Raw genomic sequence first — 56,926 nt, forward strand, 5'->3', positions numbered from 1 at the left:
GCGCGATGGCCGTCAGCAGGCCGGGGAAGACGACCAGCGGCACCAGCAGACCGAAGTTCAGCGTGTAGCCGCCCGGAATCACCCACTCCCAGCCGGGCATCATCCGGACCAGGCCCTCGGAGAAGCCCAGATACCAGTCGGGTTGCGCGTTGGTGGAGATCTGGTCCGGTCGATAGGGGCCCAGGACCCAGACCGGGTTGATCGTCACCGTCGCCGCGATCAGTGTGATCACGCCGAAGACCAGGAAGAAGAAGCCGCCCGCCTTCGCCATGTACACCGGCAGCAGCGGCATCCCGACCACGTTGTCGTTGGTCCGGCCGGGACCCGCGTAGTGGGTGTGCTTGTGGTAGACGATCAGGATCAGGTGCGCGACCACCAGGCCCAGCATGATGCCCGGCAACAGCAGCACGTGCACCACGAAGAACCTGGGGATGATGTCGTACCCGGGGAACTCGCCGCCGAAGAGGAACATCTGGATGTAGGTGCCGACCACCGGCACCGCCAGGATCGCGCCCTCCATGAAGCGGATACCGACGCCGGAGAGCAGGTCGTCCGGGAGCGAGTACCCGGTCAGACCGGTGAAGAGCGCCAGCACCAGCAGCAGGAAGCCGAAGAGCCAGTTGATCTCACGCGGCTTGCGGAAGGCGCCGGTGAAGAACACCCGCATCATGTGCATGAAGATGCCGACCACGAACAGCAGCGCCGCCCAGTGGTGGATCTGGCGGACCAGCAGGCCGCCCCGCACGTCGAAGCTGATGTCCAGCGTCGAGGCGTACGCCTCGGACATCATCACGCCCTGCATCGGCTCGAACGAGCCGGTGTACTCCACGTGCCCCATGCTCGGCACGAAGAACAGCGTCAGGTACACACCGGTCAGCATCACGATGATGAAGCTGAACAGGCAGATCTCGCCCAGCAGGAACGACCAGTGGTCGGGGAAGATCTTGCGCATGTTGGCCTTGGCCAGGCTGTAGATGCCCAGCCGGCCGTCGGCCCAGTCGGCGACCTTCTCACCGGCGGGGGCCTTGCCCCGCGCGGTGCTCTTCCGGGGTTCCGTTGCCGTACTCATCCGCGCTCCCAGAAGCTCGGTCCCGGCGGCTCCTCGAAGTCGCCGAGGGCCGTGAGATAGCCGTCGTCGTTCACCGTGATCCGCAGCTGCGGCAGGGGGTGTCCCGCCGGGCCGAAGAGCACCCGCGCGCCGTCCGACAGGTCGAAGGTCGACTGGTGGCAGGGGCAGAGGGCGTGGTGGGTCTGCTGCTCGTAGAGCGTGGCCGGGCAGCCGATGTGGGTGCAGATCTTGGAGAAGCAGAGGATGCCCTCGTGTCCCCACTCCGCGGAGCGCGGGTCCTTGATGTCCTCCGGCTCCAGGCGGACCAGCATCACCGCGGCCTTGGCGATCTCCGCGTGGAAGTCGTGGTCGTGGTGGTCGAGCTCCTCGGGCATCGCCTGCGTGAGCGAGCCGACCGTGATGTCCTCGGGACGCAGCGGCTCGCCCGTGTTCTCGTTGACGATCACCGAGCCCTCGCGCCAGGCGGTCTTGCGCAGCTTGTCCTCGGGCAGCGGGCCGAGGTCGCGCAGCAGGACGACGCCGGAGAGCGGCACCAGGGCCATCGCGCCGAGCATCGTGTTCCGCACCAGCTTGCGCCGGCCGATGCCGGACTCCTCGGCGCCCTTGCGGAACTCCTCCAGCACCTGGGCCTTGACCTCGGGGGCCGCGGCGACCGCGTGCCGCTCCTCGGAGCGCTCCTCGTCGGACATCAGGGTGCGGGCCCAGTGGATGGCGCCGGCGCCGATGCAGAAGAGCGCGGTGCCCAGGGTGGTGCCGAGTGCGAAGTTCAGCCCACTGATGTGCCCGATCGGCCAGATGTAGACGATCCGGTCGATCGGGATGGCCACGTAGGCGACGATGAAGCCGATGGTCGCCAGCATGGAGACGGTGAACAGGAGGGCCACGGTGCGCTCGGAGCGCTTGGCGGCTCGCTCGTCGATGTCCTGCCGCCGATGTTCGTGCGGGGGCAGCCCCGGGTCGGCGAACGGGTCGTCCAACACGGCCAGTTCACCCGAGCGCCGCTCACCGGGGAGGTGATCGTCGGACACGTCTTTTCGCGTTTCCGTTTCTTGGGATGAGGTGGGGTGGTCGCGGTCGTCGCTCATGACTTCCTGGCCTTAGCGCTCCGGGCCCCGATCCAGACCGTCAGGGCGACGAGCGCCCCGATGCCGAAGGTCCAGGCGAACAGGCCCTCGCTGACCGGGCCGAAGCCACCGAGCGAGAAGCCGCCCGGGCTGGGCGACTCCGAGGTGTTGACCGCGTTCAGCCACGCGATGATGTCCCGCTTCTCCTGCTCCGGCAGCACCGTGTCGGGGAAGGAGGGCATGTTCTGCGGGCCCGTCAGCATGGCCTCGTAGATGAAGATGGGCTCCACGTCGTCCAGACCGGGAGCGTACTTCCCGTGGGTCAGCGCGCCGCCCTGACCCGTGAAGTTGTGGCACTGCGCGCAGTTGGTGCGGAAGAGTTCGCCGCCCCTGGCCGCGTCGCCGTCCGCGGGGTCGTAGGCGGAGGCCTCCGGAACCGCGGGGCCCGGGCCCAACGAGCCGATGTAGGCGGCCAGCTGGTCGATCTCGGCCTGGGTGTAGGCCCGGGGCTTCGCCGGGGCCTGGGCGCCCGGGTTCTGCATGGGCATCCGGCCGGTACCGACCTGGAAGTGGACCGCGGCCGGTCCCACGCCCACCAGGCTCGGGCCGTCGCTGCCGCCCTCACCTGACCTGCCGTGGCAGCTGGAGCAGCCGACCCGGTAGAGCGCCTCGCCCTCGTCGATGGCGAGAGACTGGGCCCTGTTGTCGGCCTGCGCCTCCTCGGCGGGCGCGAAGGCGGCGTACAGCCCCCCGGTGGCCGCCAGCGCGATGAGGAGGACGACAAACACCGCCAGTGGATGGCGCCGTCGTGCGGAGAGCTTTTTCACGGATTACCCCGGTGTCAGGATCTTCTGCGTCGGTGCTGGAACAAACGTCCGGTGCGGCGATGGGTTACTTGATCAGGTAGATGGTGGCGAAGAGGCCGATCCACACGACGTCCACGAAGTGCCAGTAGTACGAGACGACGATGGCCGTGGTGGCCTGCTCGTGCGTGAACCGGCGGGCGGCGTAGGTCCTGGCGAGGACGAACAGGAAGGCGAACAACCCGCCCAGCACGTGGAGCCCGTGGAACCCGGTGGTCAGGTAGAAGGCCGAGCCGTAGGGGCCGGAGGCCAGCGAGACACCCTCGTGTACCACCAGCTCGACGTACTCGGTGACCTGACCGCCGATGAAGATCGCACCCATCGCGAAGGTGATCACGAACCAGAGGCGGAGGCGCTTCACGTCACCCCGCTCGGCCGCGAACACCCCGAGCTGGCACGTCACCGAGGAGAGCACCAGGATCGTCGTGTTGGTCAGCGAGAAGGGCAGGTTGAGCGCGTCCGCGTTCTCCTGCCAGTACTCGGGGCCCATCACCGAACGGAGGGTGAAGTACATCGCGAAGAGGGCCGCGAAGAACATCAGCTCGGAACTGAGCCAGATGACCGTCCCCACTGAGGTGACGTTCGGCCTGTTGACCGACGGGATCGCGTGCCCGGTGTCTACTGCTGTTGCTGTCGCCACGCCCGTCATTATGTCGGTCGCTTTTCCGGCGCTTGTCTCGGGGGTGGGGTTCGGTGTGTCAGTACCCGTCCCCCTGCCTGTGACCCCGCCGGACGGAGTAGCATCACGGCGCAACGGACAACCCCAGCGGGCGGAGGAACGATGCAGCGCAGCGCCACGGTGCTGGTCTACAGCGACGACGTCAACACCCGGGAGCAGGTGCGGCTGGCCGCCGGAACACGCCCGTCCACGGACCTGCCGGCCATCGAGTACCTGGAGTGCGCGACCCTGCCGGCCGTGCTCTCCGCCCTGGAGAACGGCGGCGTCGACGTCTGCGTACTGGACGGCGAGGCGGTTCCCGCCGGCGGGATGGGCGTCTGCCGGCAGATCAAGGACGAGATCTTCGAGTGCCCGCCGGTGCTCCTGCTGATCGGGCGCGCGCAGGACGCGTGGCTGGCCACCTGGAGCCGCGCCGAGGCCGCGGTGGCGCACCCGATCGACCCGGCCGAACTGACGGGCGCCCTCACGGGGTTGCTGCGCGAGCAGCTGCCCTCGGCCGCCTGAGGTCTCGTCTCCCGCCCCCGGGGGCGCGGGCGGCGCGGACGCGTGTCAGACGCTCGGACGCAGCCGCCCGGCCGCCGGCTGGGCGTGGTCGTCGCCCTGCTGGAGCGCGCTGCCCTCCAGCCACTCCTCCCAGGAGAGGTTCCACTCCCCGAAGCCGTTGCCGAACGTGTCCATGTCCTCCCCGTCGCCGTTGACGTGCTCGACCACGTCACCCGGCTTGATGAGGTCGAAGAACCACTCGGCGTTCTCGTCGCTCATGCCCGTGCAGCCGTGGCTGACGTTGTCGGAGCCGTGTGAGGCGGCCGACCAGGGCGCGCCGTGCACGTACTCGCCGCTCCAGGTGAGCCGGGTGGCCCACCGCACGTCCATGTCGTAGGACTCGGCGCTGCCGGCGGGGATGCCGATGCTGGTGCCGGTCATCCGGACGTTGGGCTCGCGCCCGAGCACCACCTTCTTGCCGTTCCTCGTGCGGAAGCCCTCCTTGCCCGTGGTGATGGGCACGGAACGCACCTCCTCGCCGTCCTGGTAGACGGTCATGGTGTGCGCCGAGATGTCGGCCACCGCCTCGACCCGCTCCCCGGTGCGCAGTTCGACCGAGTCCGCCTCGCCACCGCGCAGCCCCTCGGCCAGGGCGACGCCTTCCAGCGCCGACGTCACGGAGATGGTGGTGTTGGCCGGCCAGTACTCGCGCGGGCGGTAGTGCAGCTCCTTGTCGTCCACCCAGTGCCAGGCGCCCTCCACCTCGGGCTCGCTGGTGACCCGCAACGCGGCCTCCACCAGGGCGCGTTCCCGGTTCCCCTCGATCTCCTCGCTCAGCTCGGCGGTGATCGGCTGACCGACGCCGTAGGTGCCGGCGTCGGGGCCGAAGGCGACGTCGACCCGGTCGGCCTTGGAGGAGCCCGTGCGGAAGGTGTGCTCGCCCCGGCCCGGCTCCCCGTCGCCGTTCTCGGTGCTCACCTGAACGGTGTAGTCGGCGCCGGCGGTGAGCAGGTCGCCGCTGCGCCAGGAGCGGCCGTCGGCGGCCAGCTCGCCGGAGAGTCTGCGGCCCCCGGCGTCGGTGGCCACGACATCGGTGATCCTGGCGCCCTGTGCGCTGGCTGAGACCTTGAGCGGGGTGTCGGGGTCGACCTCGGCCTCGCCCGAGGCGGAGCCGAAGGAGAGGTGCTGGAGGGCGTCGTAGGGCTGCTCGCTCAGTGATCTGGCGTCACCACCGCACGCGGTGAGGCCGGCCAGGAGCGGGGCGACTATCAGCGTGCACCGGATCGCGATCCGTGTTGAGAGGCTCATAGCCACAAAATACGAAGATTGCCCCGAAAGGGCCCGCCGCCCGCCGTCAAACGGGTGGGCCCCCGGAACGCGCGCGTTCCGGGGGCCCCTACCAGCTCAGCGGCCGGTCACTGCGTCTGGTTCTCACCGCGGTAGTACTCGAAGACCCACAGCCACAGTCCGACGAACATCACCGGCACGGTGAAGACGAGGAACCACCAGCCGAAGACCGGGCCGAGGAACGCCAGCGCGGCGCCCGCGCCCAGCAGCAGCGGGGCCCAGCTGTGCGGGCTGAAGAAGCCCAGCTCGCCCGCGTCGTCGGCGACCTCGGCGTCCTTGTTGTCCTGGGCGCCCACGTCCACCCTGCGGGCGGTGAAGATCAGGTAGAACCCGATCATCGCGGAGAGCGCGAAGGACAGGAAGAGCGCCGTGGTGCCCACCGGCTCCTGGGACCAGAGGCCGTAGACCACGGCCACGGCCAGCATGAAGACCGCGAGCCAGGCGAAGAGGTGTCCCTGGATCCTCATGCGCCGGCCTCCTTTCCGGTGAGGGCCTCGGCCTCGTGGCGGGCCTCGTTCTCCAGCTGGTCGAGCGCCGCGACCTCGGGGTGGTGCAGGTCGAAGGCCGGCGACTCGGAGCGGATCTTGGGCAGGGTGACGAAGTTGTGCCGGGGCGGCGGCGAGGACGTCGCCCACTCCAGCGAACGCCCGTAGCCCCACGGGTCGTCGGTGTTGACGTACTCGCCGTACTTCCAGGTCTTCCAGACGTTGTAGAAGAACGGCAGCATCGACAGGCCCAGCAGGAACGAGCTGATGGTCGAGATGGTGTTCAGCGTCGTGAAGCCGTCGGCGGCCAGGTAGTCGGCGTACCGGCGCGGCATGCCCTCGGCGCCCAGCCAGTGCTGCACCAGGAACGTGCCGTGGAAGCCGACGAAGAGCGTCCAGAAGGTGATCTTGCCGAGCTTCTCGTCCAGCATCTTGCCGGTCCACTTGGGCCACCAGAAGTGGAAGCCGGCGAACATCGCGAAGACGACGGTGCCGAAGACCACGTAGTGGAAGTGGGCCACCACGAAGTAGCTGTCCGAGACGTGGAAGTCGAGCGGCGGCGAGGCCAGGATGACGCCCGTCAGACCACCGAAGAGGAAGGTGATCAGGAAGCCGACGGACCAGAGCATCGGGGTCTCGAAACTGAGCGACCCCTTCCACATGGTGCCGACCCAGTTGAAGAACTTCACCCCGGTGGGCACCGCGATCAGGAAGGTCATGAACGAGAAGAACGGCAGCAGTACCGCGCCCGTCACGTACATGTGGTGTGCCCACACCGTCACCGAGAGGCCGGCGATGGTGATCGTCGCGGCGACCAGGCCGATGTAGCCGAAGATCGGCTTGCGGCTGAAGACGGGGATGATCTCCGAGACGATGCCGAAGAACGGTAGGGCGATGATGTACACCTCGGGATGGCCGAAGAACCAGAAGAGGTGTTGCCACAGGATCGCGCCGCCGTTGGCGGCGTCGAAGATGTGCGCGTCGAAGAGCCGGTCCGCCGCGAGTCCGAAGAGCGCCGCCGCCAGCACGGGGAAGGCGAGCAGCACCAGCACACCGGTGAGCAGCACGTTCCAGGTGAAGATCGGCATCCGGAACATGGTCATGCCCGGGGCGCGCATGCAGATGATCGTGGTGATGAAGTTGACCGCGCCCAGGATGGTGCCGAAGCCGCTGAGGGCCAGGCCCATCACCCACATGTCGGCGCCGACGCCGGGCGAGCGGATGGCGTCGGAGAGCGGCGAGTAGGCGAACCAGCCGAAGCTGGCGGCGCCGTTCGGCGTGAAGAAACCGCCGACCGCGATCAGGCCGCCGAACAGGTACAGCCAGTAGGCCAGCATGTTCAGCCGCGGGAACGCCACGTCCGGCGCGCCGATCTGGAGCGGCATGATCCAGTTGGCGAAGCCGGCGAAGAGCGGTGTCGCGAACAGCAGCAGCATCACCGTGCCGTGCATGGTGAAGAGCTGGTTGAACTGCTCGTTCGAGACGACCTGGGTACCGGGCCTGGCCAGTTCGGCGCGCATGATGAGGGCCATCACGCCGGCCAGGATGAAGAAGATGAAGGACGTCAGCAGGTAGAGGGTGCCGATGGTCTTGTGGTCGGTGGTGGTGAGCCACTTGACGACCACGGCACCGCGCTGCTTGCCACGCCGCGGGGGTGTCGCGGCCTGGTGCGACGCTTCGTTGAGCGCGCTGGGGGATTCCTCGACGGAAGTCACGATCGGCCCTCGTTGGTCTCTGCGTTCACGGCGGCCTCGGTCTGCTCGATGCCGGCCGGCGCGAACCCGGTCTGGCCCTTCTCCGCCAGCTCCTGAAGATAGGCGTCGTACTCGTCCGGCGAGACCACCTTGACGTTGAAGAGCATCCGGGAGTGGTCCACGCCGCACATCTCGGCGCACTTGCCGAGGAAGGTGCCCTGCCGGTCCGGGGTCACCTCGAAGCTGTTGACGTGTCCGGGGATCGCGTCCTGCTTCATCAGGAACGGAACCACCCAGAAGGAGTGCACCACGTCCCTGGACGTGATGATGAACTGAACGGTCTCGCCCTCGGGGAGGACCAGCGTCGGACCCGGGTTGCCGGTGTCCGGGTCGCGGTCGGCCGGGGTGCCGATCTCGTAGACGCCGTCGGCGTCGTCCGGGACCCGCTCCATCATCCGGTCGGGGATGGAGGCCAACTCCTCGGCGTCCTGGGCGTACTCGTCCGAGACGCCCACGGGCTCCAGGTAGTTGAAGGCCCAACTCCACTGGAAGCCCACCACGTTGATCACGTGGTCCGGCTCGTCCGAGGTCTCCAGCAGCTCGGTCTGGTCCCGCGCGGTGAAGTAGAAGAGCACCGACACGATGATCAGCGGCACGAGCGTGTAGAGCGCCTCGATGGGCACGTTGTACCGGTTCTGCGGGGGAACCTCCACCTTGGTCCTGGACCGCCGGTGGAAGAAGACACTCCACAGGATCAGGCCCCAGACCAGCACCCCCGTTGCCAGTGCGGCGGCCCAGGAACCCTGCCACAGGGCCAGGATGCGGGGCGCCTCCTCCGTGACCGGGGTGGGCATACCGAGCCGGGGAAAGTCCTCGGATGTGCAACCTGTCGCGGTTGCCAGGACCAGGCCCGCGATCAGCGCCTGCGGCAGAACCCGCCGCATCGGGCGCCGCGACGAGCGGTCGGAGCCGTTGGGACTCACGTAGCGCCTTCCCGAGAGTCTCGCCCATGTCCGGGCTGCCATCGCACGGAGCGGGGCCGGCCCTGGCACGGGCAGGGTTTGGATGTTTATGCGGACCAAACCCTACTGGACGCTTCCGGGGGTCACGCGGGGAGGGTGCCCAACGCGCCGCGAGGGCCCACGAAGGGGTTGTACCGGGGTTGTTAGCGTGGCGAACGTGGCTTACTTCGACGCGGCCTCGGCGCTGCCCCTTCACCCGGTCGCGCGGCAGGCACTGGTGGCCGCGGAGGCGGACGGCTGGGCCGATCCGGCCAGGCCGCACCGGGAGGGGCGCCGGGCGCGGATGCTGCTCGACGCGGCCAGGGAGACGGCGGCCGACGCGGTCGGGTGCCGGCCGGACGAGTTGGTCTTCACCTCTTCGGGGACCTCGGCGCTGCACCGGGGCGTCGCGGGCGCGCTGGCCGGCCGGGTCAGGGCCGGACGCCATCTGCTGGTCTCGGCCGTGGAGCACTCGGCGGTGCTCCACGCGGCGGAGGCGCACCGCGCCGCGGGCGGCACCTCGGCCGAGGTGCCGGTCGACCGGCTCGGCCGGGTGGCCCCGGACGCGGTGGCCGAGGCCCTGGCGGCGGCGCCCGGGCCGACCGCGTTGGCCTGCGTGCAGTCCGCCAACCACGAGGTGGGCACGGTCCAGCCGGTCGCCGAGGTCGCGGAGGTCTGCCGGGCGGCCGGGGTGCCGCTGTTGGTGGACGCGGCGCAGTCGCTGCCGTGGGGGCGGGTCGAGGGGGCGTGGTCGCTGCTGACGGGCAGCGCGCACAAGTGGGGCGGCCCGGGTGGCGTCGGGTTGCTGGCGGTGCGCAAGGGCACCCGCTTCGCGCCGCCGGGCCCGGTCGACGAGCGGGAGTCCGGCCGGGCGCCCGGCTTTCCGCACCTGCCGGCGATCGTGGCGGCGGCGGCCTCGCTGCGCGCGGTGCGGGCCGAGGCGGAGGCGGAGGCCGCGCGGCTGACGGCGCTGGTGGAACGGGTGCGGGCGCGCGTGCCCGAGCTGGTGGAGGACGTGGAGGTGGTGGGCGACCCGGTGCGGCGGCTGCCGCACCTGGTGACGTTCTCCTGTCTCCATGTCGACGGCGAGGCGCTGCTGCACGCCTTGGACCGGGCGGAGTTCTCGGTCTCCTCCGGCTCCTCGTGCACCTCCAGCACGTTGACGCCCAGCCATGTGCTGCGCGCGATGGGGGTGTTGTCGGAGGGCAACGTGCGGGTCTCGCTGCCGCCGGGCACCGCGCGAGCAGAGGTGGAACGTTTCCTCGATGTGCTGCCCGGCGCGGTCGCCGGGGTGCGGGAACAGCTGCTGGGCCCGGCCGCCTCGCCGGCGCCCGCCGTGGACGACGGCGAGGAACTGGTGGTCGACGCCCTGGGGCGGCGCTGCCCCGCGCCGGTGATCGAGCTGGCCAGGGCCATCGGCCGGGTGCCGGTGGGCGGGACGGTGGCGGTGCTGGCCGACGACGTGGCGGCCAGGCTCGACATCCCCGCCTGGTGCGAGATGCGCGGCCAGGAGTACCTGGGCGAGACCGGACAGGCCCACCGGGTGCGGCGGCTGGCCTGAACCGCGCCGGCCGCCGCTTCCCGCGCCCGCTCACTGGATGAAGGGGCGGACCTCCTCGGCGGCGTCGTCGCCGTACGCCTTGGTGAAGCGCTCGATGAACGAGCCCCGGTTGAGCGTGTACTCCTGGGTGCCGACGGTCTCGATGACCAGCGTCGCCACCATGCAGCCCAGCTGGGCCGCGCGTTCCAGGGAGGTGCCCCAGCTGAGCCCGGAGAGGAAGCCCGCGCGGAACGCGTCGCCCACCCCGGTCGGCTCGACCTTGGCGGTCTCCTCGGGGCAGCCGACCAGGATCGACGGCTCGCCGGCCCGGTCCACGCGCACCCCGCGGGCGCCCAGGGTGGTGACGCGGATGCCGACCTTCTCCAGCACCTCCTCGTCGCTCCAGCCGGTCTTGCTCTCGACGAGGGCCTTCTCGTACTCGTTGGTGAAGAGGTAGGCGGCGCCCTCGGTCAGCAGCCGGATCTCGTCGCCCTCCATCCGGGCCAGCTGCTGGGAGAAGTCGGCGGCGAACGGGATGCCCCGGCTGCGGCACTCCTCGGTGTGCCGCAGCATCGCCTCGGGGTCGTCGGCGCCGATGTGCACCAGGTCGAGTCCGCCGACGCGGTCGGCGACCAGCTGCAACTCGATCAGCCTGGCCTCGCTCATGGCCCCGGTGTAGAAGGAACCGATCTGGTTGTGATCGGCGTCGGTCGTACAGACGAAGCGCGCGGTGTGCAGCATCTCGGAGACCCGCACCGAGTCGCAGTCCACGCCGTGCCGCTCCAGCCAGGCGCGGTACTCGTCGAAGTCCTGGCCGACCGCGCCCACGAGGATCGGCCGCGCGCCCAACTGGCCCATGCCGTAGCAGATGTTGGCACCGACGCCGCCACGGCGCACCTCCAGGCCGTCCACCAGGAAGGAGAGGGAGACCGTGTGGAGTTGGTCGCCCACCAGCTGGTCGGCGAACCGGCCCGGAAAGGTCATCAGATGGTCGTTGGCGATCGAACCTGAGACAGCGATGCGCACGAGGGCTCTCCAGGGGTGGGCAGCGAAAGTCAGCGCCAGGCTACCCCGCGTGGAACCTACGGTGATCGGCCGTCGTCACATTGGTGATTCCTGTGAGCGATGCGCATCCGGTGAGCGACACGAGGAGCTGACGTGTTGGACGAGGAGAACCACGAGGAGACCCGTCGACGCTGGCCCGCGGTGACCGCGGTGGCGGCCAGCGTGGTCCTGCTCGCCGGGGCGTTCTACGGCGTCGGCATGGCCGAGGACGACGGCGGCGGAAGCGCGGGCGGCGACGAGCCGCTGGCGTTGGACGCCCGCGAGGGCGTGGGCGAGCTGGCGGTGGACGGCGCCTCGGCGCCCGCCGGGCCGGCGCTCGGCCCGCTGGTCCTGGAGGGGGACCCGCCGGCCGCGCCGGAGGCGGCGACGGTCCACCGCTTCGGCGAGGGCGGCGTCGACGCCGCCCGGGTCGCCGAGCTGGCGGCCGACCTCGGCCTGTCGGGCGAACCCGTGGCCTCGGGCGGGAGTTGGACCGTCGTCGGCACCTCGGAGGGCGAGCGGGAGGGCGCGCTGCTGGTGGCCGAAGAGGCGCCGGGGCACTGGTTCTACTCCCTGGACGGCACCGTGGCGGATGTCACGGGGACCGTCGCGGAGCCCGCCGGGCCCGGGATCACCTCCGACGGCCCGGACGCCTCGGTCTCCTCCGACGACGCCTCGGTCTCCTCGGGCGACATGCCCTCGTCCGAGGGGATGCCGCCAGCGGACGGCCGGCCGGCGCCCTCCGAGGAGGACGCGCTGCGCGCGGCCGGCCCGCTGCTGGACGCGTGGGGCCTGGACGAGGAGACCGCGGACGCCTCCACGGTCAACGGGCCACACCGGCAGGTGGTCGCCGAACCGACCGTCGAGGGGCTGCCGGTGGCCGGGATGGAGCTGGTGGCGACGGTGGGCCCCGACGGTGAGCTGCTCTCCGTCTCCGGGGTGCTGGGCGTGCCGAGCGCGGGCGAGGAGCGTCCGGTGTCGGACCCGGCCGCCGCGCTGGAGCGGGTCAACGAGCGGATCGGCCAGGGTGCCGACCCCGCGGCGGCCCGCGACACCGGCCGGCCGTGCCTCCAGCGGAGCGCCGAAGGGGCGGCCCCGGCGGACGAGACCCCCGCGGACGAGGCCTCGGAGGGTGAGGACATCGAGCCCGCGCGCCCGGACCTGCCCTGCGACGCCCCCGCGGCCGACCCGGGCGAGGCGACGCCGGCCACCGTGGAGCTGGGGCTCTCGCTGGAGTACTCCGAGGACGAGCCGCTGCTGGTCCCGGCGTGGATCTTCCGCGCCGAGGATGCCGAGGGGCAGCGGCGCACCGTGGCCGAGCCGGCCGTGGAGCACGTCCCCTCCCCCGTCTCCGGCGACGACGACGCGCGCGTCGAGGAGGGCGGGGGCGAGAGCGGCGAGGCCGAGGAGGCGGAGAGCGCCGAGGCCGTCCCCGCCGAGCCGGCCGAGCCGGCGGAGCTGCCCGCCGCGGGGCTCTCGGTGGTCGACCACGCGCCGGAGGCGCGCACCCTGACCGTGAACTTCTGGGCCGGGGTCTGCGACACCTACCAGGTGCGGGCGCACGAGACGGACGAGGAGGTCGTGCTCTCCGTGGAGCGTGTCGGCCCCGAGTCCGACGAGGTCTGCATCATGCTCGCCGAGCAGCAGACGGACGAGGTCACCCTGGACGAGCCGGTCGGCGACCGCCGGCTGGTCGACGAGGAGGGGCAGGAGCTGACGGCCCGCTGACGCTCACGCCGGCGCACAGCACGAGGGGCGGCGCCCGGGATGGTCTCCCGGGCGCCGCCCCTCGTCACGCGCCGCCGCACGGCCCTCTCCGGAGGACACGTCGGGCGTCACGCGTCAGCTGAAGGAGTCGCCGCAGGCGCAGGAGCCCGTGGCGTTGGGGTTGTCGATGGTGAAGCCCTGCTTCTCGATGGTGTCGACGAAGTCGATGGAGGCGCCACCGAGGTAGGGGGCGCTCATCCGGTCGGTGACGACCTTGACGCCCTCGAAGTCCTTGACCACGTCGCCGTCGAGCGCGCGCTCGTCGAAGAAGAGCTGGTAGCGCAGTCCGGAACACCCACCGGGCTGGACGGCCACGCGCAGCGCCAGGTCGTCACGCCCCTCCTGCTCCAGCAGGCCCCTGACCTTGGCCACGGCCGCGTCGGAAACGACGATGCCGTCGACCGCGGCCTCTTCCGTTACGGACATCTGCGAATCTCCCGGGGTAGTTCGGAATGCTCTGCCGAGGGCGGTAACGGAACGGCCCGCCGAGGTATTCCCCGTTCGCCGCGCCTTCTTCCCCGGCCCTCTCTCTCATGCTCGCACACCGGGGATCGCCCGCACACGGTCCGCGGGAGAGTGACGTGATCGGCAGGGCCCGCGCATCGTCAAACTGACGCGAAGGAGTTATGCTCCATAACGTCAGTAAGACGAAAAGACGGTCGGTCGAGTCTCCGCCCTGACCGGCCGGAGGAACCCGCCACCAGAAAGGGTGCCGCCGTGACCAGCGCCCAGCCCCTCGATGTCGAGCCGACCCCGTTGGCGCTGCTGCTGCTCGGCCGGGAGTCCGACCCGGCCAGCGAGCGCGGCGTCGACTGCCCGGGTGACCTGCCGGCGCCCTCCGACCCCGACCTGGTGGAGAGGGCCAGGGCCGCGAAGGACGCCCTCGGGGACCGCGTCTTCGTGCTCGGCCACCACTACCAGCGCGACGAGGTCATCCAGTTCGCCGACGTCACCGGCGACTCCTTCAAGCTCGCCAGGGACGCGGCGGCCCGCCCGGAGGCGGAGTTCATCGTGTTCTGCGGTGTTCACTTCATGGCCGAGTCGGCCGACATTCTGACCGGTGACGATCAACGGGTGATCCTCCCCGACCTGGCGGCCGGCTGCTCCATGGCCGACATGGCCACCGCCGAACAGGTCGCCGAGGCCTGGGACGTGCTGACCGACGCCGGCGTCGCCGGGGACACCGTCCCCGTCAGCTACATGAACTCCTCCGCCGACATCAAGGCGTTCACCGGCCGCCACGGCGGCACCATCTGCACCTCCTCCAACGCCCGGCGCGCCCTGACCTGGGCCTTCGAACAGGCCGGCGACAACGGCAAGGTGCTCTTCCTCCCCGACCAGCACCTCGGCCGCAACACCGCCGTCCGCGAGCTGGGCCTCTCCCTCGACGACTGCGTCGTCTACAACCCGCACCGGCCGAACGGCGGGCTGACCCCCGAGCAGCTGCGCGCGGCGAAGATGATCCTGTGGCGCGGCCACTGCTCGGTGCACGGCCGCTTCTCCCTGGACTCCGTGCGCGAGGTCAGGGAACGCATCCCCGGAGTGAACGTTCTCGTCCATCCGGAGTGCCGCCACGAGGTCGTCGCCGCGGCCGACCACGTGGGCTCGACCGAGCACATCATCGCCACCCTGGACGCGGCCCCCGAGGGTTCCAGCTGGGCCGTGGGCACCGAGCTGAACCTGGTGCGCCGACTGGCCAACCGCTACGCCGACCAGGGCAAGGAGATCGTCTTCCTGGACCGGACGGTCTGCTTCTGCTCCACGATGAACCGCATCGACCTGCCGCATCTCGTCTGGTCGCTGGAGTCGCTGGCGGCCGGCAAGGTCGTCAACCGCATCGAGGTCGACCGGGAGACCGAGCACGACGCCAAGCTGGCGCTGGAGAGGATGCTGGCGCTGCCCTGAGCGCGGAAACGCGGAAACGTTCCGCCGGTGGCCGGCCCCTCGCGGCGCGGCCCCGGCGGGGCCAGCGCCCGGAAGAACACTCGGGCCCGGACCCCACGGGGGAGGTCCGGGCCCGAGACGCTGTTCAGGCGGCGGAGCGCGTCAGACGGTGGAACGCGCGGCCGGACGGCTCAGTCCGGGATCAGACCGTCCTCGGTCAGCATCGCCCGCACCTCGTCGATGGTCGCCTCCGGCGCGGGCAGGATCAGCTCCGACGGCTCCAGCGAGTCCTCGGAGAGCGGCGCGCCCAGCGTGCGGACGGCCTCCAGCAGGGCGGTGAGCGTCCGACGGAAGCCGTCCTCGTCCCCGGACTCGACCTCGGCGAGCAGCTCGTCGTCCAGCTCGTTGAGGGTGGGGAAGTGGCCGTCGTCCAGCTTCACCTGGCCCTCCCCCATGATCCGCACGATCATGTCGTTCTCCCGGCTCTCGCGCTCACATACCTCGTCGGTCGAAAGTGGTCACCCAACAATCTCACCGATCACTGCTTGTCGAACTTCGGCGAGGACTGCTCCTGCTCCTGCGCCTGCGGGGCCGCGGCGTCCCCGCCCTCGATCGCCTGCCGCTGCGCGGAGCTGCCACCCGACAGCTCGGCCTTCATCCGCTCCAGCTCGAACTCGACGTCCGCGTTCCCCGAGATGCGGTCCAACTCGGCAGTCAGGTCGTCCTTGGAGGTGCCCGTCGGGTCGTCCAGGGCGCCGGAGGCCAGCAGCTCGTCGATGGCACCGGAGCGCGCCTGGAGCTGCGCGGTCTTGTCCTCCGCGCGCTGGATCGCCATGCCGACGTCGCCCATCTCCTCGGAGATGCCGGAGAACGCCTCGCCGATCCTGGTCTGCGCTTGAGCCGCCGTGTAGGTGGCCTTGATCGTCTCCTTGCGGGTGCGGAACGCGTCCACCTTCGCCTGGAGCCGCTGCGCCGCCAGAGTGAGCTTGTTCTCCTCGGCCTGGAGGGTCTCGTGCTGCTGCTCCAGGTCGCTGATCTGCTGCGAGAGCGCGGCCCTGCGGGTCAGCGCCTCGCGGGCGAGGTCCTCGCGGCCCAGCGCCAGCGCCTTCTTACCCTGCTCCTCCAGCTTCCCCGACTGGGAGTTGAGCTGGTTGAGCTGGAGTTCGAGCCGCTTGCGCGAGGTGGCCACGTCGGCGACCCCGCGGCGCACCTTCTGCAGCAGCTCCAGCTGCTTCTGGTACGAGTAGTCGAGTGTCTCGCGCGGGTCCTCGGCCCGATCCAGGGCCTTGTTAGCCTTCGCGCGGAAGAGCATCCCCATCCGCTTCATGACACCGCTCATGGGCTTTCGCGCGCCCCCTTCATGCCGGGCTCGAACCGATGGCCGTCTCTAGCCGCTTGAACTGCTGATCCCCTACTACCCTACGGGGCCCCTCTCCATTAGCGCACCGCCCGGCGGCGAATGGCTCCTCCCCAAGGACGATCACGCCCCCCGCTCCCTCCCGCGCGAGGACGACCCCGACGCACGCGGAACGGATGACAGGAAGGACTCGGAAACGGCCGGGAAGGTTCCCCCGGCGGCTTCCCCGTTCTCGTTCCCCACCTTCCCCGTACCCGTCGTACCCGCCTTTCCCGTACCCGTTGTACCCGCTCCGCGCGCTGTCCCACCCGTTCCGCCGCACGTGGACCCGCGCCCGCCGGAACGCCCGCGGCGCGCGACGTCGCGCGCCGTTGCGGGATCGTGCCCCACGCACCCGGTCGACCGGGCGCCGGGGGGCCGTACCCTGGGGGCGTGTTCCGAAGTCGTGCCAAAGAAGACGCCAAGACCGACGCGGTGAGCGAGCAGGCGGAGTCCCGCCCCCTCCGCGACCCCCAGGCACCCAAGGGTCGCCCCACGCCCAAGCGCAGCGAGGCCGAGGCCCTGCGCAAGGCGGTGGCGAAGCCTGCCACCAGCCGCAAGGAGGCGGCGCAGCGGGCCAAGAAGGCCCGCCGCGAGGCGCTGGACAAGCAGCGCCAGGCCCTCCTGACCGGGGACGAGAAGCACCTGCCGGCGCGGGACCGCGGCCCCGTGCGGCGCTACGCGCGGGACTTCGTGGACAGCGGCTGGCACGTCGCCGAGTTCTTCCTGCCGATCGCCGTGCTGATCCTGGTGATGAGCATGGTCCCGGCGACCACCAGCATCGCGCTGCTGCTGTGGATGTTCGTGATCCTCGGCATCGTCTTCGACTCGATCCTGATGACCAGGCGGCTGAAGAAGCGGCTCAAGGAGCGCTTCCCGGACGAGAGCCTGCGCGGTTCGAGCGCCTACGCGCTGATGCGCACGCTCCAGATGCGCCGGATGCGGCTGCCCAAGCCGCAGATCAAGCGCGGCGAGCAGCCCCGCTGACGCTCCACGCGCCGCTGTCCACCACCCCGTCGCCGCCGCCCGGCGGCGGGGGACAGTGGCCCGCAACGGCGTAGCGCCCCTCCCCCGCCCGGACGGGAACAGCGGCCACAATGCCCGTTATGCCCACCTCGTCCCCGCTCCGGGCCGCCACCCTCGCGCTCTGCGCGACGGTGCTGCTGGCCGGCACCGCCGGCTGCACGGCCGAGTCCGACGCCTCGGGCCCGAACCACCCGCAGCACGGGGCACCCGAGCCGACCGTCGTCGGCGACCTCGAACGGGCCTACCAGGACGTCGTCAACGACGTCCTGCCGTCGGTCGTGCAGATCACCACCGACGACCAGCAGGGCTCGGGGATCGTGTACGACGACGACGGCCACATCGTCACCAACGCGCACGTGGTGACCGAGGAGGACACCTTCGAGGTCACGCTGGCCACCGACCAGGGGCCGTTGGAGGCCACCCTGGTCAGCGCCTACCCGGAGCAGGACCTGGCCGTCCTCGCGCTCGCCGACCCGCCCGAACGGCTGCGGCCCGCGTCCTTCGGCGACTCCTCCAAGGTGCGGGTCGGCCAGATCGTCCTCGCCATGGGCAACCCGCTGGGGCTCTCCTCCAGCGTCACCCAGGGCATCGTCTCGGCCGTCGGCCGCGCCGTCAGCGAGGGCGAGGGCGAGGCGACGCTCGGCAACATGGTGCAGACCTCGGCCGCCATCAACCCGGGCAACAGCGGCGGCGCGCTCGTCAACCTCTCCGGCCAGGTCATCGGCATCCCCACGCTCGCCGCCAGGGACCCGGGCATGGGCGGAGCCGCGCCCGGCATCGGCTTCGCCATCCCGGCCTCCACCGTGACCTTCCTCGCCGACCAACTCATCGAGCACGGCCGCGTCGTGGACTCCGGGCGGGCCGCCCTCGGCGTCTCCGTGCGCACGGTGCTCGGCGACGGCTTCGAACCGGCGGGCGCCGCCATCGTCGAGGCCACCGACGGCGGACCGGCCGACCGGGCCGGACTGCGCGCCGGGGACGTACTGGTGGAGCTGGGCGACGAGGAGGTCACCGACGTCGTCTCCCTCTCCGAGGCCCTGGCCACCCACCGGCCCGACCGGAAGGTGGCCGTCACCTACCTGCGCAACGACGAACGCCGCACCGCCGACGTCGAACTGGGCGAGGCCTGACCCTCCGCGTACTCAGTCCTCGACGGCACTGTGCAGGCTCATCGGCCCGTAGACCTTGGAGCCGTCCTCCATCAGGGTCACCTGGTCGATGCCGCCGTCCAGCAACTCCGGCCAGATCTCACCGATCCAGGACTCCGCGTCGCCCTGGGTACCGAAGTCCCCCGGGTCCCGCGGTGGTTCGGTCGCCGAGCCGTCCGCCTTCTCGAAGCGCCACTCCCACGCCATGCCAAGCCTCCGCTCACCGCCGTGACTGACTGCTCGCAGACTAGATCACACCCCACGCCGGGATACACCACCGCGCACGCCGGCGTCAGCCGGACGCACCCGACCCCACCGGCACATGGCTCTCGTCCACCACACAGAACCTGACCCCCTCCGGGTCGGCCGACACCACGAAGTCGGGTTCGGGCGGAAGTGCTGCCGGTCGACCCGGGTGGCGCCGAGCGCGACCAACCGCGCCACCCCGGCCTCCTGTTCCTCCGCGCTCCTGTTCCTCCGCGCCGGCCGCGAGGCGCCACCGGGACGGCGGTACCCTCGTCCGCATGAGTGAGGGCGGTCTGCGACTCGACGACTTCGGCGACCTGATCGAACGGCCCAGCGCCCGCCTGCGGCGACAGGCGGAGACACGACGGGCGACGCTGACGGTGCCGCCCAAGGCGTTCGGCCGGCTCGACGAGATCGCGGCCTGGCTGGCCGCCGCCCAGGGCCGCGTCCCGGTGCGCCCGATCGAACGCCCGAAGGCGCTGCTCTTCGCCGGCGACCACGGCGTCGCCGAGTTGGGCGTCTCGGGCCGCCCCGCCGGTTCCACCGTGGGGTTGGTCCGCGCGACGCTCGACGGCGAGGGCCCGGCGGCCGTGCTGGCCCGCCAGTTCGACGTGCCGCTGCGGGTCGTCGACCTGTCCGTCGACTGCCCGGTCGAGGAACTGCCGGCCGAGGTCACCCGGCACCGGGTGCGGCGCGGTTCGGGCCGGCTCGACGTCGAGGACGCCCTCACCGGCGCCGAGACGGAGGCCGCCTTCCGCGCCGGGATGGCGCTCGCCGACGAGGAGGCCGACGCCGGCACCGACCTGATCGTGCTCGGCGACCTGTCGGTGGGCGGCACCACAGCCGCCGGCGCGCTGATCGCGGCGATGTGCGGCACGGACGCCTCGATGGTCACCGGCCGTGGCGCGGTGCGCATCGACGACCTGGCCTGGATGCGCAAGTGCGCGGCGATCAGGGACGGCCTGCGGCGCGCCAGGCCCGTGCTGGGCGACCAACTCCGGCTGCTGGGCACGTTGGGCGGCGCCGACCTGACCGCGATGACCGGCTTCCTGCTCCAGTGCGCGGTGCGGCGCACACCCGTGGTGCTGGACGGCGTGGTCTCCGTGGCGTGCGCGCTGGTCGGCCAGCGGATCGCGTTCCGCGCCCCCGACTGGTGGCTGGCCGGTCAGCGCAGCGGCGAGCCGGCGCAGGCGAAGGCGCTGGAACGGATGACGCTCCAGCCGCTGCTCGACCACGGGGTGACCGTCGGCGAGGGCAGCGGCGCGCTGCTCGCTCTGCCGCTGGTCCGGGCTGCGGCGGCGCTCGCCGCCGAGCTGCCGGAACGGCGCTCCGAGCCGGCCGCCCCGGAACCCTCCGTTTCGCAGCCGGCCGCCCCGGAACCCGCCGCCTCGGAACCCGCCGAGGGCTGAACGGCCCGGCCGCCGGTCGTCAACTCCCCCGCCGCTCACCCGTCGGCGTACCGCCGAGCCAGTCCTGCACCCTGCGGTTGGGCCTCGCCCAGCGGCGGTCATGACGGCGGGCGCGGCGTTCGGCCCTGGCCGCGAGCCGCGGACGGTTCCGGTAGAGCCGGTGCGCCCACGGCGAGTCGGGGCGGGCCAGGCGCAGCGCGCCGAAGATCGCGATCAGCGGGACGAGGACGCCGAAGACCGCCAGCTTCGGCTTGCCCTTGACCAGGCAGACCAGCGCGCACACGAAGTGCAGCAGCAGCGTGGCGACCAGCCCACCCCGGTCACCGCGGTCGTCCGGCGTCAACCCGTCGACGCCCAACGGCAGAAAGCCCACCAGCAGCATCCCGCCCAGCGCGGTCGTGACCATCACGACCTCGACGCTCTGCCGGCCCCGCTCCGACCAGTACACGTCCTGCATGTACAGGATCAGCGCGAACTCGTCCAACACCAGCCCAGCGCCCACCCCGAAGACCACCGCGAGCGTCCCGGCCGCCCAGCCGCGCCCGCCGGTCGCCACCCCGCCGAAGCCCCCGACGAGCATCAACAGCACCCCGGGGACCACGTGGTGCACGTGCTGGCCGCCCGCTGACACGTTGTGGAACGGGCCCCGCCCGGCGCGGATCAGTCGGGTCACGCAACGGGTGACCGCGAACGTCAACACGAACGCGAGCAGCGCGAGGAGCAGCGGCTGCTTGCCCGGTTCGACGATGTCGCGATACCACCATTCGGCCATGTCGGCAGCGTCCTCGGGCCGCCACGCGCCCCCGTGGACGCCACGCCGCCGGCGCCCGCCGTCCGGCCCGCCGGCCCCGTGCCCGTCACCGGGACGGCCCAGCGCCCCCACCCGCCTCCACCCCGCCCGTCCCGGGCCGGCGGACCTGATCCGGTCGCCCGGGACGGGCGCGGCGTAGTCTTCTGTGCCGAACGGCCGGGGGCCCGTTGGTTTCCGGCCAGATGACGCACCAGCACGCGACGCTCACAAGGACGGAATCCCACACCGTGACTGCACTGACCCTCAGCAACCTCTCCGCGGCGACCGTGCCGGCGGACGCCGTCGTGATCGGCGTCGCCCAGAGCGACTCGGGGCCGGTGTTGGCCACCGGCTCGACCCCGGCGGCCGGCGTGGACGACGCGACGGGCGGAACGCTGGCCGCGACCCTGACCACCCTCGGCGCCAAGGGTTCCGAGCTGGAGATCACCAAGGCGCCGACGGCGGAGGGCGTCGCCGCGCCGCTGCTGGTCGCCGTCGGCCTCGGCGCGGTCCCCGACGAGGGCGGCGCGTTCGACCCCGAGCTGCTGCGCCGGGCCGCCGGCACCGCCTCCCGCGCGCTGAGCGGACGTGAGCACGTGGCCTTCGCGCTGCCCGTCGCCGACGAGGACGCGCTGTCCGCCGTCGCGGAGGGCGCGTTGCTGGGCGCCTATCGCTTCACCGCCTTCCGCGGCCGGGACTTCGACGCGTCCGAGGGCGCGCCGCCCAGCCGGTTCACCGTGCTCGACGAGGCCGCGGCCGACGACGCCCACGCCCAGGCGGCGGAGCGCGCGCTGGTGGTGGCCGAGGAGGTGCACCGGGCGCGCGACCTGATCAACACGCCCCCCGCCGGTCTCACCCCCGGTGGCTTCGCCGCGCTCGCCGAGGAGACCGCGGCCGGCTACGGCGTGGACGTCGAGGTCTGGGACGAGGCCGCGCTGGAGGAGGGCGGCTTCGGCGGGCTCATCGGCGTCGGCCGCGGCTCGGCCAACCCGCCCCGGCTGGTGCGCCTGGCCTACCGCAACCCGGCGGCCACCCGCACCCTCGCCCTGGTCGGCAAGGGCATCACCTACGACTCGGGCGGCATCTCGCTCAAGCCCGCCGGCCACAACGAGACGATGAAGTGCGACATGAGCGGCGCCGCCGCCGTCTACACGGCCGTGCTGGCCGCCGCCAGGCTCGGCCTGCCGGTCAACCTCACCGGCTGGCTCGCCCTCGCGGAGAACATGCCGTCCGGCGACGCGACCAAGCCGGGCGACGTTCTCTCCCTGTACGGCGGCAAGACCGTCGAGGTCCTCAACACCGACGCCGAGGGCCGGCTGGTGCTCGGCGACGCGCTGGTGCGGGCCTGCGAGGAGGAGCCGGACGGGGTCGTCGACGTGGCCACGTTGACCGGCGCCATGGTCGTCGCCCTCGGCGAGCGCACCATGGGGATCCTCGGCACCGACGCCTTCCGCGACCTGCTGCACGAGACGGCGACCGAGGTCGGCGAGGGCTCATGGCCGCTGCCGATGCCGGCCGAGCTGTCCGAGGGGCTGAAGTCGCCCGTCGCCGACCTGTCCAACGTGGCGGGCCGGATGGGCGGCGGGCTGTTCGCCGGCGTCTTCCTCCGCGAGTTCGTCCCCGCCGACCTGCGGTGGGCGCACCTGGACATCGCCGGCCCCGCCTACAACGACGGCTCCCCGCACGGCCACACCCCCAAGGGCGGAACGGGCTTCGCCGTGCGCACCCTGGTGCGGCTCGCCGAGCGCGCCGCGGACGGTGACCTGGGCTGACGCCCCTCGCGTCCACCCCGCGTCCACCCCGCCGCCGGCCGCCCACCGGGCAGCCGGCGGCGGCCCGGGGTGTGGCGGTCGTCACCGGCCCGCCGTCCCACCACGGTCCGACAGGTGCGAAGATGGTCTTCCGGCAGGACAGGGCCAGGCTCAACCACCCAGGCGAGCCACAAGAAGCCGCACGACCCGCGGCCGACAGACGACGCCGACCGGTCAGCGCCGACCGGCCCGGTGCATCCATCCATGGAGGAACGTGACGTGGCGAACGACGCCAGCACCGTTTTCGACCTAGTGATCCTCGGAGGCGGCAGCGGTGGCTACGCCGCGGCCCTGCGCGCCTCCCAGCTGGGTCTCGACGTGGCCCTGATCGAGAAGAACAAGCTGGGCGGCACCTGTCTGCACCAGGGCTGCATCCCCACCAAGGCCCTGCTGCACGCCGGAGAGATCGCCGACGCCGCGCGCGAGGGCGCCGAGTTCGGCGTGCGGTCCACCTTCGACGGCATCGACATCGCGGGGGTCCACAAGTACAAGGACGGCGTGGTCTCCGGCCTCTACAAGGGGCTCCAGGGGCTCGTCGCCTCGCGGAAGATCACCTATGTGGAGGGCGAGGGCCGGCTGTCGTCGCCGACCTCCGTCGACGTGAACGGGCAGCGCTACAACGGCCGGCACGTCCTGCTGGCCACCGGCTCCGTGCCCCGTTCCCTGCCGGGCCTGACGATAGACGGCGACCGGATCATCTCCTCCGACCACGCGCTGGTCCTGGACCGGGTGCCGAAGTCCGCCATCGTGCTGGGCGGCGGCGTGATCGGCGTGGAGTTCGCCTCGGTCTGGAAGTCCTTCGGCGCCGACGTCACCATCGTCGAGGGGCTGCCGCACCTGGTGCCCGTCGAGGACGAGAACAGCTCCAAGCTGCTGGAGCGCGCCTTCCGCAAGCGCGGCATCCAGTTCTCCCTCGGTTCCTTCTTCCAGGGCGCCGAGTACACCGACGACGGGGTCCGCGTCACCCTGGACAACGGCAAGACGTTCGAGGCCGAGGTGCTGCTGGTCGCCATCGGCCGCGGCCCGGTCTCGCAGGGGCTGGGCTACGAGGAGGCCGGCGTCGCCACCGAGCGCGGCTTCGTGCTGGTGGACGAGTACTGCCAGACCAACGTGCCGACGATCTCCGCGGTCGGCGACCTGATCCCGACCCTCCAGCTGGCCCACGTCGGCTTCGCCGAGGGCATCCTGGTCGCCGAGCGGCTGGCCGGGCTCTCCCCGGTGCCGATCGACTACGACGGGGTCCCCCGCGTCACGTACTGCCACCCCGAGGTCGCCTCCGTGGGCGTCACCGAGGCGCGCGCCAAGGAGCTGTACGGCGCCGACCAGGTCGTCACCCTCAAGTACAACCTCGGGGGCAACGGCAAGAGCAAGATCCTCAAGACGGCGGGCGAGATCAAGCTCGTGCAGGTGAGGGACGGCGCGGTGGTCGGCGTGCACATGGTGGGCGACCGGCTCGGCGAGCAGGTCGGCGAGGCCCAGTTGATCTACAACTGGGAAGCGCTGCCGGCCGAGGTGGCCCAGCTCATCCACGCTCACCCGACCCAGAACGAGGCGCTCGGCGAGGCCCATCTCGCCCTGGCCGGCAAACCGCTGCATTCCCACGACTGACCTGGCCGCGTTGTCCCAGAGCGCGCGTAACCCACTGCCACATTTCGTAAGGAGCAACAGAAACCATGACGGTTTCCGTAACCCTTCCGGCGCTCGGCGAGAGCGTGACCGAGGGCACCGTCACCCGCTGGCTGAAGTCGGAGGGCGAGCACGTCGAGGCCGACGAGCCGTTGCTTGAGGTCTCGACCGACAAGGTCGACACCGAGATCCCGGCACCGGCCGCCGGTGTGCTCTCGTCCATCAAGGTGGCCGAGGACGAGACGGTCGAGGTCGGCGCCGAGCTGGCCACCATCGACGACGGCTCGGGCGCGCCGGCCGCGGCGCCGGCGCCCGCCGCCGAGTCCGCGCCGGAGCCCGAGCCCGAGCCGGAGCCGGCGCCCGCGCAGTCCTCCGCGCCCGAGCCCGCGCCGGCGCAGGCCGAGGCGCCGTCCGCCGGCGGCGCGGCCGAGGGCACCGACGTGGTCCTCCCGGCGCTCGGCGAGAGCGTCACCGAGGGCACCGTCACCCGCTGGCTCAAGGAGGTCGGCGAGGAGGTCGAGGCCGACGAGCCGCTGCTGGAGGTCTCGACCGACAAGGTCGACACCGAGATCCCCGCCCCGACCGCCGGCACCCTGCTGGAGATCACGGTCGGCGAAGACGAGACGGCCGAGGTCGGCGCCAAGCTGGGCGTGATCGGTGCCGCGGGCGCGGCCCCGGCGCAGCCGAAGGCCGCCGAGCCCGCCCCGCAGGCCGAGGCGCCCGCGCCTGAGCCCACGCCGGCTCCCGCGCCCGCGCAGCCGAAGGCGCCGGAGCCCAAGGCCGCCCCGGCACCGGCGCAGCCCAAGGCCGCGCCCGCCCCCGCCGCGGCGCCCCGCGCCACGGCGGCCCCGGCCACCGACGGTGCCTACGTCACCCCGCTGGTGCGCAAGCTGGCCAGCGAGAACTCCGTGGACCTGAGCCAGGTCAAGGGCTCGGGCGTGGGTGGCCGCATCCGCAAGCAGGACGTGCTGGCCGCCGCCGAGGCCGCGAAGGCCGCGGCGCCGGCGCCCTCCGCGCCGGCCGCCAAGGCCCCGGCGCCGGTCACGCCGTCGCCGCTGCGCGGTCAGACGGTCAAGATGCCGCGCATCCGCAAGGTCATCGGCGAGAACATGATGCGCGCCCTGCAGAACCAGGCGCAGCTCTCCTCGGTGGTCGAGGTCGACGTCACCAAGGTGATGCGGCTGCGGGCGCGCGCCAAGGAGTCCTTCCTGGCCAGGGAGGGCGTGAAGCTCTCCCCGATGCCGTTCTTCGTCAAGGCGGCGGCCGAGGCCCTGAAGGTGCACCCGGTCGTCAACGCCCGGATCAACGACGACGACACCATCACCTACCACGACGTCGAGAACGTGGGCATCGCGGTGGACTCCGAGAAGGGGTTGATGGTCCCGGTCATCAAGAACGCCGGTGACCTGTCGATCGCGGGGATCGCCAAGCGGACGGCCGAGCTGGCGGGGAAGGTCCGCAAGGGCGGGCTGGCCCCCGACGACATGGCGGGCGGCACGTTCACCATCAGCAACACCGGTTCGCGCGGCGCGCTGTTCGACACGATCATCGTGAACTACCCGCAGGTCGCCGAGCTGGGGATCGGCGCCACCGTGCGCCGCCCCGTGGTGATCGACCACCCGGAGCTGGGCGAGACCATCGCGATCCGGGACATGGTCTACCTGACCCTGTCCTACGACCACCAGCTGGTGGACGGCGCGGACGCGGCCCGTTACCTGACGGAGGTCAAGGCCCGGCTGGAAGCCGGTGAGTTCGAGGGCGAACTCGGCCTCTGAGCCGATGTCGGCCGCGCCCCGTCCGGGTCTCCCGGGCGGGGCGCGGCCCGTTCTCTCCGGGGGTCAACAACAGGTCAAGCCACCCGGTCGCCGGCGGTCCGAGAGCCCGCGGCCCGACAGGAGCACGTGATGAGCCCGCCCATCGTCCACTCGCTGCGGCAGCAGATCCGTGAGCACATCGTGGAGGGCATCGTCAGCGGGCGCTGGCAGCCGGGCGAACGGATCGTGGAGCGCAGGATCGCGGCGGAGCTGGAGGTCAGCCAGACGCCGGTGCGGGAGGCGCTGCGGGAGTTGGAGACGCTGCGGCTGATCGAGTCCGCTCCCAACAAGGGCGTTCGTGTACGGAAGTTGACCGCGAGCGACCTGGAGGAGATCTATCCCGTTCGCGCGGGGCTGGAGCAGATCGCCGCCGAACTGGCCGCCGAGCGGCTGGCCCAGGACGCCTCCGCGCTGTTGCCCGAGGTGGCGGCGCTGCGCACCGCGGACCGGGAGAACGACGCGGAGGCCCAGGTGGGGCACACCGTGGCGTTCCACCACAAGCTGGTGGAGGCGGCCGGGAACAGCGTCCTGCTGCACACCTGGGAGTCACTGGGGATCGAGATCTGGACGGCGCTCTCGATCCGCTGGCTCGGCACCCGCCAGCGGTCCTACGCGGAGGAGCACCAGGAGCTGATCGACGCCTTCCTCCGGCGCGACCCCCGGATCGGGGAACTGGTCAAGGATCATGTCCTGAACTGTGCACCCCGTGCCTGATCTTCCCGCATTCGTCCCGGTTCGCACTGGCACAGGGTGCCAATTTCGCCGAATGCTTTGATCGATCATCGATCAGGGCCCTACAGTTCCAGAGAAGACAAGAACCGCGCCACGGCAAGCACCTGTCCTGCCCCGCGGCGCGGTTCTACCCGAGGCCCGGGTCCCCGATGTCGCGCCAACGAACCTTAGGGACCCGGCCCTCACGGTCTACTCATGCTGCCAGAGACGACCCCTCCGGGGCCCGTCGTCTGGCCGAAAAGTATGGGGTCGTCGCCCACGACGGCCGGCCGTCTCCCTCGGCACGCCCGTCACACCGCCGGTGCCGCACTCGCGTTGCCCCGGGCCCTCCCCATCGGGGAGGCTGGGCCGGTGCGCGCGGCTCGGTTGATCAGACTCGTCCTGCTGTTGCAGTCCCGGCGGAGCATGACGGCCGGTGAGCTGGCCGCCGAGCTTGAGGTCTCCGAACGGACCATCGTCCGGGACGTCGCGTCGCTCTCCGAGGCCGGCGTCCCGGTGTACGCGGACCGGGGCCGCGTCGGCGGCTACCGCCTGGTGGGCGGTTACCGCACCCGCCTCACCGGCCTCGGGCGCGACGAGGCCGAGGCACTGTTCCTCTCCGGCGTGCCGTCCGCGCTGCGCGACATGGGCCTGGCCGACACCGCCTCCGCGGCCCGCCTCAAGGTCTCCGCCGCGCTGCTGCCGGAGCTGCGCGACGCGGAGCACAGCGCCGCGCAGCGGTTCCATCTCGACGCGCCGCACTGGTGGCAGGCACCGGAGACCCCCGAGGCGCTGCCCTCGGTCGCGGAGGCGGTCTGGGGCGAGTGGCGCATGAGCGCCAACTACCGTCGCGGCGACGGCTCCACGGCCACCCGCACCTGGGAACCCCACGGGCTGATCCTGAAGGCCGGCGCCTGGTACCTGGCGGCCCGGCCGGTGTGCACGGAGACCCACCGGATCTACCGGGTCGCGCGCTTCTCCGACGTGACCGTCGAAGAGGAACACTTCGCGCGGGACCCGGACTTCGACCTCCCCGCTTTCTGGGCCGGACAGGCGGCGGCCTTCGCCCGGGCGATCCTGCGGGAGACCGTGCGGCTGAGGCTGAGCGAGAACGGCGCGGGCAGGCTGCGCCACCACACCGACAGGGCCGCGGCGCGGGAGGCCCTGGCGGGCGCCGAGGGCCCGGACGAGCGGGGATGGATCACGGTCACGCTGGCCGTGGAGTCGGCCGATGTGGCCTACGAGCAGCTGCTCGCCCTCGGCCCCGAGGCGGAGGTCCTCGAACCGGCCGCGCTGCGCGCCCGCCTCGCCCGCTCGGCCGCCGCCCTGGCCACCCTCTACGCGACCGGCGCCGACGCAGACCGGGCGAACGCGGCGGACGGTGAACGCCCGCCCCGGTGAAAGCGGGCGACCGCCCGGCGCGGACGGCCTTGTGGACCCCCGCGCCGGGCGTACGGGGTCAGCGGTAGTCGGCGGGGTCCGCCTTCTCCCCGGCCAGGACCCGCGACAGATAGCCCCAGCAGTCCGGCCGCGAACCGTCCACGTCGGTCAGGCCGTACTCCCGCGCCAACGTGCCGCTGTCCAACGACCGCCCGTTGAACCGCGCCCGCTCCGGGTCGGCCGCCAGGGCCGCCACGCCGCGCCCCAGGTAGGTCGGCGTCTCGGAGATCGCGAAGTGCGGCTCCTGGGCGATCGCGTCACGCCAGTTCTCCTCGGTGACTCCGAAGGCCGACTCCAGCATCTGCTCCGAGCGCAGGAAGCCCGGCGTCACGCAGACCGCCGCACCACCGAACTCCTTCAGCTCCTGCCCCAACCCCAGCACCATCCGCAGCGGCGCGAACTTGGTGAGGTCGTAGTAGAACGACTCCCGGTAGGCGGCGTTCGACTCGGACGTGCCGTCGGTGACCTCGATCAGCAGACCGCCCTCGTTCCGCACCAGCAGCGGCAGCGCGAAGTGGCTGGTCACGATGTGTGTCTCGACCCCGAGGCGCAACATGCGCAGTCCGGGCTCCAGGCCGAACTCCCACATCCTCTTCTTCACCGAGACGTCGATCAGATGCTCGCCGCCCCAGATGTCGTTGACCAGGATGTCCAGCCGGCCCCGCTCCCGGTCGATCCGTTCCACCAACGCCCGGACCTGCTCCGGCTGGAGGTGGTCGGTCGGGACGGCGATCCCCTCGCCCCCCGCGGCGGTGACCAGTTCCCCGGTCTCCTCGATGGTCTCGGCGGAACGACCGACCTCGCTCACCGCTGACCTGGTGGTGCGGCCGGTGACGTAGACCGTCGCCCCCGCCCGCCCCAACTCCACGGCCATCGCCCGGCCCGCACCCCTGGTCGCCCCCGCGACCAGCGCGATCCGCCCGGCCAGTGGCCCGTACTCTGTTGTCACGCGTGCACCCTCCGCTGTTTTCCGTCACTCGGCTGTCCACACGCCCGCCATATCGGCGTGTGGATGTCTCCTTGTCGACCCGTCGATCCCGAGGGGGCGACGCGTCGATCCGGCGCAGGAAGCGCTTGCGTTCCCGGCCGAACCGACTCTGGCAGTCAATCCCGACATCTTCTGTCGGGCTTTCCGCGTTCTCGACGCTTCCCCGGGGGCCGTTCCAACGCCGCGTCGCGCACCTCGCTCGTCCGGGTGAGCTTCGACGTGCGCGCCGGGCCCAACCCGTCGATCCTGATGCCGTGATGGACGAGACCGGATTCTGGTCATTGGTCGACGAGACACGCCTCGCCGCGGGGCGCGATCCCGACCTGCACGCCGAACTGCTGGTGGAACGGCTGGTCCTCCTGGACCCCGAGGCGGTCCACGACTTCGCGCGGCACTTCGAGGCCCGCTTCAGCCGCGCCCACCGCTGGGACCTGTGGGGTGCGGCCTGGGTGCTGCTGAACGGCGCCGACGAGGAGGCCTTCGAGAACTTCCGCTGCTGGCTGATCAGCCTGGGCAGGACGGTCTTCGAAGGCACGCTCCTGGCACCGGACGCGCTGGCCGAGCTGCTGCCCTCCGACTTCGACGCACGGACCGAGGGCGAGGCGGAGGAGATCGGCTACGCCGCCTTCGACGCCTACGAACAACTCACCGGCGACGAACTGCCCGATGTGGGGCTGAGCGAACCGGGAGCCGAACCGGAGGGCGCCGCTGTCGACCTGGCGGACGAGAGCGCGCTGGCAGCCGCCTATCCGAGACTGTGGGCGCGGTTCGGCGCGCCCGGGTTGCCGAGCGCCCGTCGGGGGGTCGCGGGTGGCCCGGCATCGGTGTGATCCACCAGGATGGCGCCATGGCAGCTGACTCCTCCCCTCCCCCCGGCGACAACGCCGGCTCCGCCCCCGACCCCCCTTCGGCCGCGAGTCCCCGCGCCGACTCCCCCGCCCCCGGTGGCGCGCCCGAGGACGCTCCGGGCGGGCTCCCCCGACGCGTCGCGCTCACCGGCACCTCGGGGCTGATCGGAGGGGCGCTGGTCGACTCCCTCCGCACGGAGGGCTGCGAGGTGGTGCGCCTTGTCCGTCGCGCGCCCGGCGCGGACGACGAAGCGCGTTGGGACCCCACGGGCCAGGACCGGACCACCAACATCGCCGCGCTGGCGGGCTGCGACGCCGTGGTGCACATGGCGGGCGCCGGCGTCGGGGATCATCGCTGGACGTCGCGCTACAAGAAGGTGATCAGGGACAGCCGGGTGCTCGGCACCACGGCCATCTCCGAGGCGATCGCCGCCCAGAACACGCCGCCTCGGGTCTTTCTGTGTGGCAGCGCGATCGGCTACTACGGCGACACCGGCGACCGGCCGGTGGACGAGGACGCCGACGTGGGCGAAGGATTCCTGGCCGATGTCTGCGTCGACTGGGAGGGCGCCGCCGAGGCGGCCCGCCGAGCCGGGGTACGCACGATCCACCTGCGCACCGGACACGTGGTCGCCCGCCAGGGCGGAGCGTGGGGGCGGCTCTTCCCCCTGTTCCGCGCCGGGATCGGCGGCCCGCTGGGCAGCGGACGCCAGTACTGGAGCGTGATCTCCCTCGCCGACTACCTGGCCGCGACGCGTTTTCTCCTGACGGAGAGCAACGCGTTGGAGGGGCCGGTCAACTTCACCGGCCCCCAACCCGTCACCAACCGCGAGATCGCGAAGATCATGGGGCGGGTGCTGCACCGGCCGGCGATCCTACGCGTGCCGAAGTTCGCGCTGCGGGTCGTGGTGGGCGAGTTCGCCGAAGACATCGTGGGCAGCCAGCGCGTTCTGCCGGCCCGACTCCAGACGGCCGGATTCACGTTCCGACACCCCACGGCGGAGGCGGCGATCCGCGCGGCCCTGGAGTGACCTTCCCGGTGCCGCGCGGGCATCTCACCCGCCCGAGGAATTGTCACTGTCAGTAGTGACCTGTACGGTCGCCAACATGACTCTCCGTAGCGAACTGTTGCTCTCGGCGGTGGCCTTCCGCCCCCTCCGCCAGCGTCAGGGCCTTCTGGCGCGCGGCACACTCCGAAGATTGCTCGTCGGACACCGCCCCCAGCCGCCGAAGCCTCCGCGCCGCACCCCGTTCACCCCCGGGCGCCAGCCCTCGCGACACCAGCGATCCGGGCAGGCGCCCGGGGCCGGGGCCGCCGCTCGCGGACCGCGTTCCGTTCCCAGGCGCCCGCTCGGTCACGGGCCCCCTCCCACCGCGCCACCGGGAGCGTCCACCAGCTCCCGCCGTCGCCTCCCACGCCGCCGGCTGACCACCCGCGGGTGTCCCATCCCCTTGCCGCTGACCGCGGCGGCCTGCCCGCCGCCCGCCAGCCACGTGTCGCGCACCGTCCTTCCCCTTCTCCGGAACGGCCTGGGCCGCCTCAGGGAAAGAGCCGCCGAGTCATGGAGGATCGGCCGGCGCGACGCCGTCCGGCTCCTCGGCCATGCCACCGAAAGGGCCGTGGAACACCGGCAACGGGCCTTCGCCAGGCTCTGCGCCCTCCTTGTGCGCCGATGCCCCATCCATGCGCTCTGCCGCCTTCGGGCCGGCGTGAGAGGGTCGGCTCCGGTTCGGAAGGCATTGCTCGCGCTTCACCGGGCATCAGCAACCAAGGCCCACCCGCCGGGACCTGCTCGCCGCTCCGACGCACCGACCACCTCACCAGGGAGGCCCAGTGCTCAGCAGCCGAACGCGCCACACGGACAGCGACGTCGTCGTCATCGGGGCCGGCCCGGCCGGGTTGTCGGCGGCCCACAGACTGAGCGCCGCGGGGCTGACAGTCCTCGTGCTGGAGAGCGGCGACCGCATAGGCGGACGGATGGCCACCGAGAAGCGGGACGGCTTCCTCCTCGACCGCTCCAGCCAGTTGACCCTCCCGGAGTCTCCGGCACTGGCCGAGCTGCCCCGCCCGGTGGCTCTGAGCCCCCTGCGCGGCGGCGTGCGGCTGCACGGCGCGGGGCCCGTCTGCCAACTGGGCGGCGAGGGCGAGGGGGCGGCTCCGCCGGCCGAGTCCTTCGACCAGATCTGGCTGCGGGCCAACCTCGCGCGGCTGGGACGGCTCTCCGAGGAGCAGCTCTCCCGGCGGCCGGAAGTGACGGCGGCCGAGGCGCTGACGCAGCGGGACATCCCGTCGCGGATCGCCGACGCGATGCTCCGGCCGGCGCTGGCCGCGTTGCTTCACGATCCGGAGCTGTCGACGTCCAGCCGACTGAGCGACGCGGTGCTCCGCGCGTTCGCCCGTCACGGCCTGGCACTTCCGGAGGGAGGCGCGGCGACGCTCCCGCACGCCCTCGCCGCCGAACTCCCCGTGGGGGCCTTGCGCACAGGCGTCACTGTCACATCTGTCGCAACCACGCGGGTGGAGACCGCGGACCACGGTGTCTTCCGCTGCCGGGCCGTCGTGGTGGCGACGGGCGCGGCGACAGCGGGCCGACTGCTGCCCGGGCTGCGGATGCCGCGCTTCCACCAGATGACCGTGCTGCATCACGCGGCGCCCGAGCTGCCGGTTCCCCGGCCGGCGCTGCTGGTGGAGGCGGGCGCGCGTGGCCCGGTGGCGCACTCGGTCGCCGTCTCCGCCGCCGACCCGAGCCGGGCCCCCGCCGGACAGACACTGCTGACGTCGGTGGTCATCGGCCCGCAGGCCGCCGAGCGGCCCGACCGGCTGGACCGGGCGGCCCGCACCCAGCTCGGGGAGTTGCACGGGGCGCCGGCGAACGGGTGGCGACTGCTGGCGGCACACCACGACCCCCAGGCGGTCCCGGTGTTGCCGCCGCCGTACCGGAGGCGCCGTCCGGTACGGCTGCTCGACGGCCTGTACGTCTGTGGCGACCACCGGGACCTGCCCGGCATCACCGGCGACCTGGTCTCCGCGCGGCGAGCGAGCCTCGCCGTCATGGAGGACCTGGGGTGCGCCCCGGCGGCCCCGTCCGCGAGCGCCGCCGCCGGCTGACCACGGAACCGGGCACCGGGCCCGGGCTACCGGAGCACCGCCGTTTTCTCACGGTAGGCCCGGACGGCAGCCGCGTCGCGGAACGGCTCCAGGCGCCGCTCGAAGTCCTGCACGTACTCGTGGGCGCGTGCCGAACGCATCTCGTTGGCCTGCTGAGCCGCCTCCGCCGCGAGGGCGCACGCCTGTTCCACATCGCCCAGGCCAAGACGGGCCGAGGCGAGCACCACCCGGCAGAAGAGCCGGCTGCGCGCGTACTCGGGAGGGCGTAGTTGGAGCGAGCGTTCGGCGTGCCGGGCAGCTGCCCGGTACTGCTTAAGGTCCCGGTTGCAGTGCCCGAACTCGTCGGACAGCTGCGCCTCGTCGAAGTAACGCGCCCAGGGCGGGGCGTCCTCGGCGGACCTGGCCGCTTCCAGAGCGCGCTCGGCCCTGGCCATGGCGGCCGTGCAGGATCGGACCTCACCCAGCAGTCCGTGGCCCCGTGCCTCCACGGCGTGCAGCAACGCCTGGACGACGGGCGCGACGGAACTGGCGATGCCCTGCTGGGCGACACGGGCCAGCTGGACGGCCTCTCGGCCATGGCCGAGATAGACGGCTTGTCGACTCATCGACACCAGGACGAAGCTGCCGTACCCGCGGTCGCCGGCGGCCTGCGCCAGGCGCAGCGCCTGCACGAAGTACCGCTGGGCCAGGCCGTGGGCGACGATGTCGTAGGCCGTCCACCCCGCGAGTCGCGTCAGCTCCGCGGCGGCGGAGAAGAGCTTGCGCCCCGTCTGTTCGCCGTAGCCGCCTCTGAGCATGGGCTCAAGCTCGTGCTCCAGGTAGCGGACGAGGGCCTGACGCGCGTGACCGCCACCGTAGGCCTGGTCGAGCCCCCGGAAGAGCTCGGCAACGGAGCGCAGCGCGGCGATGTCACCGGCCGTTACGCGCTGCCCCGGGCCTCGCTCCACCCGGTCGATCCGGCTGGGTCGCGGCGCTCGCAGCTGGGCGCGGGCGGCGCCCAGTGGGCCGTGCCCGCGCAGCTGCTCCGGGACCCGGACGGCCGGCGTGGGCGGTGCTTCCTGTGCGGCGCCGCCCTCGGGTGCCTCCCCTCGGGCGACGCGGTCGTCGGGGCGCCCGATCAGCCAGTCGCGGCTTGGGACGACGAGGCCGGCGGGCGTGAACGCGATCTTGCGGAGCTCGGCGTATCCGCCGGTGTCCTTGCGCCAGAGCCCGGCGACGATGTCCACCGCCTCGGCGGGACTGCCGGCGAACTCAAGCCCCGCGTAGACGGGGGCGCAGGCCTCCAACCCCAGGTCCTGGGCGGAGAGCCTTCGGCCGAGTCGTCGGGTGAACACCTCGGCGATCAGTGCCGGGGTGGTGCCGCGCGGTCGCTGACCGCGAAGCCAGCGGGTGACCGAGGTCTTGTCATACCGGAGGTCGAGGCCATGTTCGAGGCCGAGCTGGTCGACACGGCGGGCGAGCCCCGCGTGGGAGAAGCCCGCCTCGGCGATCAGGGCGGCCAGCTGTCGGTTGGGGTTGCGCGGCGTGGCGGGCTGCGGGGAGGCCGGGCCTCCGGGTCGTTCCGTAGACATCGGCGATGCGGTCTCCTGCCTTACGGCTGTGCGGCTGGAACGGCGTGAATGTAACGGTCCCGCCAGGTCGCAACGCCGCGACGGCGGATGATTCATCCGTATGTGTGAGCCGGAGGCCACCCCCCTCGTCGCTTTCCGTCGGGCTTAGAGTTGAGGTGAGACGCCAGTGCGTGTCACCAGAACGTGTATGCCAAGCACGTGTACGGAAAGAGAGAGTTGCAGTGGGCGAGCTGCGCTTTGTCCATCTGGGGTTCGGGGCCGAGGCGGTGGAGTACCACGCCGCCTGGCAGGAGCAGCGTCGGGTCCACACCGCCCGCTTCGCCGACGAGACCCCTGACACCTGCCTGCTCCTGGAGCACCAGTCGGTCTACACGGCCGGGCGGCGCACGGAGGAGAACGAGCGCCCCCTGGACGGCACTCCGGTGATCGATGTCGACCGTGGTGGAAAGATCACCTGGCACGGTCCGGGCCAGCTGGTGGGCTACCCGATCATGAAGCTGCCGCGACCGGTCGATGTCGTCGCGCATGTGCGCCGGCTGGAGGACGTGCTGATCGCCGTCTGCGCCGAGTTCGGGCTGGAGACCACCCGGGTCGAGGGCCGCAGCGGGGTGTGGGTGCTGGGCGACGAGGTTCCCGGGACACGGGCCGGCCTGGGCGGCCTGTCGCTGGACTTCGACCCCCGGCGGCATGACGAGGAGTTCGATCCGCGCCTGAACGGTCCCGAGTACGCGCCGTCGAACGCCGGCCAGCGCCACGAGGACCGGAAGCTGGCGCAGATCGGCATCCGGGTCGCCAAAGGCGTCACCATGCATGGCTTCTCGCTCAACTGTGATCCCGACAACACCTCGTTCGACCGGATCGTGCCGTGCGGCATCAGGGACGCCGGCGTGACCTCGCTCTCGCACGAGCTGGGGCGGCCGGTGACGGTCACCGACGTACTCCCCGTGGTCGAGAAGTACCTCACCGCTATGTGGTCCGCGGCCACCCCGCTACCGAGGGCCGTGTGACCGGGATCACCCCCACTTCCCGAGGCGTACGCTGGGGAACGCCAAAGAATCGAAGCCGTAGGGAGCCGGACGTGTCCGCTGTCGCACCAGACGGCCGCAAGATGTTGCGTCTTGAGGTCCGGAACAGCCAGACCCCGATCGAACGCAAGCCGGAGTGGATCAAGACCCGCGCCCGGATGGGCCCGGAGTACCAGGCGTTGCAGGGGCTGGTGAAGCGCGAGGGCCTGCACACGGTCTGCCAGGAGGCCGGCTGCCCCAACATCTTCGAGTGCTGGGAGGACCGCGAGGCCACGTTCCTCATCGGTGGCGAACAGTGCACCAGGCGCTGCGACTTCTGCCAGATCGACACCGGCAAGCCCGCGGAGCTGGACCGGGACGAGCCGCGTCGGGTGGCCGACTCGGTACGCCAGATGGACCTGAAGTACGCGACGATCACCGGCGTGGCCCGTGACGACCTGCCGGACGGCGGCGCCTGGCTCTACGCCGAGACCGTGCGGCAGATCCACGAGGCGATGCCCGGCACCGGTGTCGAGCTGCTGATCCCCGACTTCAACGCCGTCCCCGAGCAGTTGGACGAGGTCTTCTCTTCGCGCCCCGAGGTGCTGGCGCACAACGTGGAGACGGTGCCGAGGATCTTCAAGCGGATCCGGCCGGCGTTCACCTACGAGCGCTCGTTGCGGGTGCTCACGCTCTCCCGCGAGGCGGGGCTGGTCACCAAGTCGAACCTGATCCTCGGCCTCGGCGAGACCCGCGAGGAGGTCAGCCAGGCGCTGCGCGACCTGCACGAGGCCGGCTGCGAGCTGATCACCATCACGCAGTACCTGCGGCCCACCCCGCGCCACCACCCGGTGGAGCGCTGGGTGAAGCCGGCGGAGTTCGTCGAACTGCAGCAGGAGGCCGAGGAGATCGGGTACGCCGGCGTGATGTCCGGTCCGCTGGTCCGTTCCTCCTACCGCGCCGGCCGTCTCTACCAGCAGGCCGTCGAGCGGCGCGGCGCCCCGAAGGCGGCCTGACGGCACGGACCGTTGATCCGGGGGCCACGGGGTGGAAACACCGCGCGGGCACGATACGAGGGGGAACGTTGTCCATGGCTGGCCCATGGCGGGTTCGCGGGGCGTCGACAGGCGCCGAGGACACTGCCCGGCCGTGGGTGGCCGGGTCGTCGGGGAGGGACGCGGTGATGGGGTTGGTTCAGCTGGTGCACGGGGAGCGGCCGAGTGTCGGGAGGGCCCTGCGGGCCCTGGACGAGCGGCTGCTCGCGGGCGGTCGGCGTACCGCGTTGGAGAACGCCAGGTCCGCGGTGCGCGAGGACGAGGAGCGGGCCGCCGCGCACCGTGACGCGGTGCGGGCGCTCCGCACGGTCGGCGCGGGCGACACGTCGCCCGCGTTGCCCACCTCGGGGGCCTGACCCGGGCGAGGGGCGGGCCGGGGGCGCCGTACACTGGCCCGCATGGCGCGGAAGGAAAAGGAACAGGATTCCGAAGAACCAGGCCGGTTGAAGCAGATCGGTCTGACCTACAAGATGGCCAAGCGGGTCGATCGTTGGATCGGCCTGTGGCTGGCTCTGGTCTTTTTGGGCACGTTCGGGATCGTTCTCGGTATCGGTTTTCTCTGGGGACACCCGGTCTATCTGGGCATCCTCGGCTTCCTGGTCGCGCTGCTGACCACCGCCATCGTCTTCGGCCGCAGGGCCGAGCGGGCGGCCTTCAGCCAGATGGAGGGCCAGCCGGGCGCCGCGGCGGCCGTTCTGGAGAACATGCGGCGCGGCATCGTCTTCACCCCGGCCATCGCGGTCAACCGCCAGCAGGACGTGGTCCACCGGGCGGTCGGCAAGTGCGGCGTGGTCCTGGTCGGTGAGGGCAACCCGAACCGGCTGAGGACGCTGATGGCGGCCGAGAAGCGCCGGATGAACCGGGTCGTCTCCGACGTTCCGGTGCACGACATGGTCGTCGGCAAGGGTGAGGACCAGGTGGAGCTGAAGGAGCTGCGCCGTCGGATCGCGAAGTACCCGAAGGTGCTGGCGGGCCCGCGGGTCACCGAGGTCAACGACCGGCTGCGCGCGATGGGCGACCTGATGAGCAACATGCCGATTCCGAAGGGCCCGATGCCCAAGGGCGGGATGCGGATGAAGGGCAACAACCAGACTCCCCGTCGGGGCCGCTGAGGGTTCACCGCTGAACGGTTCGGAGCGCTGAACGGTTCGGAGCGCTGAACGGTTCGGAGCGGGGCCGGGCCCGCGGGGATCACCTCGCGGCGGCGGTGTCCGGGGCGGCGGAGCCGTCCGGGCGGCCCGGGTGTGAAGTCACGAGACGGCGAGGGCCGTTGGTCGGGGCGGTGACATCGATGTTCACCGTTCGGCCAACGGCCCTCGCCGTCGTCGTCCCGCCCGCCGGCGGGGACGATGCCGCGGTGGCGGCTACGCCGCGCCCGCCGTCGCCGGGGGCTCGTCGGCCGCGGGCTGGCCGGTGAGGCGCACCTGCACGGCGGCGGCGGCGCGGTCGTGGAGGCCGCGGCCGTCGCGGTCCCAGATGAGGGCCGGGATGGCCAGCGCCAGCAGCAGGCAGCGGAGGGCCGAGCGCGGGAAGGAGAGGCGCTCGCCGGAGAGGTGCACCACGCGCAGCCCCAACAGGCGCTTTCCGGGGGTCATTCCGACGGTGCCCACGGTCATGAGGCTCATCAGGGTGAAGACCGCCAGGGTCCAGTTGTTGGCCGTCGCGAGGTTCCCCTGGGCGAGGAGACCGTATGCGATCAAGGCGCAGAGCAGCCAGTCCACGCAGATGGCCGCAAGCCTGCGGCCGACCGGGGCGATCGACCCCGGTCCCTCCCTCGGAAGGCCCAGGCGTTCGCCCCGGTATCCGAAGTCGATCCCCATGCCCTCGGCCGCCGCGCGGGGGCCGGAGAGCCACGAACCAATTGCCTGCCGGTTGTCCACGCCTCCACGGTAGCGCGGCCGGCCGGTCGGCGTGCCGCCGGCTATCCGGCGAGAAGTCCGGTTAACACTGGGGAAACAAGTGGGTCATGCCCGAGAAATGGCCTCTCCCTAGGGTCGGCCCTGGCAGGCCCGCGCGACGGGCCACTCCCGAGCCGCACATCCCCCGCCCTCCCGGGTCGGGGCTAGGAGGACATCGGATGTTCCGAAACGCCGACGAGATCAAGAAGTACATCGCGGACAACGACGTCAAGTTCATCGATGTCCGTTTCTGCGACCTGCCGGGCACCATGCAGCACGTCACCGTTCCGGCCGAGGCGTTCGACCCGGCGGAGCAGCTGATGTTCGACGGGTCGTCGATCCGTGGCTTCCAGGCCATCCACGAGTCCGACATGGCTCTGATCGCCGATCTGACCACCGCGCGGGTCGACCCGTTCCGGCGGGACAAGACCGTCAACATCAACTTCTTCATCCACGACCCCATCACGGGCGAGGCCTACAGCCGCGACCCGCGGAACGTGGCGAAGAAGGCCGAGGCGTATCTGACCTCGTCCGGGGTCGCGGACACCGCGTTCTTCGGCCCGGAGGCCGAGTTCTACGTCTTCGACGACGTGCGTTTCGAAACCCGTTCCAACGCCGGCTACTACTACATCGACTCGGAGGCGGGCGCCTGGAACACCGGAGCCATCGAGGAGGGTGGCAACCGGGGCTACAAGGTCCGTTACAAGGGCGGCTACTTCCCCGCGCCGCCGGTGGACCACTTCGCCGACCTGCGGGCGGAGATCTCCCTTGAGCTGGCCGCCGCGGGCCTGGAGGTCGAGCGGCAGCACCACGAGGTGGGCACGGCCGGTCAGGCGGAGATCAACTACAAGTTCAACACCCTGCTGGCCGCCGCCGACGACCTGATGCTCTTCAAGTACATCGTGAAGAACGTCGCCTGGCGGAACGGGAAGACCGCGACGTTCATGCCGAAGCCGATCTTCGGCGACAACGGCTCGGGGATGCACGTCCACCAGTCGCTGTGGCAGGGCGGGTCGCCGCTCTTCTACGACGAGCAGGGGTACGCGGGCCTGTCGGACACGGCCCGCTACTACATCGGCGGTGTGCTCAAGCACGCGCCGTCGCTGCTGGCGTTCACCAACCCGACGGTCAACTCCTACCACCGTCTGGTCCCGGGCTTCGAGGCGCCGGTGAACCTGGTCTACTCGCAGCGGAACCGTTCCGCCGCGATGCGCATCCCGATCACCGGTTCCAACCCGAAGGCCAAGCGCGTGGAGTTCCGCGCGCCGGACCCGTCGTCGAACCCGTATCTGGCGTTCTCGGCGCTGCTGCTCGCGGGCCTGGACGGCATCAAGAACAAGATCGAGCCGGCCGAGCCGATCGACAAGGACCTCTACGAGCTGGCGCCCGAGGAGCACGCCGGGGTGGCGCAGGTCCCGACCTCGCTGCCGGCCGTGCTGGAGGCGTTGGAGAACGACAACGAGTACCTCCAGGCCGGCGGGGTCTTCACCTCGGACCTGATCGAGACCTGGATCGACTTCAAGCGGGAGAAGGAGATCGCGCCGATGCAGCTGCGGCCTCACCCGCACGAGTTCGAGCTGTACTTCGACGTGTGAGCCCGCCGGGCCGTCACGCCGGACGAGGGCCGTCACCCCAGCCGCGGGGTGGCGGCCCTCGCCGCGTGCGTGTCGGGTTCAGCGGAGCGTTACGCGTCGGGGGCCGAGGAACGGGGCGAGGGACAGCACGTTCCCGGGGAGGCGGAGTTCCGGCTCGGCCAGGTAGAGGGCGCGGGCGGCGTCGAGGTCGACGTGCGGGGCGGTGAGCCGGGCGACGCGGTCGTGGCGGGCCCGCAGGGTGTCGGTGAGGTCCGCGTCGTCGGTGGGGCTGTCGCCCCAGACGTCCCAGAGCAGGGGTTCGGCGCCGTTGAGCATGGCCAGGTCGAGGCGGAGGGCGTCGCCGACGAGCCACTCGCCGACCAGGGCGGTCTCGGGGGTGCGCACCCCGAAGGTGCGCGGGTCGGCGTCGCGGGCCCGGACGGCGTGCCAGGCGGCGCCGGCGGTGAGGAAACGGTCACGGGGGACGTCCAACGGGTCGATGCCGGCGGGTGGTGCGGAGGCGACGTTGGCGTCGGCCAGCAGCCATCCTCGGCGCGGGTCCCAGTACTCGGTGACGGCGTGGTCGGCGTGGAAGTCGTCGTCGGCGAAGTAGTCGGCGAAGCCGTAGCGCATCCGGGCGGGGATGCCGGTGTGCCGCAGGAACGAGCAGAGCAGTAGCGCGAAGTCGCGGCAGGTGCCGACGAATCGGTCGTTGTAGGGACGTTCGTCGGTCAGGGGCGCGCTGTTCCGGTCGAGGATGAGGCCCAGGATGTCGTCGAGGTAGCGGGTCTCGGCGTCGTGGTGGAGGCGTCGCTCGGGGATCTCGTAGCCGAGGTGTGTGCCTTCGAGCCGGTGGATGACCAGTCCTCTGGCGGCGCGGGCGAGTCGCTCGGGGTCGGCGGGCAGTGCCGCGTAGGCGTCCGCGTGGCGGACGGGGTCGGAGAAGGGGCTCTGTGCGGTGTGGAACGCGGCGGCCTCGGGGGTGAGGCGTGCGGCGTGTGGTGCGGGTTCGGACACGGGCGCTCCGGGGTGGTTCGGGGGGATGGCCCGTCGCCGGGTGGCGCACCGACCGAATTTATCGCTCCCCAGTTCGATTCGAGGGCTGAGCCTGCCGCTTTTCGCCTTCCTCTGTCCATCGAGATCTCGTGGAGTGAGCGTGAGGCGAGGCGGGCGCGGGAGGTTACCGGCTGGTCCGGCTGGTTTTGCGCCGTTCGGCTTGCCCCTCTACGTTCGAAGGGGCGGTCCTGACGGACGGCCGAAGGAGGCACCGATGAGCTTTGTGAGGACCCGCGACGGAGCGCAGATCTACTACAAGGACTGGGGTGTCGGCCCGCCCGTGGTCTTCTCGCACGGCTGGCCGCTCCAGGCGGATGTCTGGGACGACCAGCTGAACCTGGTGGCGGAGAACGGCTACCGCGGTATCGCCCACGACCGCCGGGGCCACGGCCGTTCCAGCCAGACCTGGCACGGCAACAACATGGACACCTACGCCGACGACCTGGCCGAGGTGATCGAGGAGCTGGACCTGCGCGACGTCACGCTGGTGGGGCACTCCACCGGGGGCGGCGAGGTCACGCGCTATCTCGGGCGGCACGGTTCGGCCCGGGTCAGCCGGCTGGTGCTGCTGGGCGCGGTGCCGCCGTTGATGCTGCGGACGCCGGAGAATCCCGAGGGGACCCCGATCGATGTCTTCGACCAGATCCGGGAGGGCGTCCGCGGGGAGCGTTCGCAGTTCTACCTGGACCTGACCGAGACGTTCTTCGGCGCGAACCGGCCGGACAACGAGGTGACGGACGGCAACAGGTACGCGTTCTGGCTGATGGCCATGCAGCTCGGGGTGCGGGGCGCGTTGGACTGTGTGGCGGCGTTCTCCGAGACGGACTTCACGGAGGATCTGCGACGCGTCGACGTGCCGACGCTGGTCATCCACGGCGACGACGACCAGATTGTGCCGATCGACGCCTCGGCGCGGAAGTCGGCCGAGATCATCCCGGACGCGACGCTCCACGTGTACGAGGGCGCGCCGCACGGGCTGGCGAGCGTGCGGGGGTTCAAGGAGCGGTTCCACGAGGACCTGCTCGTCTTCCTCAAGCGCTGACGCGGCGGCCGGCGGTCGACAATTCCCGGCGGGTCTGGGGAGCCCGGTGGTACGGTGAACGGGCTTGTGACGTCGGCCCCTTGAGGGGTCCTGGAGAGTGGGAGGTGAGGTCGATGGCCGCGCAGACGACGCCTGCTCCGAGCAGCGCACCGCAGTTCCCTCTTCTTCCCCGGGTCCCGGCCGCCGCCTGACCGACGCGTGTCCGCCGTCGCGCGCGGGACCCTTACCCAAGGGTGCTCATCTGTCATGAGTTCGCGTTTCTCTTTCCCCTCCGAGTTCTCTTCTTCTTCCTCTTCCGACTCCTCTTCCGAGGCTTCGTCGGGCTTCTCCTCGGACTCCCCCTCGGACTCCCCCTCGGACTCCCCCTCGGACTCCTCCCCGGGCTCCTCGTCACTCGTCCCGGGGCCCGAAGACTCCGCCGGCGCCGGCGCGTTGGCCGCGCTCGGCTGGGACGGCGGCTGGGCCGCCGCCTTCGAGGAGCACGCGGGGCGCGGGCTGTCGCCGGCGCGGGTGGTGCGGGTCGACCGCGGCCGGTGCGACCTGGTCGCCGGGGTCGGCCCGGTGCGCGTCGAGAGCGGCCCGCCCGGCGCCTGCACGGGCGACTGGGTGGCGCTGCGGGCCGCTGAGGCCGGCGGCGAGCCGCGCCTGGAGGCGCTGCTGCCCCGCCGCACCGCGATCGTGCGGGCCACGGCGTCCCGCGACTCCCACAGCCAGGTGCTCGCCGCCAATGTCGACACCGTGGTGGTGGCCGTCCCCGCGGGTGGCTCCTGGGACGCCGGCCGGCTGGAGCGGCTGCTGGCGCTGGCCTGGGAGAGCGGGGCCCGGCCGGTCGTCGCCCTCACCAAGATCGACCGGTGCGCCGATCCGGGGGCGCTGCTGGAGGAGGCCGCCTCGCTGGCGCCCGGTGTCGACGTGGTGGCGACCAGCGCGCTGCGCGGCGAGGGCGTCGAGGCGCTCAGGGCGCTGCTGGGCGGCACGGTGGTGCTGCTGGGCACCTCCGGGGCCGGCAAGTCCACGTTGGGCAACGCCCTGTTGGGCGAGGAGGCGCTCGCCACCGGCGAGATCCGCGAGGTGGACGGCAAGGGGCGGCACACCACCGTGCGCCGGGAGTTGCTGCCGCTGCCGCGCGGCGGGGTGCTGATCGACACTCCGGGGCTGCGCGGGGTCGGGCTGCATGACGCGGCCGACGGGCTCGGGCAGGTCTTCGCCGACATCGAGGCGCTGGCCGGGGAGTGCCGGTTCGGGGACTGCGCCCACCGGGTGGAGCCGGGCTGTGCGGTGCTGGCCGCCGTGGAGTCCGGCGAGTTGCCGGAGCGTCGGCTGACCAGCTACCGCAAGTTGCTGCGGGAGAACGCCTGGGCGGCGGCGCGCACCGACGCGCGGCTGCGGGCCGAGCAGGCCACCCGCTGGAAGGCGATCAGCCGCACGCAGCGGGCCGCTTACCGTTTCCGCGACCGGCAGCGCTGAGGGTCGCGCGCACGGCCCCGTCCGTCTGCCCCGTTCCGTCGGCGCCCGCGCCGGTGGGGCGGGGCGTTCTCGCGCGCCGACGGCGTTCGACCTTCGACCGTTTTCTCCCAACTCCTGGGCGGCGTCCGGCATGTTGCGACCGTTCCGTAACGCGGGGCACTGGACCGACGGGTAACCCGCACGCGTAATATTGATTACATGATTACAGACAAGGGGCGGCAGGAGCTGCACGGCTGGTTTGTCGGCCGACTGCCGGAGTCCTGGTTCACCGAGCTGGTGGAGGTTTCCGCCGACCGCGAGGAGATCACGGTCATCGGGCGGATACCGGAGCCGGACCTCCCCGCGGAGGCGTCGCTCACGGAGTTCGAGGCGGCTTGCGAGGGGCGCATCACCGAGTTCCGCGAGCGCACCAGGGCGCAGCGGGTCGAGGTGGCGCGGGAGGCGCAGATCCGTTTTCGGCGGCAGCTCTCGTGGGGGGCGCGCTGCGGCCACAGCCAGGAGATGTTCACCCACATCTCCGCGCCGGTGATGACCCGGCTGAAGCAGCCCGAGCGGCTGGTGCTCGACACCCTGATCGCGGGGGGCGTGGCGCGCAGCAGGAGCGACGCGCTGGCCTGGTGTGTGCGGTTGGTGGAACGGCACTCCGACGCCTGGCTGGCCGATCTGCGCGAGTCGCTGCACGAGGTGGAGCGGGTGCGCACCGAGGGCCCCGCGCCCTCCACGGCGGGCGGGCTGGAGGGCAGCGCGCTGGAGAAGTCGGACAAGTAGCGGTAGCGGCGGGAACGGGGCGCGGCCGGAGGGACCTTCGGCCGTGTGACCGGCGGGGAGCCGGCGAGGGATCGGCCCGAGGCGCGAGGGGCGAAAGGGTGACGTCGCGGGGGTGGAGCCCGCCGTGACGAGAGCACCGTGACGCGAGTCAACGGGAGTGGGCGGGGGCGACGGTCGGGGCGAAGCGCATCACTTTACGGGACATATCACCATACGCCTCCGCATGGTTTTAACTTTACGTTACCTTTCTCCCATGCCACAACGACGGGTAGCCCGACGCCGTTTGACGGCAGCGGACTGGGCGGAGGCGGCGCTCGACGCGCTGCGGGACGAGGGAAGCCTCAGTGCCATCGCCATCGAGCCCTTGGCCGCGCGGCTCGGCGCGACCAAGGGCAGTTTCTACTGGCACTTCGCCAACCGTGACGCCCTGATCGACGCGGCGCTCGCCGGCTGGGAGGCACGCTCGACCGAGGAGTTGACCGAGGCCGTGGCCGCCGGTGAGGACGATCCGGCCGCGCGCGGGCGTGAGTTGCTGCGCACCATGACCGGCCTGGCCCATCGGGACCCGACGGAGCTGGCGCTGCTCGCCGAGGCCGGGCAGCCACGCGTGGCGGCGACGTTGGAACGGGTGATAACGCGGCGGCTGGAGGCGCTCGCGGCGCTGCTGGAGACGGAGTTGGCGCTGCCGCGCGAGGAGGCGAGGAGCCGGGCGCTGCACGCGTACTGCGACCAGCTGGGGCGGGCGCAACTCGCCCGCGCCATACCGGCGGTGCTGCCGGAGGCCGCCGATGACGAGGAGACCGTGATCGACTCGGCCTGGCACTCGCTGCTGGGCGCGGCGGCCGGCGGACAACGAGGCGCGTGAACCGGGGGCGCGGTGCGGGTGAACGGGGCGCGCACGCCGGCGGGTGGGGCGGACCGGTGGCGGTGTGGGTGGGCGCGAGCACGCCTCGGGTGGGGCCCCTGATTTCCCCGTTCCGAAGCCTTTGCGATGTTCCCTTGCCCAGGCCGCTCACCGACCCGGATCCGACGAGTTCCCCGCCCCCTCGGCGGCAAACCACTCCCCCGACGGGCGGCCGTGCCGGCGCGCTCGGCATGGCCGCGCGCACGCCGGCGCGTCGTGTGGGGCGCGCGCCGGCGGGTACCCGGGGCGTTCCCCGACGTGGTGAGGAGGAAGCCATGCAGCAGCGTGGGAGCGACCAGTACAGCCCGCGTCGCGACGACGAGATGAAGCATGAGCTTCAGGGCATGTTGCGCGGCGAGCGGCCGTCGAGGGCCGAGGAGTGGCACGACCCGGAGCCGGCGGCCGACGACGATCCGCCGCTGGCCGGCGGCCCGGTGCGGCCGGGCGCGGGGGGCGACCCCGGCGAGCGGGACGACGAGGCGTTCCGCTTCGAGCTGGCGCGCTATCTGCGACGGACGGACTTCCCGGCGGAGCGTCCGGGGGTGCTCGCGGCGCTGGACGAGAACCACGCGCCCGAGCCGTTGATCGAGACGGTCCGCGCCGAGCTGCCCGAGGAGCACGCCTACCGGAACGTGCAGGAGGTGGCGGTCGCGCTCGGCCACCATCCGCGCACCTGAGCGCCAGCGCGCGCCCCCGTGTCCGCCGTCGCGCGGGCGCGGGGGCGCGTGCCGTCAGGCGTCGAGCGCGGCCTCGACCGCGGCGAGGATCTCGGTGACGCGCAGGCCGAAGCGCACGTCGCAGGGGTGGGACCGGCCGCCGGCGGCGGCCTCGGTGAGTGCGTCGACGGCGCGCCGGTAGGGGCGGACGGGGCCGCCGGCGGCGCGTTCGGGCAGGTTGGAGACGCCGGCCGCGCCGCGCAGCTCGGCGGAGACTCCGGCGGCCTGTGCCGGCATGGACATGCTGACGGTGAAGGTGCTGGAGGCTCCCGAGGTGTGGCGGAGCGCGGCGTGGACCGTGTCGCCGGGGCCCCGGATGGCGCGGATCGCCCCGAGGTCGGTGACGTCGCCCAACGGGGGCAGCAGCACGGACAGCGCGTGCGGTCCGATGTCCCACAGCGCGCCGCGTTCGCGCCGCCAGGTGGAGTGCCGGTAGGGGGAGTCGGAGCCGGCGAAGACCGGGGAGAACCATTCGGCGCTGCCGGTCAGCCAGTTGTCGGTGCCGCACTGGGCCTCGACCCAGGCCGCGGTCTCCGGCGCGAAACGGAGCGTGCAGAAGACCACGGAGGCGCGTCGGCGCGCGGCCACGGCGTCGGCGATCGCGCGGGCGCCGGCGACGGTGGTGGCGATCGGCTTCTCCAGCAGCAGGTGGCAGCCGGCCTCCGCGGCGCGCACCGCGAGCGGCGCCTGGACATCGGGCGGCAGCGCGAAGGCCACCGCGTCGCAGTCGGCGAAGAGGGCGTCCGGGGTGTCGTAGGGGCGGGTGCGGAGGGTGTGCGCCAGCGCGGCGACCGCCTCGGGCCTGCGTCCCCAGACGCCGACCAGCCGCACGCCCGGGTGTTCCGCCAGGCCGGGGCCGTGGGTGTCGGCGGCCCAGGGGCCGGTACCGAGCAGGCCGATCCTCATCGTCGACGCCTCTCCCTCGCTCGCCTTCTCGTCGTGCGCCCACACCTTAGTGCGGTGTGGGGCGCCGGCGATCTCGTTACCGGGCCGGGGACGGCGGCCGGTGGTTCACAGCCGCTTAACGGCCGGGCAACGGAAGGGCAATCGCCGCTGGCGAGGCTGTGGCCAACGTTCCGCGACGGGCGTATCCCGCCGCGCGCCGGCGCGTGCGCGCGGTGGCGCGCCGGTGAACGCGTGCCCGCGCGCACCCGCGTTGCCCCCGAGACGCCCCCGAGGAGTCATGACCGTGAGCTACAAGGCCGAGTACATCTGGATCGACGGCACGGAACCGACCGCCAAGCTGCGTTCCAAGACCAAGATCCTGGCGGACGGCGCGGAGCCCCCGGTGTGGGGCTTCGACGGTTCCAGCACCAACCAGGCGGAGGGCCACGCCTCCGACCGGGTGCTCCAGCCGGTCGCCAGCTTCCCCGACCCGATCAGGGGCGGCGAGAACCTGCTGGTGCTGTGCGAGGTCCTCGAAACGGACGACACCGCGCACTCCTCCAACACCCGGGCGCTGCTGCGGCCGGTGGCCGAGCGGTTCGGGGGCCAGGAGCCGCTCTTCGGCATCGAGCAGGAGTACACGTTCTTCCAGGGCTCGCGCCCGCTGGGCTTCCCCGAGAACGGGTTTCCCGCGCCGCAGGGCGGCTACTACTGCGGTGTCGGCGCGGACGAGATCCACGGCCGGGAGATCGTCGAGGCGCACCTGGAGAACTGTCTGCGGGCGGGCCTGGGGATCTCCGGGATCAACGCCGAGGTGATGCCGGGGCAGTGGGAGTTCCAGGTGGGGCCGCTCTCCCCGCTGGAGGTCGCCGACCAGCTGTGGGTGGCCCGTTGGCTGCTGTACAGGACCGCCGAGGACTTCGGGGTGTCGGCGACGCTCGACCCCAAGCCGGCCAAGGGCGACTGGAACGGCGCGGGGGCGCACACGAACTTCTCGACGCGTGCGATGCGCGAGGGCTATGACGCGATCGTCACGGCCTGCGACGCGCTGGGCGCGGAGGGCAAGCCGCTGCACCATGTGCGGAACTACGGCACCGGTGTCGAGGACCGGCTGACCGGGGCGCACGAGACGGCGCCGTGGGACGCGTACAGCTACGGGGTCTCCGACCGCGGTGCCTCGGTGCGCATCCCCTGGCAGGTGGAGCGCGACAAGAAGGGGTACATCGAGGACCGTCGTCCGAACGCCAACTGCGACCCCTACGTGGTGACCCGGCTGCTGGTGGAGACCTGCTGCGCGGAGTTGGAGCGCGCCGGTCACGTCTGAGCCCGCCGCCCCGGCGTCCGCGACCGGTGGCCGGCGCGGCGAGGACACCCGCGCCGGCCAGCGGTAACGGCCTGGTGTACTCAACACCACCGGGCGTTCGGGGTCTCCCCCCGTTACGCTCCCCCTTTCGGCAGGCGAGACTTGTGGCCACAGGGCGAGCGAGCGAGAGGGTCGACGAGGACATGAAACGGGAACAGGCGCGGGGCGGCCTGCTGGCTGCGGCCCAGGGGCTGCTGCTGACGTTGCTGTCGATCGGCGTGTCGCTGACGTTGTTCATCCTCTTCGTGGTGTCCCTGGCGCTGATTCCGCTCGGCCTGGGGCTGCTGGCCATCCCCTGGCTGGTGGTGGCGATCCGGGCCCACGCCAACCTGCGGCGCGCGTACGCCAGCCGCTGGTACGGGATCGACATCCCGGTGGCGTACCGGCAGCTGCCGCACGATCCGCGCGGTGGGCTCGCCGGCCAGGTGGACCGTGCGATCCAGCTGTTGAAGGACTCGGCGACGTGGCGGGACGTGCTGTGGCTGCTGCCGGACGCGGTGGTCGGCTTCCTGCTGGCGGTGTTGCCGTTCGGGCTGCTGTCCTACGGGCTGTGGGGCATCGTGCTGGCGTCGGGGGTGTGGGTCCCGATCGTGGACGCGATCGGCACCTACTGGTGGGCGTTCGTGCCGGTGAGCGGCTTTCTGTCGTCGCTGGTCGCGGGGGCCTGCGGGCTGGCGTTCCTGCTGGGCGGGCTGCGGTACAACACGCGTCTGGTCGAGGTGCACTTCCACTTCACCCGGGTGCTGATCGGTGCGCCGGAGAAGCAGTTGCTGGCGCAGCGGGTCGCGCGGCTCCAGGAGACCCGGCACGACGCGGTGGACGACTCGGCGGCCGAGCTGCGGCGCATCGAACGGGACCTGCACGACGGGGCGCAGGCCAGGCTGGTCGCGATGGGCATGAGTCTGGGCGCGGTCGAGGCGCTGATCGAGAAGGACCCGGACCAGGCGAAGCAGCTGCTGGCGCAGGCGCGGGCGAACTCGGCCGAGGCGTTGACGGAGCTGCGGGACCTGGTGCGGGGTATCCATCCGCCGGTGCTGGCCGAGCGGGGCCTGGGCGACGCGGCGCGGGCGTTGGCGCTGCGGATGCAGGTGCCGGTCGAGGTCGACGTGGAGCTGCCAGGCCGGCTGGAGGAGCCGGTGGAGGCGGCGGCGTACTTCGCGGTCAGTGAGGTGTTGACCAACGCGGCCAAGCATTCGGGGGCGGAACGCATCTGGCTGGACATCTACTACAACCGCAAGGACCGCAGCCTGCGGATCGCGATCACCGACAACGGCAGGGGCGGCGCGTCGTTGGAGGGCGGCAGCGGGCTGCGCGGGCTGGAGCGGCGGCTGGGCGCGTTCGACGGGGTGCTGGCCGTGAGCAGCCCGGAGGGCGGGCCGACGCTGGTCACCATCGAGATCCCGTGCAACCTGACGCGGTTGGGGCAGGTCGGGGCGGAGTAACGGCGGGGGTCCGACGGGCCGGGCGCGCGTGGGGAGGGCGGTTTCCGGCCGAATTCCCCGGCGGGCCCGGCCCGTTGGCGTCGCGCCGCGGGGCTCGGCCTCCCGCGGAGCGCCGCCGCCGGGCGGCGCCTGGCCGTTACGATCGTGGCGCCCGCCGTACGGGCGGGTGCGGGCGACGCTTCGAGGAGGCGGCGTGGTGGAGCAGCGGCCGGGTGGGGCGTTCGGTCCCGAGCCCCTGGGCGCGGAGGACCCGACGTCCGTGGGTCCCTACCGGCTGCTGGGGCGGCTGGGCGCGGGCGGTATGGGCCGGGTCTACCTGGGGCGTTCGGCCGGTGGCCGGATGGCCGCGGTGAAGGTGGTGCGCGGGGACCTGGCGTCGGAGCCGGAGTTCAGGCGGCGGTTCCGGGCCGAGGTGGAGGCTTCACGGCGCGTCGGCGGGCTGTGGACGGCGCCGGTCCTGGACTGCGACACCGAGTCGGCCGTGCCGTGGGTGGCGACCGGCTATGTGGCGGGCCCGCCGCTGGGGAACGTGGTGGAGCGGCTGCACGGGCCGCTGCCCGAGACGTCGGTGTGGGCGTTGGCGTTCGGTCTGGCGCTGGCGTTGCGGGACATCCACGGCCACGGGCTGGTGCACCGCGATCTGAAGCCGTCGAACGTGATGGTGACGTTGGAGGGCCCGAAGGTCATCGACTTCGGTATCGCCCGCGCGGTGGACGCCGGGCTCGGGGGCAGCAGTGTGGTGACGCGCACCGGTGCGATGGTGGGGTCGCCCGGCTACATGCCGCCGGAGCAGATCAGGAGCGAGCGGCTGACCGGCGCGGCGGACGTGTTCGCGCTGGGCGCGGTGCTGGCGTACGCGGCGACCGGGCGGCACGCGTTCGGCTGGGACGGGGCGCCGACCCACACGGTGCTCTACCGGGTGATGCACGAGGAGCCGCACCTGGGCCCCGAGGACGGGCCGTTGCGGGGCGAGTTGCGGGCGCTGGTGGAGCGCTGTCTACGGCGGGACGCGGCGGAGCGGCCGTCGTTGGACGAGATCGAGGCGGTGGGGAGCGCGCGTTCCGGCGAGGGCTTCTGGTTGCCCGCGTCGTTGACGGCGCGGCTGGGGCAGGACGCGGCGGCGCTGCTGGAGATCGAGACTCCGGTGGCGGCGGCCGGGGCGACGCCACCGCCGCCGGCCCATCCGCCGACGCCTACGCCGCTACCGCCCGGCGGCGCCGCGCCCGACGCGCCGACGGCCCTCCCGCGCGGGCGGCGGCGCGGCGCGGTGCTCGCCGGGGTGGCCGCCGCGGTGGTGCTGGCGGTGGCCGTTCCGGTGACGCTGCTGGCCACCTCGGGCGACGACGACGGGGGCGGCGGCGAGGCCCGTGGCGCGGAGAACGGGAGCGGCTCGGGCACGGCCGACGAGGACGGCGGGGGGAACGCGGGCAGCGCCGGGAACGAGGACGACGGCGGGGGCGCGGGCGGCGCGGGTGCCGACGACGGGGCGCCGCTGGCCGAGCTGCTGCCGGACGCGGTACGGGAGGCCGGCGTGCTCACGGTGTGGGTGGCCGAGAGCCACCAGCCGGTGCTCTACACGGACAACGGGCGGCCCTCCGGCTTCGAGGTGGACCTGGCCGAGGAGCTCGGCGAACGGCTGGGCGTGGCCGTCACGTTCGAGCAGGCCGAGGACGGCGAGGCGGCGGCGGAGTCCGCGGTGCGGGAGAGCGCGACGTATCCCGGCCAGCTCGCGATGTCCGCCTACGTGGACCGGCCGGACAACCGTGAACGGCTGGGCGTGGACTTCGTCAACCACTTCGCCGACGGCCCCGGGGTCCTCACCGACGAGCGGCGGATGCTGTCGGGCGCGCCCGAGGAGTGGTGCGGACGGTCGTTGACCACCTGGGACGACGAGGACAACCTCGCCACGGTGCGGGACCTCACCGCCGGCTGCGACGAGGAGCCGCGGGTGATCGGCCTCACGGAGCTGACCGCCATGGCGGAGGCGGTCGACGCCGGCGAGGCGGACGCCGCGGTGCTGCTGTACTCGCAGGCGGCGTCGTTCGGCAACGCCCACGGCGAGTACGGGCTGGACACCGGCCTCGACCCGCGCCACCAGGGGTTCCGCGGTATCGCCGTCCCCGCGGGGCAGGACCGGTTGCGCGACGCGGTCGCCGCGGCCCTGGAGTCGCTGTTCGAGGACGGGACGTACGCCAGCATCCTCGACCACCGCGGCATCCAGGCCGCCGCGCTCGACGAGCCCTCGGTGAACGGCGGCGGCGGTTGACCGGACCAGGCGGCGAGCTGCCCCCGAGCCACGGCGTCGCTCCCGTGCCCACGCGTCTTCCCGTCGACGCGCCGTTGGTGAGCCGCCTGGTCGCCGCGCAGTTCCCCCGCTGGGCCGGGCTCCCGGTCCGGCCGGTGGCCGAGGAGGGGTGGGACAACCGGACGTTCCGGCTGGGGAGCCGGCTGTCGGTGCGGCTGCCGAGCGCGGCGCCCTACGCGGAGGCGATCGACAAGGAACAGCGGTGGCTGCCGGTCCTGGCGCCGCGGCTGCCGCTGCCCGTTCCGGTGCCGCTGGCCAGGGGCGTCCCGGGTGAGGGGTATCCCCACCCGTGGTCGGTCCACCCGTGGCTCGACGGTGCGCCCGCGCGCCGGGAGAACATCGCGGATCTCACGGAGTTCGGGACGTCTCTCGCGCGGTTCCTCGTCGCCCTGCGCGCGGTGGACCCGGCGGGCGGGCCGGCGCCCGGGCAGCACAACTGGTTCCGCGGCGGGCCGTTGACGACCTACGACGGGCAGGTCCGCGAGGCTCTCGGAACGCTGGCCCGGCAGGTCCCGGTGGAGCGCGCGTGGGAGGTCTGGCGGTCGGCGCTGCGCGCGCCGTGGGACGGGCGTCCCGTGTGGTTCCACGGCGATGTCGCGCCGGGGAACCTGCTGGTGGCGAACGGTGTCCTCGCCGCCGTCATCGACTTCGGCACCTGCGGTGTCGGCGATCCCGCCTGCGATCTGGCCATCGCCTGGACGCTGCTGACGCCCGGCAGCCGGCGGGCGTTCCGTGACCGGATGGGCGTGGATCCGGCGGCCTGGGAGCGGGGGCGCGGGTGGGCGCTGTGGAAGGCGTTGACGACCTGTGCCAGGGCGCTGCCGGCCGGCGGGGCCGAGCTCGCGGAGGGCAGGCGGGTCGTCGGCCGGATCCTCGGTGAGCGGGCGAGCGGCGCGCGGTAGCCGCAGGAGCCCGGGGCGCGGGTGGGCTTCGCACCGTGGACGACAGGCGCCGTGTCCCCCGCGTTCGCCTCGCCATCATCGCGCGGGCATGACAACTGCCCTACGCTGACGCCGTGTCGCACGCGTCTCCCGGCGCGTGACACGTCGTAACTTCCCCTCCCCACAGTGAAGGTGGCGCGGATGACCAGGTCCAGGGACCGGAAGACGCACGGCAGGCGCGGGTTCGGCGGCGTGGTGGCCGTCGGTGGCGCCTGTGTGCTGGTGATGGCCGGCAGCGGGGTGCGGGCGGCCGAGCCGGGTGCGGCGGCCGACGCGGGGTACGCGGCCAGCACCTCGGTCGGCGTGCACAACGCCTACCTCCAGAGCGCGTTCCCCTATCTCGCCGACGCCCTGGACTCCGGGGCGGGAATGCTCGAACTGGACGTCTGGACCAACTTCTTCGGCTCCGGTTGGCGGGTCGGGCACGACAGCCCGTTCACCAACCAGAACAACTGCGTCGGCGCGACCAGCCCGGACGGGCTGCGCTCCGGGGAACGGGACCAGGGGCTCGCGGCCTGCCTGACCGACCTGCGGACGTGGCACGACGCGAACCCGGGCCACCGGCCGATCCAGTTGAAGTTCGAGCTGAAGGACGGCTTCGCCGACAACCTGGGGCGCGGCCCCGCCGCGTTCGACGCGCTGGTGGAGGAGACCCTGGGCGACGCGGTGTACCGGCCGGGCGAACTGGCCGCGGGCCACGCGTCGTTGGACGAGGCCGTCGCGGCGGACGGCTGGCCGGGCAGGGACGAGCTGGCGGGGAGGTTTCTCATCCATCTGATACCGGGGACCGTCGAGCAGGGCAATCCGTTCGACGAGCTGTGGACCGACGAGGAGTACGGCCGGCACCTGCGGGACCTGTCGGCCTCCGGCGAGCTGGACCGGGCGGTCGCCTTCCCCGCGGTGCTGGGTGCCGAGGCCGGGGATCCGAGGGTGGGGCGCTACGAGGAGTCGCTGCGGCCCTGGTTCGTGGTCTTCGACGGGAGCGCCCCGACCTACCTGGAGTCGGTGGACACCGGCTGGTACAACGAGCGCGGCTATCTGCTGGTGATGACCGACGCGCACAACGTGGCCCCGCCGATCTCGGCGACCGACCCGACCGAGGAGGAGGCCCTGGCGCGTGTGAACGAGCTGGCGGCCGGCGGCGCGACGGTGGCCAGTTCCGACTGGACGGGGCTGCCGTCGGTGCTGTCCACGGTCGTTCCGCACTGATCCGGGCCCGCTCCCGGCTCGGTGCCCGCCGGCTCCCGGCTCCGTCCCGGCCCCGCCCGCGTCTCCCGGACCTGGCGGGGCACGGGTGGGGCCGGGACGGCATAGGCTAGGGGCGCCCCGGGCGCGGCGGAGCGTGACGCCCCGGGTTGGGCCCCGCCGACCGGGTCGGGGGAACGTTCAGCACAGGGGCGGTCCGAAGACGTCGCAGGAGGTCTTCGAGACGCCTGGAGACGGAGAGTTCCGTGCGGGTTGTTGTCGCCGAAGACCTGTTTCTGCTCAGGGACGGTCTGGTCCGCCTGCTGGAGGCGCACGGCTTCGAGCTGGCCGCCGCCGTGGACAACGGTCCCGAACTCACGCGGGCGCTCGCCGAGTTGAAGCCGGATGTGGCGGTGGTGGACGTGCGGCTGCCGCCGTCGTTCACGGACGAGGGGTTGCAGTGCGCGCTCCAGGCGCGCGCCGAGCAGCCGGGGCTGCCGGTGCTGGTGCTCTCCCAGCACGTGGAGCAGCTGTACGCGCGGGAGCTGCTGGCGGACGGGAACGGCGGCGTCGGCTATCTGCTGAAGGACCGGGTGTTCGACGCGGACCAGTTCATCGACGCCGTGCGGCGGGTGGCCAGCGGCGGCACGGCGATGGACCCGCAGGTGATCCAGCAGCTGCTGGCGCAGCGCAGCAGCCAGGGCTCTCCGCTGGAGAAGCTGACCCCGCGCGAGATCGAGGTGATCGAGCTGATGGCGCAGGGGCGTTCCAACGCGGCGATCGCGGAGCGGCTGGTGGTGACCGAGCGCGCGGTGGCCAAGCACACCTCCAACATCTTCGCGAAGCTGGGGCTTCCGCCGTCCGACGACGACAACCGTCGGGTGCTCGCGGTCCTCGCCTATCTGGAACGCTGACCGCCGGAGGGGCGTTGGCGGCGGAGCAGCCCTGACCGCCGGAGCAGCCCTGACTGCCGGAGCAGCGCTGACCGCCGGAGCACCGCTGGCGGCCGGAGGGGCGTGTGCGCCGGCGCGCGTTCCCCGTTCCGCGCGGGGCGCATGAGGCGTGCGCCGGGGAAGCGCGGCGCTCCGTAACCGTCGGGTCGACGGCTCGTTCTGCGGTTGTGCCATCCAGTGACATCTCCCCCAGCGACACCCGGCGGCCCGCTCCCCCGCTGGCCATCGACCAGGCCGAGGCGGCGCTGGTCGAGCACTATCCCCGGCTGGTCAGGCTCGGGTACCTGATCCTGCCCGCCTCCCTGGGGCGCCACCGGCGCGTGCTCGACGCGCACGCCCTGGCGCAACGCGCGCTGCCGCGCGGCCGTTCGGCTGAGGAGGCGCCGCCGGTGCTGCCGGCGCAGCGCGGCGGCTCCGCCGCCCCTCCCCCGGCGACCGACGCGGGGTACGCGCTGCTGCGGCTGCGGGTGGTGCGCGCCGCGTTGGCGGCGGGGCGGCCGGCGCGGTGGGCGGGGCGCGAGATGGGGTGGCTGCCGAAGCCGCCTCCCGCGCTGCCTCGGGTGTGGGGGCTGCGGCTCTTCCCCAAGGCGGGCGAGCCGGACGAGGTGGCCCTCGACCAGCGGCTCGGGGTGCTCTCGCCGGCGGCGCGCGCGGCGTACGCGCTGCGCAGGATCGACGGGTTGAGTCCGGCCGAGATCCGGCTGCTGCTGGCCGGTGCCGGGGAGCGAGAGCAGCGGATCGAGTCGGCGATGGCGGCGGCCGACTCGGTGGAGAGCGAGGCGCCGCTGATCGACCCGTGCGCGCTCCAGGCGCGCCCCACCGACCTGTTGCGCCGACGGCGGCGCGGCCGGGCGGCGCTGCTCGGCGCGGTGGCGGTGGCGCTGGTGGCGGGGGGTCTGACGGTGCTGCCCGCCGGTTGGGGCGCGGACGGCGCCGCGGCGCCGCCGTACAGCGAGAACGCGGCGGCGCGGGCGGCGCTGGCCCCGGAGGGGCTGCGCCAGGCGTCGGCCGACGCCTGGCGGCACGGGTCGCGCACGGACTTCTCGGTGTGGCCGGCGCGCGGTTCGGCGCTGGACGACACCGGCCTGCTGCGGCGGGCGTTGGCGGTGTGGGCCAGGCCGGGGGACGACGTGAAGGTGTCGGCGACGCCCGGCACCCAGTCGGGGCCGCCACCCGGGCCGGCGCAGCTGCTCTTCGCGGGCGAGGTCGGCGGGGTGTCGGTGGTGCTGCTGCACGACGGGCTGCGGCTGGTGCGCTATGCGGAGCCGACGGGTGCCAGGGACGGCGAGGTGGCGCTGGATCTGGCGCGGACCGACGGCGCGGGGTTGGCGGACTCCTCGGCGGTGGTGGTGCAGCGCGGCGACGGCGACACGCGGTACCTGACGGCGCCCTGGGTGACGGAGGCCGCGGCGGCGGACCTGCTCCAGCCGAGGACGGCCGCGGCCGAGCTGCCGGTGGACGAGGACGGGGTGACGGGCCCGGTGCACACGCCGGCGGAGGAAGACGCGTGCACGG

The 56,926-nt window shown here is 72.4% G+C and carries 51 protein-coding genes (2 of these 51 cut by a window edge); 32 read left to right on the forward strand and 19 right to left on the reverse strand.

Annotated elements, in window-relative coordinates; translation table 11 throughout:
- The 4 genes from qcrB to ctaE form a co-directional block, all read right to left on the reverse strand.
- A protein-coding gene (gene qcrB, locus FH715_RS10300) for a cytochrome bc1 complex cytochrome b subunit (protein WP_139643405.1) crosses the window boundary here: on the reverse strand, positions 1–1,069 show its 5' portion. Its footprint begins 578 nt before the window's first position; only the first 1,069 of its 1,647 coding nucleotides appear in the window; its start codon is at positions 1,067–1,069; its stop codon lies beyond the left edge, outside the window.
- Positions 1,066–2,154: a cytochrome bc1 complex Rieske iron-sulfur subunit gene (gene qcrA, locus FH715_RS10305; protein ID WP_139643408.1), complete on the reverse strand. Its 1,089-nt coding sequence runs from the start codon at positions 2,152–2,154 to the stop codon at positions 1,066–1,068. Before qcrA ends, qcrB begins: the two co-directional genes overlap by 4 nt.
- Positions 2,151–2,960 (reverse strand): cytochrome bc1 complex diheme cytochrome c subunit, encoded by an 810-nt coding sequence (gene qcrC, locus FH715_RS10310; protein ID WP_139643411.1) that lies wholly within the window; start codon positions 2,958–2,960, stop codon positions 2,151–2,153. Before qcrC ends, qcrA begins: the two co-directional genes overlap by 4 nt.
- Before the next feature lie 64 nt (positions 2,961–3,024).
- A complete protein-coding gene (gene ctaE, locus FH715_RS10315) occupies positions 3,025–3,645 on the reverse strand; it encodes an aa3-type cytochrome oxidase subunit III (RefSeq protein ID WP_139643414.1) in 621 nt (206 codons plus the stop codon).
- A gap of 132 nt (positions 3,646–3,777) precedes the next feature.
- Here ctaE and FH715_RS10320 point away from each other — a divergent pair, with 132 nt between their 5' ends.
- Positions 3,778–4,179: a response regulator transcription factor gene (locus FH715_RS10320; RefSeq protein WP_097229082.1), complete on the forward strand. Its 402-nt coding sequence runs from the start codon at positions 3,778–3,780 to the stop codon at positions 4,177–4,179.
- Between the two features lie 45 nt (positions 4,180–4,224).
- Here the strand turns inward: FH715_RS10320 and FH715_RS10325 are convergent, their stop codons facing one another.
- From FH715_RS10325 to ctaC, 4 genes are all read right to left on the reverse strand, one after another.
- Complete coding sequence (locus tag FH715_RS10325; RefSeq protein ID WP_139643417.1) at positions 4,225–5,466, reverse strand: L,D-transpeptidase; 1,242 nt, start codon at positions 5,464–5,466, stop codon at positions 4,225–4,227.
- 107 nt (positions 5,467–5,573) lie between these two features.
- Entirely contained in the window at positions 5,574–5,972 is a 399-nt protein-coding gene (locus FH715_RS10330) for a cytochrome c oxidase subunit 4 (RefSeq protein WP_139643420.1), read from the reverse strand.
- Positions 5,969–7,705, reverse strand: coding sequence for an aa3-type cytochrome oxidase subunit I (gene ctaD / locus FH715_RS10335; RefSeq protein WP_139643422.1), 1,737 nt, complete (start codon positions 7,703–7,705; stop codon positions 5,969–5,971). Before ctaD ends, FH715_RS10330 begins: the two co-directional genes overlap by 4 nt.
- Positions 7,702–8,667 carry an aa3-type cytochrome oxidase subunit II gene (ctaC, locus tag FH715_RS10340; RefSeq protein ID WP_139643424.1) on the reverse strand — a complete coding sequence of 322 codons (966 nt, stop codon included), beginning with the start codon at positions 8,665–8,667 and terminating at the stop codon, positions 7,702–7,704. Before ctaC ends, ctaD begins: the two co-directional genes overlap by 4 nt.
- 196 nt (positions 8,668–8,863) lie before the next feature.
- Here ctaC and FH715_RS10345 point away from each other — a divergent pair, with 196 nt between their 5' ends.
- A complete protein-coding gene (locus FH715_RS10345; protein WP_139643428.1) occupies positions 8,864–10,246 on the forward strand; it encodes a cysteine desulfurase/sulfurtransferase TusA family protein in 1,383 nt (460 codons plus the stop codon).
- A 30-nt stretch (positions 10,247–10,276) separates the two neighbouring features.
- Here FH715_RS10345 and FH715_RS10350 read toward each other — a convergent pair whose 3' ends face one another.
- On the reverse strand, positions 10,277–11,251 hold the full coding sequence (locus FH715_RS10350; RefSeq protein WP_139643431.1) for a carbohydrate kinase family protein: 975 nt from the start codon (positions 11,249–11,251) through the stop codon (positions 10,277–10,279).
- A gap of 132 nt (positions 11,252–11,383) precedes the next feature.
- Between FH715_RS10350 and FH715_RS10355 the strand changes: the two genes are divergently transcribed.
- Positions 11,384–12,997, forward strand: coding sequence for a hypothetical protein (locus tag FH715_RS10355; protein WP_139643434.1), 1,614 nt, complete (start codon positions 11,384–11,386; stop codon positions 12,995–12,997).
- Positions 12,998–13,111: 114 nt separating this feature from the next.
- On the opposite strand, the gene FH715_RS10360 is transcribed toward FH715_RS10355, so the two are convergent.
- The gene (locus FH715_RS10360) at positions 13,112–13,462 is read right to left on the reverse strand and encodes a HesB/IscA family protein (protein WP_139643436.1); all 351 of its coding nucleotides are present in this window, start codon (positions 13,460–13,462) and stop codon (positions 13,112–13,114) included.
- 291 nt (positions 13,463–13,753) lie between these two features.
- Between FH715_RS10360 and nadA the strand changes: the two genes are divergently transcribed.
- Positions 13,754–14,941, forward strand: a complete 1,188-nt coding sequence (gene nadA / locus FH715_RS10365; protein WP_139643439.1) for a quinolinate synthase NadA — start codon at positions 13,754–13,756, stop codon at positions 14,939–14,941.
- A gap of 170 nt (positions 14,942–15,111) precedes the next feature.
- Here the strand turns inward: nadA and pspAA are convergent, their stop codons facing one another.
- Positions 15,112–15,390, reverse strand: coding sequence for a PspA-associated protein PspAA (pspAA, locus tag FH715_RS10370; RefSeq protein WP_139643442.1), 279 nt, complete (start codon positions 15,388–15,390; stop codon positions 15,112–15,114).
- A 68-nt stretch (positions 15,391–15,458) separates the two neighbouring features.
- Complete coding sequence (locus FH715_RS10375; RefSeq protein WP_211367532.1) at positions 15,459–16,259, reverse strand: PspA/IM30 family protein; 801 nt, start codon at positions 16,257–16,259, stop codon at positions 15,459–15,461.
- 450 nt (positions 16,260–16,709) lie between these two features.
- On the opposite strand from FH715_RS10375, the gene FH715_RS10380 reads away from it, so the two are divergent.
- Complete coding sequence (locus FH715_RS10380; protein ID WP_139643445.1) at positions 16,710–17,303, forward strand: DUF3043 domain-containing protein; 594 nt, start codon at positions 16,710–16,712, stop codon at positions 17,301–17,303.
- A gap of 119 nt (positions 17,304–17,422) precedes the next feature.
- Complete coding sequence (locus FH715_RS10385; protein WP_211367534.1) at positions 17,423–18,472, forward strand: S1C family serine protease; 1,050 nt, start codon at positions 17,423–17,425, stop codon at positions 18,470–18,472.
- Positions 18,473–18,484: 12 nt separating this feature from the next.
- Here the strand turns inward: FH715_RS10385 and FH715_RS10390 are convergent, their stop codons facing one another.
- Positions 18,485–18,697, reverse strand: a complete 213-nt coding sequence (locus tag FH715_RS10390; RefSeq protein ID WP_139643451.1) for a hypothetical protein — start codon at positions 18,695–18,697, stop codon at positions 18,485–18,487.
- Positions 18,698–19,014: 317 nt separating this feature from the next.
- Here FH715_RS10390 and cobT point away from each other — a divergent pair, with 317 nt between their 5' ends.
- Entirely contained in the window at positions 19,015–20,145 is a 1,131-nt protein-coding gene (gene cobT, locus FH715_RS10395; protein ID WP_139643452.1) for a nicotinate-nucleotide--dimethylbenzimidazole phosphoribosyltransferase, read from the forward strand.
- Positions 20,146–20,164: 19 nt separating this feature from the next.
- Here the strand turns inward: cobT and FH715_RS10400 are convergent, their stop codons facing one another.
- Positions 20,165–20,917 (reverse strand): hypothetical protein, encoded by a 753-nt coding sequence (locus FH715_RS10400; RefSeq protein ID WP_139643456.1) that lies wholly within the window; start codon positions 20,915–20,917, stop codon positions 20,165–20,167.
- Positions 20,918–21,183: 266 nt separating this feature from the next.
- On the opposite strand from FH715_RS10400, the gene FH715_RS10405 reads away from it, so the two are divergent.
- The 5 genes from FH715_RS10405 (at position 21,184) to FH715_RS10425 (ending at position 28,298) form a co-directional block, all read left to right on the forward strand.
- Complete coding sequence (locus FH715_RS10405) at positions 21,184–22,707, forward strand: leucyl aminopeptidase (protein ID WP_139643459.1); 1,524 nt, start codon at positions 21,184–21,186, stop codon at positions 22,705–22,707.
- Positions 22,708–22,965: 258 nt separating this feature from the next.
- A complete protein-coding gene (lpdA, locus tag FH715_RS10410) occupies positions 22,966–24,354 on the forward strand; it encodes a dihydrolipoyl dehydrogenase (protein ID WP_139643873.1) in 1,389 nt (462 codons plus the stop codon).
- A gap of 65 nt (positions 24,355–24,419) precedes the next feature.
- Positions 24,420–26,147 carry a 2-oxoglutarate dehydrogenase, E2 component, dihydrolipoamide succinyltransferase gene (gene sucB / locus FH715_RS10415; RefSeq protein WP_139643461.1) on the forward strand — a complete coding sequence of 576 codons (1,728 nt, stop codon included), beginning with the start codon at positions 24,420–24,422 and terminating at the stop codon, positions 26,145–26,147.
- 129 nt (positions 26,148–26,276) lie between these two features.
- Positions 26,277–26,900, forward strand: coding sequence for a GntR family transcriptional regulator (locus FH715_RS10420; protein WP_139643465.1), 624 nt, complete (start codon positions 26,277–26,279; stop codon positions 26,898–26,900).
- 369 nt (positions 26,901–27,269) lie between these two features.
- The gene (locus FH715_RS10425; RefSeq protein WP_139643468.1) at positions 27,270–28,298 is read left to right on the forward strand and encodes a helix-turn-helix transcriptional regulator; all 1,029 of its coding nucleotides are present in this window, start codon (positions 27,270–27,272) and stop codon (positions 28,296–28,298) included.
- A gap of 58 nt (positions 28,299–28,356) precedes the next feature.
- Here the strand turns inward: FH715_RS10425 and FH715_RS10430 are convergent, their stop codons facing one another.
- Positions 28,357–29,286, reverse strand: a complete 930-nt coding sequence (locus tag FH715_RS10430) for an SDR family oxidoreductase (protein WP_139643471.1) — start codon at positions 29,284–29,286, stop codon at positions 28,357–28,359.
- Between the two features lie 296 nt (positions 29,287–29,582).
- Between FH715_RS10430 and FH715_RS10435 the strand changes: the two genes are divergently transcribed.
- The 3 genes from FH715_RS10435 to FH715_RS10445 all read left to right on the forward strand — a co-directional run bounded on the left by FH715_RS10435 (position 29,583) and on the right by FH715_RS10445 (position 33,282).
- Entirely contained in the window at positions 29,583–30,155 is a 573-nt protein-coding gene (locus FH715_RS10435) for a DUF4240 domain-containing protein (RefSeq protein ID WP_139643474.1), read from the forward strand.
- 17 nt (positions 30,156–30,172) lie between these two features.
- Positions 30,173–31,204 (forward strand): TIGR01777 family oxidoreductase, encoded by a 1,032-nt coding sequence (locus FH715_RS10440; RefSeq protein ID WP_139643477.1) that lies wholly within the window; start codon positions 30,173–30,175, stop codon positions 31,202–31,204.
- 803 nt (positions 31,205–32,007) lie between these two features.
- Entirely contained in the window at positions 32,008–33,282 is a 1,275-nt protein-coding gene (locus tag FH715_RS10445) for an NAD(P)/FAD-dependent oxidoreductase (RefSeq protein ID WP_139643479.1), read from the forward strand.
- Between the two features lie 26 nt (positions 33,283–33,308).
- On the opposite strand, the gene FH715_RS10450 is transcribed toward FH715_RS10445, so the two are convergent.
- Complete coding sequence (locus tag FH715_RS10450; protein WP_139643482.1) at positions 33,309–34,853, reverse strand: NsdA family TPR-like regulatory protein; 1,545 nt, start codon at positions 34,851–34,853, stop codon at positions 33,309–33,311.
- A 221-nt stretch (positions 34,854–35,074) separates the two neighbouring features.
- On the opposite strand from FH715_RS10450, the gene lipB reads away from it, so the two are divergent.
- The 4 genes from lipB to FH715_RS10470 all read left to right on the forward strand — a co-directional run bounded on the left by lipB (position 35,075) and on the right by FH715_RS10470 (position 38,024).
- Positions 35,075–35,860 carry a lipoyl(octanoyl) transferase LipB gene (lipB, locus tag FH715_RS10455; RefSeq protein ID WP_139643485.1) on the forward strand — a complete coding sequence of 262 codons (786 nt, stop codon included), beginning with the start codon at positions 35,075–35,077 and terminating at the stop codon, positions 35,858–35,860.
- A 71-nt stretch (positions 35,861–35,931) separates the two neighbouring features.
- Positions 35,932–36,873, forward strand: a complete 942-nt coding sequence (lipA, locus tag FH715_RS10460; RefSeq protein WP_139643488.1) for a lipoyl synthase — start codon at positions 35,932–35,934, stop codon at positions 36,871–36,873.
- Between the two features lie 167 nt (positions 36,874–37,040).
- On the forward strand, positions 37,041–37,268 hold the full coding sequence (locus FH715_RS10465; protein WP_139643491.1) for a hypothetical protein: 228 nt from the start codon (positions 37,041–37,043) through the stop codon (positions 37,266–37,268).
- Positions 37,269–37,310: 42 nt separating this feature from the next.
- Entirely contained in the window at positions 37,311–38,024 is a 714-nt protein-coding gene (locus FH715_RS10470; protein WP_139643494.1) for a DUF4191 domain-containing protein, read from the forward strand.
- A 252-nt stretch (positions 38,025–38,276) separates the two neighbouring features.
- Here the strand turns inward: FH715_RS10470 and FH715_RS10475 are convergent, their stop codons facing one another.
- Positions 38,277–38,792 carry an RDD family protein gene (locus FH715_RS10475; protein ID WP_139643496.1) on the reverse strand — a complete coding sequence of 172 codons (516 nt, stop codon included), beginning with the start codon at positions 38,790–38,792 and terminating at the stop codon, positions 38,277–38,279.
- Between the two features lie 197 nt (positions 38,793–38,989).
- On the opposite strand from FH715_RS10475, the gene glnA reads away from it, so the two are divergent.
- Complete coding sequence (glnA, locus tag FH715_RS10480; RefSeq protein ID WP_139643499.1) at positions 38,990–40,405, forward strand: type I glutamate--ammonia ligase; 1,416 nt, start codon at positions 38,990–38,992, stop codon at positions 40,403–40,405.
- A gap of 78 nt (positions 40,406–40,483) precedes the next feature.
- On the opposite strand, the gene FH715_RS10485 is transcribed toward glnA, so the two are convergent.
- Entirely contained in the window at positions 40,484–41,401 is a 918-nt protein-coding gene (locus FH715_RS10485; protein WP_139643502.1) for a transglutaminase-like domain-containing protein, read from the reverse strand.
- A 253-nt stretch (positions 41,402–41,654) separates the two neighbouring features.
- On the opposite strand from FH715_RS10485, the gene FH715_RS10490 reads away from it, so the two are divergent.
- From FH715_RS10490 to FH715_RS10510, 5 genes are all read left to right on the forward strand, one after another.
- On the forward strand, positions 41,655–42,482 hold the full coding sequence (locus FH715_RS10490) for an alpha/beta fold hydrolase (protein WP_139643506.1): 828 nt from the start codon (positions 41,655–41,657) through the stop codon (positions 42,480–42,482).
- A 246-nt stretch (positions 42,483–42,728) separates the two neighbouring features.
- Positions 42,729–43,949: a ribosome small subunit-dependent GTPase A gene (rsgA, locus tag FH715_RS10495; RefSeq protein WP_139643509.1), complete on the forward strand. Its 1,221-nt coding sequence runs from the start codon at positions 42,729–42,731 to the stop codon at positions 43,947–43,949.
- 198 nt (positions 43,950–44,147) lie between these two features.
- Positions 44,148–44,717, forward strand: a complete 570-nt coding sequence (locus FH715_RS10500; protein WP_139643512.1) for a hypothetical protein — start codon at positions 44,148–44,150, stop codon at positions 44,715–44,717.
- A gap of 253 nt (positions 44,718–44,970) precedes the next feature.
- Positions 44,971–45,582, forward strand: coding sequence for a TetR/AcrR family transcriptional regulator (locus FH715_RS10505; protein WP_246108665.1), 612 nt, complete (start codon positions 44,971–44,973; stop codon positions 45,580–45,582).
- A 314-nt stretch (positions 45,583–45,896) separates the two neighbouring features.
- Positions 45,897–46,298, forward strand: coding sequence for a DUF2795 domain-containing protein (locus FH715_RS10510; RefSeq protein ID WP_139643518.1), 402 nt, complete (start codon positions 45,897–45,899; stop codon positions 46,296–46,298).
- Positions 46,299–46,352: 54 nt separating this feature from the next.
- On the opposite strand, the gene FH715_RS10515 is transcribed toward FH715_RS10510, so the two are convergent.
- Positions 46,353–47,243 carry a Gfo/Idh/MocA family protein gene (locus tag FH715_RS10515; protein ID WP_139643521.1) on the reverse strand — a complete coding sequence of 297 codons (891 nt, stop codon included), beginning with the start codon at positions 47,241–47,243 and terminating at the stop codon, positions 46,353–46,355.
- 283 nt (positions 47,244–47,526) lie between these two features.
- Between FH715_RS10515 and glnII the strand changes: the two genes are divergently transcribed.
- The 7 genes from glnII to FH715_RS10550 form a co-directional block, all read left to right on the forward strand.
- Positions 47,527–48,546 carry a glutamine synthetase gene (gene glnII, locus FH715_RS10520; RefSeq protein ID WP_139643877.1) on the forward strand — a complete coding sequence of 340 codons (1,020 nt, stop codon included), beginning with the start codon at positions 47,527–47,529 and terminating at the stop codon, positions 48,544–48,546.
- A 182-nt stretch (positions 48,547–48,728) separates the two neighbouring features.
- Positions 48,729–50,027 (forward strand): sensor histidine kinase, encoded by a 1,299-nt coding sequence (locus FH715_RS10525; protein ID WP_139643526.1) that lies wholly within the window; start codon positions 48,729–48,731, stop codon positions 50,025–50,027.
- Positions 50,028–50,220: 193 nt separating this feature from the next.
- On the forward strand, positions 50,221–52,293 hold the full coding sequence (locus tag FH715_RS10530) for a serine/threonine-protein kinase (protein WP_139643529.1): 2,073 nt from the start codon (positions 50,221–50,223) through the stop codon (positions 52,291–52,293).
- 44 nt (positions 52,294–52,337) lie between these two features.
- Positions 52,338–53,234, forward strand: coding sequence for an aminoglycoside phosphotransferase family protein (locus tag FH715_RS10535; RefSeq protein WP_139643532.1), 897 nt, complete (start codon positions 52,338–52,340; stop codon positions 53,232–53,234).
- 180 nt (positions 53,235–53,414) lie between these two features.
- Positions 53,415–54,482: a phosphatidylinositol-specific phospholipase C domain-containing protein gene (locus FH715_RS10540; RefSeq protein WP_211367536.1), complete on the forward strand. Its 1,068-nt coding sequence runs from the start codon at positions 53,415–53,417 to the stop codon at positions 54,480–54,482.
- Between the two features lie 242 nt (positions 54,483–54,724).
- The gene (locus FH715_RS10545; protein WP_139643535.1) at positions 54,725–55,372 is read left to right on the forward strand and encodes a response regulator transcription factor; all 648 of its coding nucleotides are present in this window, start codon (positions 54,725–54,727) and stop codon (positions 55,370–55,372) included.
- A 206-nt stretch (positions 55,373–55,578) separates the two neighbouring features.
- Positions 55,579–56,926, forward strand: partial view of a hypothetical protein gene (locus tag FH715_RS10550; protein ID WP_139643537.1) — the 5' portion only. The gene runs 614 nt beyond the window's last position; the window shows 1,348 of its 1,962 coding nt (coding positions 1–1,348); it begins with the start codon at positions 55,579–55,581; its stop codon lies beyond the right edge, outside the window.

This window comes from Streptomyces sedi, from assembly GCF_006335015.1.
Lineage (GTDB): Bacteria > Actinomycetota > Actinomycetes > Streptomycetales > Streptomycetaceae > Streptomyces > Streptomyces sedi.

What these genes read in the sequence shown, in the direction of transcription:
- qcrA (WP_139643408.1), bottom strand. Translation starts at nt 2,154, where the DNA reads ATGAGCGACGACCGCGACCACCCCACCTCATCCCAAGAAACGGAAACG.
- ctaE (WP_139643414.1), bottom strand. Translation starts at nt 3,645, where the DNA reads ATGACGGGCGTGGCGACAGCAACAGCAGTAGACACCGGGCACGCGATC.
- FH715_RS10320 (WP_097229082.1), top strand. Translation starts at nt 3,778, where the DNA reads ATGCAGCGCAGCGCCACGGTGCTGGTCTACAGCGACGACGTCAACACC.
- FH715_RS10325 (WP_139643417.1), bottom strand. Translation starts at nt 5,466, where the DNA reads ATGAGCCTCTCAACACGGATCGCGATCCGGTGCACGCTGATAGTCGCC.
- FH715_RS10330 (WP_139643420.1), bottom strand. Translation starts at nt 5,972, where the DNA reads ATGAGGATCCAGGGACACCTCTTCGCCTGGCTCGCGGTCTTCATGCTG.
- FH715_RS10360 (WP_139643436.1), bottom strand. Translation starts at nt 13,462, where the DNA reads ATGTCCGTAACGGAAGAGGCCGCGGTCGACGGCATCGTCGTTTCCGAC.
- pspAA (WP_139643442.1), bottom strand. Translation starts at nt 15,390, where the DNA reads ATGATCGTGCGGATCATGGGGGAGGGCCAGGTGAAGCTGGACGACGGC.
- FH715_RS10375 (WP_211367532.1), bottom strand. Translation starts at nt 16,259, where the DNA reads ATGAGCGGTGTCATGAAGCGGATGGGGATGCTCTTCCGCGCGAAGGCT.
- FH715_RS10385 (WP_211367534.1), top strand. Translation starts at nt 17,423, where the DNA reads ATGCCCACCTCGTCCCCGCTCCGGGCCGCCACCCTCGCGCTCTGCGCG.
- FH715_RS10390 (WP_139643451.1), bottom strand. Translation starts at nt 18,697, where the DNA reads ATGGCGTGGGAGTGGCGCTTCGAGAAGGCGGACGGCTCGGCGACCGAA.
- cobT (WP_139643452.1), top strand. Translation starts at nt 19,015, where the DNA reads ATGAGTGAGGGCGGTCTGCGACTCGACGACTTCGGCGACCTGATCGAA.
- FH715_RS10400 (WP_139643456.1), bottom strand. Translation starts at nt 20,917, where the DNA reads ATGGCCGAATGGTGGTATCGCGACATCGTCGAACCGGGCAAGCAGCCG.
- sucB (WP_139643461.1), top strand. Translation starts at nt 24,420, where the DNA reads ATGACGGTTTCCGTAACCCTTCCGGCGCTCGGCGAGAGCGTGACCGAG.
- FH715_RS10420 (WP_139643465.1), top strand. Translation starts at nt 26,277, where the DNA reads ATGAGCCCGCCCATCGTCCACTCGCTGCGGCAGCAGATCCGTGAGCAC.
- FH715_RS10435 (WP_139643474.1), top strand. Translation starts at nt 29,583, where the DNA reads ATGGACGAGACCGGATTCTGGTCATTGGTCGACGAGACACGCCTCGCC.
- FH715_RS10440 (WP_139643477.1), top strand. Translation starts at nt 30,173, where the DNA reads ATGGCAGCTGACTCCTCCCCTCCCCCCGGCGACAACGCCGGCTCCGCC.
- FH715_RS10450 (WP_139643482.1), bottom strand. Translation starts at nt 34,853, where the DNA reads ATGTCTACGGAACGACCCGGAGGCCCGGCCTCCCCGCAGCCCGCCACG.
- FH715_RS10465 (WP_139643491.1), top strand. Translation starts at nt 37,041, where the DNA reads ATGGGGTTGGTTCAGCTGGTGCACGGGGAGCGGCCGAGTGTCGGGAGG.
- FH715_RS10470 (WP_139643494.1), top strand. Translation starts at nt 37,311, where the DNA reads ATGGCGCGGAAGGAAAAGGAACAGGATTCCGAAGAACCAGGCCGGTTG.
- glnA (WP_139643499.1), top strand. Translation starts at nt 38,990, where the DNA reads ATGTTCCGAAACGCCGACGAGATCAAGAAGTACATCGCGGACAACGAC.
- FH715_RS10490 (WP_139643506.1), top strand. Translation starts at nt 41,655, where the DNA reads ATGAGCTTTGTGAGGACCCGCGACGGAGCGCAGATCTACTACAAGGAC.
- rsgA (WP_139643509.1), top strand. Translation starts at nt 42,729, where the DNA reads ATGAGTTCGCGTTTCTCTTTCCCCTCCGAGTTCTCTTCTTCTTCCTCT.
- FH715_RS10500 (WP_139643512.1), top strand. Translation starts at nt 44,148, where the DNA reads ATGATTACAGACAAGGGGCGGCAGGAGCTGCACGGCTGGTTTGTCGGC.
- FH715_RS10505 (WP_246108665.1), top strand. Translation starts at nt 44,971, where the DNA reads ATGCCACAACGACGGGTAGCCCGACGCCGTTTGACGGCAGCGGACTGG.
- FH715_RS10510 (WP_139643518.1), top strand. Translation starts at nt 45,897, where the DNA reads ATGCAGCAGCGTGGGAGCGACCAGTACAGCCCGCGTCGCGACGACGAG.
- FH715_RS10515 (WP_139643521.1), bottom strand. Translation starts at nt 47,243, where the DNA reads ATGAGGATCGGCCTGCTCGGTACCGGCCCCTGGGCCGCCGACACCCAC.
- FH715_RS10525 (WP_139643526.1), top strand. Translation starts at nt 48,729, where the DNA reads ATGAAACGGGAACAGGCGCGGGGCGGCCTGCTGGCTGCGGCCCAGGGG.
- FH715_RS10540 (WP_211367536.1), top strand. Translation starts at nt 53,415, where the DNA reads ATGACCAGGTCCAGGGACCGGAAGACGCACGGCAGGCGCGGGTTCGGC.